Origin of the sequence: Alteromonas sp. Cnat2-8 (assembly GCF_022348355.1) — a bacterium.
Classification (GTDB): Bacteria; Pseudomonadota; Gammaproteobacteria; order Enterobacterales; family Alteromonadaceae; genus Alteromonas; species Alteromonas macleodii.
This window is the reverse complement of the sequence record NZ_JAKREX010000003.1, coordinates 634,388-692,058: the sequence shown is the minus strand read 5'-3', so window position 1 is coordinate 692,058 and position 57,671 is coordinate 634,388. Positions and strand designations below refer to the sequence as shown.

Sequence of the window (57,671 nt, the reverse complement as noted above, 5' to 3'; positions counted from 1 at the left end):
CTCTACAGCTCTCGCTATGTTGCCCGAATTTTCATATGTTACAACTGCTGCACCAGCAATTATTGCTTCATGGCAGACGTAGTTGAACGTTTCTGGAATATCGGAGGGCAAAAGAACAATATCAACATTTTCGTTTTTAATCGCTTCTATCATTCCATTTGGGTTTTCATTCGTTACATTAACTTCAAGGAATGGGAGATGTGAAATATCTGACTGTATTGAACCAATGTGTAGAAACTCAACACCCAAACTGGAAACGTTTTTGAAAACTAAGCGTTCAAAATCAGCCCACCCTTTATGTGCATGAGGAAAGCCAACAAACGCGATCTTAGTGCTTTGGGAGTGTGAACGAGGGCTCGAAGGAATCAATGACATGTGTGGCACCATAAACACGTTTTGTAAACCAAACTCGCTTTTTTCTTGCCACAAAGTCTTTGTAAATTCAGACGGACAAATAACTCTAGTCTCTGGTAACGCTTTGAAGAGCCTGATAAGCCTGCTTCTATGGTTTGAGCGCTCCTCGCCAAAAACACACAGATTACACGCTTGACTGTTTTGGTTAGGCGCTCCACAAAAGTCAACGCCATTTCGTTGTAAAGTAAAGCTCGGGCACAGCGTAAAACTATCATGTATCCACAAATATGTGTCGACCTGCGAAGAGTTTCCGTTTTGAACTGCCTCAACTAGTTGCAGCATTAACTCAGGGCTCAACCCCTGAAACGCATGGAAAATAGTTCTTTCAAAAACTAATGAACTATTCAACAAAAAGGTTTGAAGAGTCGTGTGGCAGATATACCCTAAGAATTCTCCATCAACTAGAAGTCGATAAAAAAAGTTATCTGCATTGCTATGCTCTTCGGCCAATATAGGAGATGGTTGGTATGGAGATAAATGAAAATATACTAAACCTCGGCTCAATGCCACTTCTTGTTCGACATTCAGACACTTCTGAATTCCACCTGTATTTTGAATATAGTCATCATGGGAAAAAACCAGCGCATACTTTTTGTCAGTATCTAAAAATGATAAATCTTGTACTATGTGATCGTTGGGCTCAGTCAGTTTCCAGTTAACTACGGTTTCTGAAATAGGTATTACATCCCATATCCTGCTAGCCTTGTGTCCGCCCGGTTGCTTCCCGTAACGCCTTTCATACTGTCCAGCAACTATGTAGTGATAAAACGGGTTGATTCCAGCCTCTTGTACATCAAAATTGTCCTGTAGATAGAACTTCGTCGAAAAATCCAAGCATGGATCTTTACCTTCTTTCCAACCGAACAGGCAATAGTGCTCTACAGCACTCATATCGGCCTGTTGGACATCAGGATACAAAGAGTAATAGTAGTCTTGATCAACAAATTCTTGCAGTGCATTGATAATCGGCTCGGCATCGGCTCTTTGCCTTCCCATTGATCCATACAGAGCTAGATCTTTGACTTCACAATCTTCAAGCCCAGATAAATGTCCTCTCTGACCGAGAAGCATAATTACTACAGGGGGTATGCCCTCGCTGATCAACCGATACAAATCTTGGTCGCTAAAGAATTTCTTTACTGCTAAAGAAGGATATCTCCCTTCCTTCCAACCGTTTGACACATAGTGTTGAAACGGTGTTCCCTCATAAGAAGAAATATCTTCATACGAATCAATGTAATATTCCTCATTAAATTCTTGAGCAGTCAGGCGAGTAATCATGTCTGAAGAGAGATTTTTGATGTCATCTAAAGACGTTAATGACAAAGCCAATCGTCCTTCGTTGAATCCAGCAACACAATAGTGATAAAAGGGATCAATATTTGCGTGCGCTATATCTTCGTACTTACTTAAATAACATTCGATCGAGAACTCCACACATGGCTGAATGCCTTGGTGACGCCCAACGCAAAGGTAATGATGTCTTAAAAGTTCAGCAGGAAGGGGGTCTTCAAGCTGGGAATTATAGAAAGCTGAATCAATAAAATTTGCGATAACCTGTGATTGGTATTGATATTCTTGTTGATTTAATTCTGTTTTCTTATGCAGGTGTAATATAATGTTCTCTGAAACAAGGCTTTTAAAGCCTCCTCCAGTCAAAGTATAAGCCTCTCGACCTTCTAACCAACCATAGTGAAAAAAGTGCTCCAATGCTTTATATCTGGACTTTTTTACATCCTTATAGTCCTTATAGTAACGTTTTTCATCGAATTTTTCTCCCATCAAGTTTATAAAAGCATCACTCAAGATTGAGCTTATACTCTTATTTTCCTTAACTTTTTTAGAAAAGCTAGTTATTAGCATTTTTATTTACCAAATTATCAGTTGATTGTGTTCTTAGTCTGGGTCACTCAGGCAGCCATGAATACCACCTGTTGCATTAATACAAGCACCATGTATAAAAGAGGACTCTTCGGAACATAAAAATAACGCCAGTTTAGCAACTTCTTCAGGTGTTGCTATTCGTGCTATTGGGTGGAATGCCTCCAACAACTTGTATTGTTCTTCTTTTCCTTCAAACCCAGCCCTCAGCATGTCGGTGCTTACCGCAGCGGGTTCAATAGCATTTATTCGAATTGCATTACCAAGATCAACAGCCATATTTCTAGTGAGGGAGCTCAGCGCACCTTTTGATGTTGCGTACGCAACAAAATTCCGTTTAGTTTGTAACGCGTGAATACTGCTAATATTTACGACGCTGCCTTCATTACGCTCCAAGGTTTCTAAAAAAAGCTGAGTCATAAAGAAAGGGGCTCCGACATTGACGTTCATACTGGTCAACCACTCGGTTCGAGTAAGATTCTTCACGCTTCCTAGAATTTGAATTGCCGCGTTATTTACGAGAGCCGTCAAACCACGCCCCTCTGTTCTACTCAAGATTTGGTCTTTGAAGGCTATCGCGTATTCTTCATCATTTACAACACGCTCTAGGTCAATTTGGTAATTAACGGTATTTGGGTGAGATTCCTCAAAATCGGTGATATCTGTAGCAATGACTTTGAAACCATTTTCAGCAAAGCACCTTACTAATGCCTTCCCTATCCCCCCGTTGGCCCCGGTAATTAGGGCCCACTTAACTTTACTCTTCTGCACTTAAAAATCTCGCTATTTCTTCAAGTGCCTTTAGCGTAGCTCGCTCTACACCTTCAATAGTGTTTGAACCATTGTGTGATCCAAAGATACATTGTGGCATTCTTCTCAACGGAGAATTGATAGGTAGGGGTTCAACTTCAAAAACATCGAGTGCAGCAGCTGCGACATGTCCAGACTCTAGAGAACGAATCAAAGCTTTTTCGTCAATTAACGGCCCTCTTGCCACATTGACAACTCGGGCACCCGGTTTCATTAACGCGAGTGACTCTTCGTTCAACATGTGATGGTTATGACTATTCAATGCACAAGTAAAAATAAGGAAATCACACTCTCCAAGACCATCTGGAAAGACTTTACGATCAACAAAATCAAATCCTTGATTGCCATCTATACCAGGGTCATAAGCGGTTACTGTAACGTCAAATCCGGAAAGTCTCTTGACTAAATTGCGACCGATATCTCCAAACCCAACGACTCCAATATGCTTGCCTGAAATACTCATACCGGCAGGTTTCGGCCAATCACCATCTCTAACACCTCTATCGATGCGATAAGTTTGTCGAGCTAAGCCTAACATTAATGCAATTCCAACATCTGCCACTTCTCCACCAAACATATTCGGAGTATTCGTAATAGGAACTCCAAGGTCTTTACAGGCGCTAAAATCTACATTGTCTACGCCTATTCCCCATTTCACGGCAGCCTTTAAGCGTCCCGAAATACCTGCTTCAAAAACAGACCTAGTAGCAGGGTCATCACCGATAATCCATCCATCGAAATCTGGGAGTAATGCTATTAATTCTTCTTCTGATAGTACTTGCGTTGTCTCAGCAGGGACTAGCTCTAAGCCAAGTTTTTTTGCAGGCTCCACAAACTTTTGAAATTGGCCAAGCATTGGTGGACACGTAACTAAAATTTTATGCATTTTTCTTCCTATATTCAGCCAATGCGGCGACCATTTCCCAATCGTGGGGTTCATCAATGTCTAACGATTCCAAAGGCGGTGTCACCATCATTGTTGGTGAATCTCCAATTCTCGCGTTGGTTTTAGCAAACGAATCTTTTGTAAAATAAAATAAACATGAATTTTCTTCAAACCATGGTTCCAAATCTTGTGTCCGAATCAAATTGTCTGGATCGTGATTCACCGCACTGCCATCTTGGCGGTAGAACCTAGTTTGGATTTTGTTTACAGTAAAAAGAGAGTCATTGTCAGGGGAATTGTGGAACAGATTTAGACCATGTCTAATTGTATCTGCACTGATTAGTGGGTTAGTAGTATGAGTCATAATATAAGTATCAGCCTCAATTTCATCGATATCGTCAGCTAAAATCAGATTCATTGAAACTAGATCACCACACAACTCTTGTTTTCGGTTACGAATAACTACTCTTTCTGACTCGTGAAGACCATTCTCTTCGAGAATATGCCTAGCGTCAGTATTAATCACAACTTGATCAATTGCATCTACAGCCAACAGTTCATCCAAAATCCATTTAAAGAGGGGCTTTCCTGCTAGATCTCTAAAGTTTTTTCCTTTAACTCTTTCACTATTTGCTTTCATCGGTAACAAAGCAACAACTCTCTTAGTCATAGTTTGAATCTCGTTCGGTGTCCAATGGGTAAAAATATTGTTTTTTCATCTTTGTCGAGAGTTTTCTGTGTTCATGGTTACCTCTATAAGTACCCCAGTAATGATAAAACCGAAACAGAACAATCTCGTTAAACTTTTTTAGAAATACTTTATCCCTAATAGCCGAGGCGCTATCCGCCATTACACCTGAAATAAAATAACGCACAAAATCAGAAAACGAAAAATGTACCTCAGGCATTATTCTCTGTAGAGCATAAGCTTCCCGTTCGTATCGAATTTTTACCTGTTTCCATGTCTCATCGTGAATATGAAAAACCGGTGCTGTAGCCACATAGGCAACTTTTTTGCCAGCCTCCACTAGAAGCTTTGCCAGGTACATATCTTCCAATCCAGTCAACTCTTCATTGAATTTAAATAATTCCCAGGCTTTTCGGGTAACTCCAGCATTAGCATTATTACAAAAATAACCCTCTTGAGGGATTTTCGAATATTCCGGGAACCATTTTTCGAAATGACGATCTTCCGAATATTTAGTCGTATCTCGACCCATTTGTCGTCCATAGGAATAATCAACTCCTTCTTCGACCATAGGCTTGCATAGCTCATCGAGCCAATCTTGCGACGCTGGGATACAATGCCCACTAACAAAAACTAGATAATCGCCTCTAGCAAAATCACACCCAATGTTTAGTGAACGGCCGAAAGTAAACTCGGACTTCTCTATCCGCGTAATTCTGCAGTTGTGTTTCTCAGCGATCTCCAATGTTCTATCGGTAGAACCCGAATCTACTATTACAACTTCATGTTCAACTAGATTGTTTTTTTGCTCCGAAATTGCTGTCAGTAATTCGTTAAGGTACCGCTCTTCGTTGTATGTCCTTATGACAATACTCGCTAACATCTGTTTTCCATTTTATAGTTTGGTATCGACTGACCTGTAACATTAAGTTTGTATATAAACACGCTGCCAGATTGCGGATAATGAGACAGTTGCTCATCATTTAGTCCCTCTTGAGCACTGGTAATGAGTAGATAGTTATTATTAGATCCACCAAAACAACAGCTAGTTACGTGCAAGGCCTCTAATTCTATTTCTGCAATCGTGTCTGCTTTCTGGTCTAAGCACTGTATTTTTCCAGCTCCCCAAAACGCCAACCATAAGTTACCTTCAACATCCATGGCGCCACCATCCGGGGTGTAGGATTCCATCTCTGTAGACATATACAAAGCTTTCTTTGTAACGTTAGGATAATAATTGTTATCTAAAGGAAAACTATAGGTTTGTTGCTTTAATGAATCAGAAAGCAAGAAAGAATTATTGCTACTATCAAAAACGAATGTGTTTGGAATTCCGATTTTATCGCAGAAAACGCTCATATTCATATTTTGATCTAGACAGTAAATAGCTCCAAAACTACCTGTGGGACTTAACTCCATTGTAGAAAACCAAAGTTTTCCATCAGGTGACGTCACCCCATCATTTGTACGAATATGTTCCGGCAACGCAAGATCTACTAGCAATTTGCTCAAGCGATTTTCTAAATTGTATTCAAACACTCCTTGTTTAGCTACTATAATCACTGATGTCTCATTCTGAACTGCAATGCAGCTTCCAGTAAAACCGAGACTATGGACACAAGGGTTTTCGCATACGACGTCGTTTTCGAATGGTAACTCATACAGCTTCTGTTCAAGAATATCCAACCACATCCAAGAGCTACGCGGACTATTCCAAACAGGTCCCTCACCGAGCGTCATGCCTAAACTGAGCTTTTTAATCAATTCCATTCTTTTTTACCTAAACAGTGCTTTCTTCTTCGGCCTTGCAAATGATTTTATTGCTTCCGACTTGGTAATCGTAACACTATTTTATTCAACCCTTAACTACATACGATTATTTTGAAACAATGCCGTTCAATTTTGGTTACGAATTTCTTTTTAAAACATCTTCTGCCAGTCTATATAGCCTTCTTAGTATCGGTGTTGGAGTGTTCTTTCTGATGCGTACTGTTCTTAATGATTCACAAACTCCAATCAGTGTTGATTGAGTCTTTATGAGTTTTTTCTGTTCTTCAAGCACCGAAAATACATAGTGTTGATTGGTTTCATTAGAAGAAATAAATTTCTCGAACAAAACTGCGAACTCCGTTTCAGAAACCCCTTGAGCTTTGTGTATACGCTCATCCTCTTTTTCCAAGTTTCTAAGAAATTCCAATCCTTTATGAAGTCGGTGGCGCTCTACAAAACGTTCAAGATTCGACTGCAAATTATTCCGAACACGCTTTCGTTTCTCTTGCGATAGAAGGGAAAAAGCTTGGGTTCCGCTTTGATAGCCTTGACAAAATATATCCAAAAGATTGTGTAATTTTTTGTCTGGGATCTGATTAAACCAGCGCTTGAATTCGAGCGCTTCAAAAACATAAGAGGGATTCACAAGCATGGGCTTAGGTTGAACTACATTTTTGATAGAAAGAGCAGCTATAAAGTCGCTAACTATATCACCATTGTTAAACAACTCTCTATCATAAGGCCTCAACATAAAACGGTCTGCACCATATTCCGTTACTAATTTGTCCAAATGATCCAGTGTTCCAGTCTTGGGATTATCAGCGATATTGAACTTTTGAGTTTGAAAATGACGTTTGACACCTTGATTATAACCGGATTCCATGGTTTCTAGAGGATCACGTACATATGCTAAGGCAATTGCTTCCTTACAATAATCAAAGATCGGAGCTAAACGTTTAAAAAAGAATTCAGAGGACAACAATAGTGTATGTGCCCCCTCCTTCTTCGCATTTATGAGGCAGTTTCGAAAGCTATCACTAGAGAAGTGTAACTCTCCATTCTCATCTCTCGTAAAAACAGCTTCTACATTACCAGAACTAACGCCATTACCATCTACACCATGCTCTGGATAGAAAAAACCTGATCGTTTTAGTAAGTGTTCTTTATTTGATTGTAACCAATTCTGAATGGCGGACGTGCCTGTCTTAGGCGGTCCTATATGGACAATAACTCTCAAGATCATATTTATAGCAACTTCAAAAACCTACAGCTATGATCTCTTAAATCAGGTTGAGGTGCAACTCGATCTCACGCCGCATTGTTTCGTTGCATCCTTTGCATCGCCTCATATAAGTTGTTTAGAGACCCAGATACTTGCACATTTCCGCAGTTTAACAAGTTAATATATTTGTCTAGAAGTGCTCCCCTTCGAGTATCGTACTCGCTTCCATGAAATTCAAGTTTATCGAGAACCTGTTCGATACTCTTAGCGCTCTTTACGTCATTACTCATGACATAGGGAAGCTTCATTAACATTGCCAATTCGGAAGTTCTTGAATCATGCGGAAATAGAATACAGGGTGTTTTAGCCTGCCAAGCTAGCATATTTCCATGCATTCGCGTTCCGACAGCTAAGTCACACGTTTTTAGCTGGTTCATCCACTCAGTTGCCGAATAAAATACCTTAAAATGGCGTTTAACAAATGCTCTAAACTCTTCTCGTGAAGAACTTGGGTTAATAAGGTTCTGTATGTAATTTATCGTCCCCTGTTCCACTGACGAAAAATCTCCATTGGCCATTTTAACTAATGCTTCAGGGGCCTGGTTAACATATATAGCATTTAAGGATTCCCCCCATCTATAAGCGGTTCGGACGAGATCCATATGTGACGGGGTTATATCAAGGTTAAGTGCGATACTGTTGACATTGAATAAACTTTGAAATTGCCGCTCTTGTAATTTACCAAGGTTAGGTTCACTAGATATAAAATTAGAAGGGCATCCAATTATTTCTAAATTCGTTACGCCATTAGCTTTCATGACTTCAGCGGTAAAATCCCCCCTGACACCTACCCTCTTAGCTCTCTCAGAAATCACTTTCATAAACCGTAACGTCCCTTTTTTGAACTGCAGTTTTTGAGAAGTATCTTTCGCTTGTACCCCAAGCCCACATATTATTAGAGGCAAATCAGCCTTTTCGAATAAGTCAGCTAAAATCCCCATATCCCAATCGGGATTAAGTTGGTTCGCAGCGGGAAACATTATGGCGTCAAAATTACTTTTCAGATAAAGGGGGTCGACATCCCAGCCAAAATAAGTTTTTTCACCCTTAACGTGGCGACTCATCGCATACCAAAATGCTAAATTCCCTGTATTTAAACCGCATTCCTTAAATAATTGGTCAGAACTTTTCTCAAAACTATTCTCGATTTCCCCTGAACGACCGATGACTGCTATCCGTTGATAAAACATTAAAAATGCCCAAACTATTTAAAGCTCTCAACGTATCGGTTTAAAGTGACATTTTGGAGACAGATATGTGACGAAATATTTAAATAAATCTTACTAAACAGGCGTCTTATTCGTAGCGAGGAAGAACCTTCTTCAGGAGCATTGAGGCTTTTGACTTATATAAATTGAATGCCGGCAAAAGTAGGATATTTCTAATATTATGAAATCGTGAAAATTCTTTTATCAATACCTTGTCGCTATTGTCTGATGGTAATTTCTTAAGCTGACTACTCACCCTTTGATACAGTTTGGGGTGTAATTCAAAAAGGCGAGCACTAATAAAATTAATTGCGCCTCTCTGATTGTCTTGCGACATTTGGTGCCAGCTTTCGCGTTTAGATAAACTATTAAACAGAATGTTGGCGTTTTTGATATGAAATTTAGTGTGGAACAATTTTAGATTTTGGACACATTGCTTGAAATGTCGCTCCTTTCTGTCTTCGGGAAGTAATGTATAGTTGCGAGTCCCTTCAGATAAGGCTTGAAGCGCACTATCTATCTCATCATTCAACGAGTCCAATTTGAATTTGTTCAACCACCGTTTAGTTTCTAATGCCTCAAAGGTATATGATGCATTAGTGTTTTCATTATCTACTATGCATTCTAATTTTAAAACCGATAGAAAGTCTGATACTAAGTTAAAGTTCTCATTTGATTGCAGGTAGGCTCTGAAATAAACTTTGCCATTTTTTATATTTGTAGCTAATTCTGACAATCTATCGAGAGTTGTAGTATGAAGATTTTTACTGAAAGATAACGGTTCAGTTTTGCCATGTCGCTTTACACTTTGATTATATACCGACTCAAAAGTCTCGATTGGACATCTTACATAAGCTATGAATTTAACCTTTGGTAATAAAGCAGCTAAAGATTCAGCATGATAAAAGAAGTACTCTGAAGAAAGTAACAGAATCCTGTAAGGGCTTTCCTCAAACTGCTTGTAAACACTTTTTACTTTTGCTGGATCAACCTTAAATTTGCCATTCGATTCACTTAACAACAGATGAATGTGCCCAGAGCTAATCCCATTTGCCCCCACCTCATATTCAGGGTACATGATTCCTTGCGTGCCTAGCCATGCTCGATTGGCCACCATCCACTTTTGAATAGCTGAAGTTCCAGTTTTTGGTGGACCTAAATGAATCCAAACTTGTTTACGCAAATCAATAGACTCTATATAAAAACGTTACAACGTTGTTTCTATTTGAAGTAAAGAAAAGCAAAGTCACTTTTTGCCTTGCCCCAATCAAAAGACCAAAGGGGATCTGGCTCTCGCCAACCTTTCCCATAGTTTACTTCCAGTAATCGCTCAGGGTTAGCAGGAAGATATAGTTCCACCCCATCATATTGCAAGGTAGAAACTGGTAACACATCCGACTTTTTAATTTCTCTCCTGCTTATAGGGTTCATACTGCAGTATTCTTCTTCAACAAACCCAGTGAATATATCTAAATTTTGCCCGCCCGGTGTTGTACACCATAGATGAGCTATACCCGAGCCCTTCACGTTACACTTTTTTGATTGCAAAAATGAGACAAGCTTTTGGCGCTCTTCTAAAATTTCGTCTTCGGAGGATGCTTTGCTAATGTAACAAATATCTACGTCATCATCGTGAGCAATAAATTGTCCATCTCTGACTATACCTAGTAAAGTGCCTGAAGATATAAATGCTGGAACGCCGAAATCGTCATTCAACCATTTAAGGATTAACCCTAATTCCGAAGCTACTTTGCGTTTTTCAGTCGCACTCTGTAACTCGAAAGTACGCATAAGCCCGTGAGGTCCAAGTGCCAAACCACTATCTTTAAGAAGTTCATTAACGCAACTTTGGTATTCTAAAGCTTGTTCATAACGCCCTTCCTTCTTCCATTTGGCCAATAGCTGCTGACTGGGTCCAGGATCAAGGACCATTGCGTGAAGAATGGCATTTTCTACATCTGATGGCGTTTTCCCACGAAAAGATTTTAATACTGACCAATTGTCAAATATTTGGTGCCAAGAATAAAGATCTCGCGATACTTCTACTTTTAAACTCAGTGCTCGCGTATAGAATTCGCCTTCCCGATTGTAAACAATAATTTTATCTAAATTACGTATCGTCAGTAAATCAATTATAATCCACGGATTTGCTTCTCTTTTGGTGTGAAAACCGCACCCACCATTCATTTTACTGTTAACAAAACCTCTACCATCATATTTTTCTTCATTATTATAAGTTGAACTTATAATAGTTTTTTTATTGGGAGCGATGTTCCTCCCATCCTTGTTAAATATTTCTATTCCATCCAGATGAAAAGAAACTTGAGTCTGCAAACTTAACCTAACAAATCTTGCTTTTTTGTCGGTTTGGATTATTAGGGGATCTTTACTTTTTACTCCTTTGAATTCACGCAAAGGATTTTGGGCTATATGTTGCTTTAAATCAGCCAAGACAGAACTAGGTAGAAGGTTCTCTAAGTTTTGTTCGCTGGCTTCATTTACTTGTTTACTTTTAAATAACTTAATCATAAATTCGGTTCACTATTGCTTATAACTCGAAGGTAGGATCTGGTGTAACCCAGCCTAGCCCATAGCGGTCTTGTAAAAAGCCTTCTATATTTCCGGGCGTATTGAAGCTAAATCCTTTGAAATCTATTGGGGACAAAGGCTCAAAAAGATCTCTTTTAACCTCTCTCGTTTTATATCCTTCCATGTGTGTCCAAACACTTTTTTGCTTCTTAGGGATTCTATAAATAAAAAACAAATCCATATCAAAGTCTTCAAAGTAACAATGCATATTTAGGCTCGTGGGAGTGGGAAGTCTACACTTCACGCCTTCCTGCTCAAATTTTTCCAGCCAATTTTCTGACTCTGATCGATATGTTTCCCCTTCTGGTAAGTCAACTATAACTGCCAGGTCAACATCATCATCATGCGGTAAAAAATCACCATCTCGGTAAATACCTAAGAGGGTTCCATAACATAGAAATGCATCAAGACCGAAGCAGCTTTTAATGAAATCGCAGAATCGTTTCATTCTTAAAGCTAAAAACTCTGAATCTAATTCTTTTAGGGGTACAACTAACCCATGTCTGGCATATGTAACTCTAGGAAGAAATTTCGCGCTCTGAGCTCCACTATCTATGCCCTCGAAAAAGATGGGCAATAACTCTCGCTGTGTTTTAAATAATCCTTTCACAGCTCGGGCATGTGAAATACGATAAGTTGACATAAAATGGCCGAGTTGATGCGTAAATTCTTTCGACCACTTACTACCTAAAAGCCACTCCATTATTTCTAATAGTTGTAGCCTAGCGAGCATAGTCTCTAGAGTACTCTCTATGGTACGCCACGACTTACCATCCTTACTCGTTTGTATAATTCTTTGCACGAAAGCTGAGCTGCTGTAGTAACCACCGTGCCATACGGTGATATCGCTTTCTCTTGAAATATCTAGTTTATGTTTAAAGATATGTACCCCTTGTAAAAGCCAGTTTCTTCGCTTAGCGTCAAAGATACATGGGTCTAATACTTCTGTATGAGAGGTTCTTAAGCTTGAAGTGGTGCCATTATTATCGATAAACATTTCCAAATCGCGCGTCGCTTTTTGAGAAAAAGCGATTACTCGAAAATATTTTGTTCCTTTAGGCACTGTAAATTCTAAGCCCTCCTCCTTCGTACCAGCCATATCAGGCGTAGCAACCCGAATAATTTCATCAGCTGCTGATAACAGAGACAACAATTCTTTACGATGAGCTTCGTTTGTGTGTTTGCTCTTTAGCCACTTAGTAAATAGGCTATTCACGGAATCACAAAGCTCTGTATAGCCTTGTTCGCTTAAGTAGTTCGAACAGGAATTTAGAGTATACGCACCCTGCTCTGAAAAAGCTTGAAATGCATCTTTCTTAATAACTTTTGAATGTCTGAAAATACATTTGCCGTGGGTATCAAAAGCTCTAAAAATCATACCTCGACTTCTAACGCCCCAAACGTCTTTTCTATTGCAAAACTCTACATAGGCTATTTTACGCGGTTCGGGAAGAGTCGCTTTCCACCAAGGTCTGATTTCCCTTTTTGAATGTACGGACACTGTATTGCGTTCATCACCACGAAGGCACGCTTTAGGGTCTGGTAAAACCTCCACCACGCTACTCATTTCACATATAACAGAGCCTTCATAGCGGATTAAATTACCCTCTTCATTTTCTATCCAAAAGGCCAAGAAATTAAAATTGAGGATTTCTGGATTTTCGTTAATCAACTCTAGTTGCACGGTTGAAACACGGCTATTCACTCTAAAAAAAGTAGAACCAATATTCCGAAGAGGGCCATATACGAAGCCTGGCAGTCGAGTAATTACGGGTGATTTTCCATCTAAAAATGAAAGGGTAGAGAGGTTATCGTTAGCTGCAGTCGATAGACTTTTGTTATTTCTGCTCTTAACTAAGTCTTTCGAAAGCTGAAGAGTTTTCTTAGCCAACTTTATTAGCGTTTGCATAATTCCTTATAATTCCTAATGCAGTAGGATAATAATGATATCGAACTGCAATAGAAATGTCATAAGGAATTCACATTCTTCTGTTAGCGACCAACTACGCTAATGAACTTGTATATACTTTCTGATGTAACGATAAACACTCTTCTAATTTGAGAATCGGTTTTATGTTGTCAGACATTTTGCTTCTTATAGTAGGCTGCATTACACAACGTTCGATGACCGCCGCTAGGTCGGCAGGATTACTATGCCGGAAGTGAAAGCCGTCAATTCCGTCTCGGACTTTTTCACTCATCCCTCCTATGTTACTCACTATAAGCGGAACTTTAGCAGCTAATGCTTCCTGAATAACGACAGGCGAATTCTCCCACCAGATAGATGGAACTACTGCCCAGTCAACCGCCCGAAGTAGCGTAGGCATTTCGTGTTGTTCGTACGCTCCTTGAAAAATTGCTGTTTTTCCTAGTTTTTTGAGTAGTTTTTTCACCTTTTCTTGGTATTTGCTTTCTTGCTGGTCTAAATTAGCCCCGTGGATTTCAACCCTTACTTGTTGACGAATCGCTTTGGGAAGCAACGTAAGAGCTTGTAACAGAACATCTATACCTTTGTAGGGGTTAATTTGACCAAAAAAAGCGAATGTTTGTTTCGGTTTTAGTATATCTTCATTTCCTGCGTCAATTACGCTCGAAGCGGCCTCCGGTAAACCGTTTTCGATTACGGAAATCTTAGCCTCCTCTATACCCCACTCCACATATCGCTTTTTCAAAAATAAGGATGGCGAAATGAAGTGATCAACCATGTCAAAGTGGTTTTTTATATACTTTTCTCTAAGAAAAAAATCACCAGGTTGCACAGAGTTAAAGCAGTTATAGCAGTCTCTTGCTGAAGCACCATAGCAAAGTTTGCCATTGGTTTTAATCATTAGCCCTTTATTGTGACAAATAGCAAGATACTCGTGCAGTGTTAGCACTATTCGAGCATGTGGAAGCATATTGCGAATCTCAGTGAAGATTTCTATCCCTAACAGGAAATAGTGATGCAGATGAACAACATCAGGCTTTATGAGCTGTAGTAAATCTCTAAACTCTTGCCATAAATGGCGAGTTTTCAAGTTAGAAAATAGGAAACCATCGTCCATTGTTGTGTGGAATAGAATTTCTCTCTTGTCTTTACGAGAAGAGAATGCAGCGCCTCCGTGCGGAGGTTGCGATGTTCGAGCAAGGAAGAAGGCGTCTTCACCTCTGTCTCTCATTGCAGAATAGAGGTTATATGCGGCTACCTCGGCTCCTCCTTTATTAAAATCGGGGTGACCATGAGATACAATTAGCGTTCGAGTATTAGACTTATTCACTATGCTACTTCCTCTAACAAAGAAGACCACTTTTCCATTTGGTATACCCCATTTATCAGTGTGAGCTTAAACTTCCAATCCCCTTTATCAACTAAGTCTTGGGACAAACGCTCTAAGTGATAAAGACGGACTGTAGAAGAACAATAGTTTTTTAATCCTTTATCTAAAACTTTCAAACACAAGTCTGAGTCTTCAAAATCCCCCAAGACATAAAGAGGGTCAAACCCACCTATCTCATTATAGAGGGCCTTATTAATGAGCATGCAAGCGCCTGTAGTGATGGTGACATTAAACACCGGCGCCATATCTAATAAGTCTACAGGCACGCCTTTAAAAGGATGGTGATTCATCAATATACCCGGATAATGTGAATCTTTTCGAAACTCCATACCAGCATGCTGAATGGTGTCATCTTCATACACTAACGTGGCACCTAATATTCCACAGTCGTCTAAAGATTCATGTTGCGCAGCTAGTTCCTGCACCCAACCAGCTTTTGACGGTAAAATATCGGAGTTTAACAAAAGAAGTTTTTCGCCTCTAGCATGACTAACACCTAAGTTATTGGCTCCTGAAAACCCTCTATTAAAATCTGAATAAACAACTTTGAATGGATATCTGTAAATTTGAAACACGCCAAAAGCCGTTATATTTACTATCCGCGCAATTTCCGGATCGTCTACAACATATATCACTTCGACATCTTTGAAACCGCTATCTTTCGAAAATTGAGAGATTTGATGTTGAATAAAGTCATATCGACCATACAAGGGAATAATTAATGAAACGTTAGGGTTCTCAGGAATTTCACCGAGAACTTGAACTTCGCTTGTTTTAAACTTCGCAATTCTGGATTTCCATATACGCTGAATCTCAGGTAACAAATGTGTTTTAGCTACATCAAAAAAGTCAGCATCATATACGTTTATACTATCAAGAATTCTTTTGATTTTAAGTACGTCTTTATCAAGCTTTCGAGTTACAGTTGGTGCTGTAACTGCATGTTCATCAACTTCAAAACCGTGCATTTGGAAGAAGCTAAAAGCTTTTTCTCTATCTTTAGGAACATGGGCTAGAATGTCTGACACATTCTTTGCTAGGTTATACCGTTGTTTTCTTAACGGAAATGTGAAGCTATCAGATTCAAACTGAACATTCGAGATGTCAGAAGCTTTTCCATCAAAAACGATAATGAATCCAAAGCAATTTTGAGGATTTTCCAACCCCATGGCGCCGGAAACATCTGCTCGCTCAAAAGTGTAAATATCAGAATCGCTCCCCATTACTTTTAAGGAGGACTGAGTGATTTGAAATTGCCGATCTACTAACCATCCGGAGATTACTAAACGTCCGTTTTGTACACAGACTAAGTCGATGTTTAATATACGCTGTTTTTCAAACTTTTTTGCGATCGAAGGTAGCCGAGCCTTTATAATTTTTTTAATCTTAGTTTTCATTGTAATAGGCCCAATTAAAACTTACCCAGTAGATCGACTAGGTGGGTGGCTACATTTTTTGCCTCTCGCACCTTTTCCTCGTTGATTTCTCTCATAACTGTTTTTAGTTCAGTGGTAGATATATCTTTTGTTCTCGGCAAATATAGGACTTTAACAATGTCTTCTAGATCATCAAACTTTCCAGCCCAATCATCTCCAATAGCGAAGATATCGGCATTTTCCCTGACCAAATCGTCTCTTTTCTGCTCCCAACAATCCTCCTCAAACACATCATCAACATACCGACACGACAACAAAACCTCTTTTCTATCAGCAAAAGGTATAATGACGTTTTTACCTTTCAATTGGTTGAAGCTATCAGTGGAAAGGCCCACAACCAACTTATCCCCCATAGCTTTTAGCCGTTTGAGAAGTCTAACGTGACCTACATGAAACAAATCAAACGTACCGTAAGTTACGACAGTTACTGACATTGAATTTTCCTTATCAAATCTTCTTCATATCGGCGGCATTTTAGCACGAATTATTTATAAATAATCGGTGAGATTGTTTAGTAAAAGTAGAGAAATGTGTAGGGTTAGGTACCCTATATTTAATGAAAGAATGGCTGCGCCAAACTATGTATTGATTTGAAGTAATATATAATTCGGTCCTAAAAAGGCCTATTGAGCATTAGCGATTTTATATACAAAACTAATTTTCAACTTTTTATTCATTAGACTTTATTTCGCTGCCGGAGCATACCTGTCTAGCAAGTATTCCGTACAGTCATCATCTAAATATGCCCCTAATAACAATTCGTACGATACCTTGCCTAGTTTTTTCAGCGCACGAGCAGTACTGATAAGAATCGATTTGGTTTTAGCATTCAACTGTGCTTCTCCCTCTGTAGCTATGTGATTGGTAAGTAGTATACAAAGCTGTGAAAGGGATGATTAATCGATAACATCGTTATATCGAAAAACAATAGGCTCTAAAAACTAACTATTATTTGAACATTTTGATTAAGTAACAAGCAAAAACATTGAGGTATTACCGGTACCTATTCACTCTTATCGATTTACTCTTGTTAACTGACTCATTTAACAACCCCAATACCTGCTCATCACTAGACTTAGCTTGCGCACGAACAGAAAAACTAGCTTGTTCAACTATTTGAGCTTGAGTAAGCAATGCAGTTTCTGAAGCAAAGTCAGCATCAGCAATTTTTGAGTGAGCGCTGCTAATATTCTCCAGGCCAATTGCGTTATTTCTAATAGCAGTTGACATCTGATTGATTTTTGCACCGTAGAAAGCTCTACTTTCTCCGACTATCTCAAGCGCGCTATCTATTTGTGTAAGCGCGTTTTCAGCTTCGCTTCTACCTTGCAACAAGGTGCCGGCTAGTCCGAGGTCAGTTAACGTAGCGGATGTTTTGATAAGTTCAATGAAGTCGGTACCCACACCTAATTGATTGGTTGAAGTAATATCAACGGGCCCTAAGCTAAATTTTGACTGTCTCCATCCCCAAGCGATGTCCACGAGGCTGTTACACTAAAAGAGCCGGTGCCGATAACAGAAATGGATGAGCGGTTGTGCATTGCTCGTAATTGTAAGGTTTCCATTTAAGTTACCGCTGGCGTTCTGATCCCCCGTGAATGATATCGTATTGCCGTCTATAGTAGCGCTTCCAACTGTTAATAAATCACTATCGTCGTAGGATGCCGAAGGGCTATAGCCGTTTGTCGGAAGAAAGAATGTCCCCTCAATGGCTGATGAATTCACTACGCCGTAAGCACCCCATGTAAATGCCGAAAGTGGCGTACCCGCTAGGTGCTCCCCTTCTACGGTAAACACCTGTACATCGTCGTTAGCACCATTGTCATGTAAATCTATTAGAATATTTGAAGAGCCAGCCGGTATGTATGCAAAAGATCGCAGTCCACTTGTCATACTTTGAGCCATACCATTAGTAAACGTGTTACTAATTGACGGTACGTTCGCTGAAAGCAAATTAGTGTCACCTACGAGCGGCAGTTGGTTAAAAGCTTCTGTACTGTAGTCAATGCCATTGAGAGCATTTTTAAGTTGTTGGAATTCTTTGTCTAGTGCTGCACGGTCATTTACCGCATTTACGCCGTTTTGCGATTGTATTGCCAATTGCCGCATTCGCTGCAATATAGCGGCAGACTCTTGCAGCCCACCCTCAGCGATTTGTGCGTAGCTGATACCGTCATTTAAGTTTCGATTCAGCCGGGTATACGCCTTCTTCTCGGATACGAGTCATTGGATATCTGGAGGCCTGCACTGTCGTCAGCAGCGCTGTTTATTCTTAACCCAGAACTTAAACGCTCTAAACGCGCTGATAGCGCTGTATTTTGTAAAGTTGAAAGACCTAAAGACTGGTAATTTCCTGTAACCGATAGCACGCTAGTTCCTTTTACGCTTTAATCTTAGTTAAATTAAACGGGCTTAGTTTATATGTATGTTGCAGCAATAAGCACGCCAACAAGCCTCTTGCGCCTTAAGAACGACAATCTAACTTTATTTCAAATAGCTTCCGGCACTTACGTAAATCACCGTTTTCAACCCTAGACTTTAAATATAGATTCCGTAATGTGACATAGCTGTTCAAATTTAGTACAACCCAATTAATACTATGGAGTCACACCTTATGGTGAATAAGAAGGAAATTACTCTGGCCCTAGCTTTAACTGGATATTCGATTTGTGTTTTTGCGGATAGCGCGGCGTTAAACAATGCGGTCACTAAATTATGTGATAAGAGTAAAATGTGTGTTGGGCAAGAGATGAGTGCTAATGACGAGTTTCCACCTGAAATGAAAGCCATGATGTTGAATATGGTAGAAGAGATATGTGGCCAATATATGAGCATTGCTGATTTAGGAGACGAGCATGAACTTATTGAGCCCGCCACTGAATGCCTTAATTCAATGGCCAATCAAGGCTGCGATGCACTACTGAACTCTGATAAGGAAACAGCGGCTTGTAAGCACTATTCAGAACTGGCCGAGAATTATTAGAACAGAGTAATAGTTAAATGGTCTTTTGAGTCTTACTGTACCTGCCTGGGCCCAAACGCAACGTTTCCGAAGCCATTAGTCATGCACACAAAAAAAGGGGCCTGAGTTTTCACTCAGGCCCCTTTTTCTAATCGAGTATTAATTACTCTTCAGTTGCTTCTACTGCTTCTTCTTCAGCTTCTACAACTGGACGGTCAACTAGCTCAACATATGCCATTGGGGCATTGTCGCCAGCACGGAAACCGCATTTAAGAATGCGAGTGTAACCGCCTGGACGAGCTTCGTAACGAGGACCAAGCTCGTTGAATAGTTTACCTACAACCTCTTTGTCACCAGTGCGGGCAAAAGCTAGACGGCGGTTTGCAACGCTGTCTTCTTTAGCCATAGTGATTAGAGGCTCGATTACGCGACGTAATTCTTTCGCTTTTGGTAACGTAGTTTTGATCACTTCGTGCTTGACCAAAGAACCGGCCATGTTTTTGAACATAGCTTGACGATGGCTGCTGTTGCGATTCAACTGACGACCACTCTTACGATGGCGCATAGTTTTATCCTTCTCTACAAATCAGTTTGATAAAAACCTGATTAATCTTTTTCAGCGATGCTCTCTGGCGGCCAGTTTTCTAGGCGCATACCTAGAGAAAGACCACGAGATGCTAGAACATCTTTGATTTCAGTTAGCGATTTCTTACCAAGGTTTGGCGTTTTAAGTAGCTCAACCTCAGTGCGCTGTACCAGGTCACCAATGTACTGGATAGCTTCTGCTTTCAAACAGTTTGCAGAACGTACTGTCAGCTCTAGGTCATCTACTGGACGAAGCAGAATCGGATCGAATTCTGGCTTCTCTTCTTTCGCTTCTGGCTCAGACACATCACGTAGGTCTACGAATGCATCTAGCTGTTCAGCTAGGATAGTAGCAGAACGGCGGATCGCTTCTTCAGGATCCAAAGTACCGTTCGTCTCCATGTCGATGATTAGTTTGTCTAGGTCTGTGCGTTGTTCAACACGAGCAGACTCTACACTGTAAGCAATACGTTCAACTGGGCTGTATGAAGCGTCTACTAACAAACGACCAATTGGACGATCATCTTCTTCAGAGGAGCGACGGGTAGAAGCTGGTACATAACCGCGACCCATTTCTACTTTAATGCGCATGCTGATTTCAGCTTCGCCAGTTAAAGTACAAATAACGTGGTCAGGGTTTGTAATTTCTACGTCGCCATCATGCTGAATATCACCAGCAACAACAGGGCCAGCGCCAGATTTCACTAGAGTTAGGGTTGCCTCAGTTTTACCTTCAAGGCGAACCGCTAAACCTTTAAGATTTAGCAAGATTTCAATTACGTCTTCCTGAACACCTTCTTTGGTGCTGTACTCGTGAAGAACGCCGTCAATTTCTACCTCGGTAACTGCACATCCTGGCATAGATGACAGTAAAATACGACGTAGGGCGTTACCTAGAGTATGGCCAAAGCCGCGCTCTAGTGGTTCCAAAGTTACTTTGGCACGAGTAGGAGAAACGTTTTCGATCTCAACTAATCTCGGTTTTAGGAATTCAGTCACAGAACCCACAATGCTTCCTCTTTAGTTAGCTTTACTTAGAGTAAAGTTCGACGATCAACTGTTCGTTAATTTCCGCAGACAGGTCAGTTCTTTCAGGAACGCGCTTGAAAGTGCCTTCCATTTTGCTGCTGTCTACTTCAATCCAGGTTGGCTTCTCACGTTGGTCAGCCAGTTCCAAAGCAGCAACGATACGCGCTTGCTTCTTAGCCTTTTCACGAACAGAAACCACGTCTTCGGCAGAAACGTTAAACGATGGGATGTTCACAACTTGACCATTTACCATGATCGCCTTGTGGCTAACTAGCTGACGTGCTTCTGCACGAGTGCTAGCGAAACCCATACGGTAAACTACGTTATCAAGACGCTGTTCTAAAAGCTGTAGCAAGTTTTCACCTGTGTTGCCTTTTAGACGTGCAGCTTCTTTATAGTAGTTGCGGAATTGCTTTTCCAGAACGCCGTACATACGACGAACTTTTTGTTTTTCACGCAGCTGAACACCGTAGTCAGACAGACGGCCACGACGGGCACCGTGCTGACCAGGCGCTGTATCGATTTTACATTTAGAATCGATTGCGCGAACGCCGCTTTTTAGGAACAGGTCTGTTCCTTCGCGACGGCTAAGTTTGAGTTTTGGACCCAAATATCTTGCCATGATCTTTCTCCAACTGTCCGTCGATTAAACGCGACGTTTTTTCGGTGGACGACAACCGTTGTGAGGAATAGGGGTCACATCGGTAATGTTTGTGATCTTATAACCTGTAGCGTTAAGAGCACGGATCGCAGACTCACGGCCTGGACCTGGACCTTTAACGAAAACTTCAAGGTTTTTAAGACCGTATTCTTGTGCAGCAACACCTGCACGCTCAGCAGCTACCTGTGCAGCAAATGGGGTAGATTTACGTGAACCACGGAAACCTGAACCACCAGATGTCGCCCATGCTAGTGCATTGCCTGAACGGTCTGTAATAGTCACAATTGTGTTGTTGAAAGACGCATGGATATGAGCCATACCGTCTGCAACCTGACGTTTAGCGCGCTTACGCGTGCTACGAGCTGGTGCTTTAGCCATAACTTACTCCCCGTTTACTTCTTAATTGGCTTACGAGGACCTTTACGGGTACGCGCATTAGTTTTAGTGCGCTGACCACGTAGAGGCAAGCTACGACGGTGGCGAATACCACGGAAGCAACCCAGGTCCATCAAACGTTTGATGCTCATAGAGACTTCACGGCGTAGGTCACCTTCAACGGTGAATTTAGCCACTTCGTCACGAAGCTTATCAATAGTAGCTTCGTCTAGCTCTTTGATTTTTGTATTTTCTGCAACACCAGCACCCGCACAAATGCTTTTCGCACGTGTGGGACCAACGCCATAGATCGCTTGGATAGCGATTACAGCATGCTTGTGCTCAGGAATGTTAATGCCAGCGATACGGGCCATTAACAGCACTCCTCTTGTTTATTTGTCGACGACCTAAAAAGCCCGATAGGATACTTACCCGTCGACTAAATTGCAAATTAAGGTTCAAAATACTTTAAAACAAAACTAGCAGAACCAGACAAGTACTATCTAGGTTCTGCTTACTTAGCTTTGCGAATATCTTGTTCCGCTTAGATTAGCCCTGACGCTGCTTATGCTTTGGGTCAGAACTGCAAATTACACGCACAACACCGTTGCGCTTGATAACTTTACAGTTACGGCAAATCTTTTTTACTGATGCACGAACTTTCATTACATCTTTCCCCTTTCTATCAATATTAAGGGGCTAACTTATCGGCCGTAGCCTTTAAGGTTAGCTTTCTTCAGCACAGACTCATATTGACTAGACATCAAATGTGTCTGTACTTGTGCCATAAAGTCCATGATAACTACTACGATAATGAGAAGCGACGTACCACCGAAGTAGAACGGCACATTCCAAGCAATTAGCATGAATTCAGGCACTAAACAAATAAAGGTTATGTACAGTGCGCCAGCCAGTGTAAGGCGAGTCATTACCTTGTCAATGTATCGTGACGTTTGCTCACCCGGGCGGATGCCTGGGATGAACGCGCCAGACTTCTTCAAGTTATCTGCTGTATCACGCGGGTTGAAAACCAACGCCGTGTAGAAGAAGCAGAAGAAGATAATCGCAGCTGCGTATAACATCACGTACAGCGGTTGACCAGGAGATAGCATAAGCGCTACGTCTTGCAACCACGCTGTTGATTCATTCTGTCCGAACCATCCTGCGATGGTACCCGGGAACAGAATAATGCTAGAAGCAAAGATTGGTGGAATTACACCAGCAATGTTGACTTTCAGCGGTAAATGGGTGCTTTGCGCAGCAAAAACCTGACGGCCTTGCTGACGTTTTGCGTAGTTTACCACAATTCTGCGCTGTCCGCGCTCTACAAATACAACTAGGTATGTAAGAGCGATAACAATCACGCCAATCAACAGTAGGAACAACAAGTTAATGTCGCCCTGCCTTGCTTGTTCCGCAGTCTGACCTATCGCTGTTGGCAGACCGGCAACAATACCAGCAAAAATCAATATAGAGATACCGTTACCAATACCTCGTTCGGTAATTTGCTCACCCAACCACATAAGGAACATAGTTCCTGTGACTAGGCTCACTACTGCCGTAAAGTAGAATCCGAAGCCAGGGTTTATCACCAATCCATTAATCAGGTTAGGCAAACCAGTCGAAATTCCAATTGATTGGAAGATAGCCAATACAAGCGTTAGATAACGCGTGTACTGACTAATTTTACGACGGCCTGCTTCGCCTTCTTTTTTAAGCTCCACCATCGGTGGGTGAACCACCGAGAGCAACTGCATGATAATGGATGCAGTAATGTATGGCATAATGCCCAAAGCCAGAACGGATGCACGCTCAAGCGCACCACCAGAGAACATGTTAAACATTTCTACAATGGTGCCTTTTTGTTGCTCGAACAAGTCAGCAAGTACAGCTGGATCGATGCCAGGGATAGGAACGTAAGAACCTAGTCTGAATACAACAATCGCACCAAGTACGAACAACAATCTTGCCTTAAGCTCACTCAAGCCGCTTTTAGCGCCTGAATCCAATCCTGGTTTAGCCATCTAGCTTATTCCTCTACTTTACCGCCAGCAGCTTCAATCGCTTCTTTAGCGCCTTTAGTAACCTTTAACCCGCTTACTGTAACAGCGCGTGAAACTTCACCGCTCTTAACAACTTTAACGAACTGGATTTCTTTCTTAACGATACCAGCTGCTTTTAAAGTCTCAAGAGATGCAGTATCACCATCAACCTTCGCGATTTCAGCAAGAGTTACTTGATCAGTAACAAAGCTCTTGCGTGAAGTGAAACCGAACTTAGGAAGACGACGCTGGATAGGCATCTGACCACCTTCGAATCCTGGCTTAACGCGGCCACCTGAACGGCTTTTTTGACCTTTGTGACCGTGGCCACTCGTTTTACCAAGACCTGAGCCGATACCACGACCAGAACGCTTACCAGTAGGCTTTGAACCTTCGGCTGGAGAAATTGTATTTAAACGCATGTCTTACTCCTCCACTATCTCAACCATGTAATATACACGGTTGATCATGCCACGAACGGCTGGGGTATCTTCCAGTTCACGAACATGGTTGATTTTACGAAGGCCTAAACCTTTAAGCGTAGCTTTGTGCTTTGGCAGACGGCCAATTGCACTTTTAGTTTGCTTTACTTTAATCGTTGCCATGTCTGATTACCCCAAAATTTCTTCTACAGACAATCCACGCTTCGCAGCAACTTTCGCCGGGCTGTTCATTTCTGTCAGCGCGTTGATTGTTGCACGTACAACGTTGATTGGGTTTGTAGAGCCGTAACATTTTGAAAGTACGTTTTGTACACCAGCTACTTCAAGTACTGCACGCATCGCACCACCGGCAATAATACCGGTACCTTCAGATGCTGGCTGCATGTAAACTTTAGAGCCAGAGTGACGACCTTTAATCGGGTGCTGTAACGTGTGACCGTTAAGGTCTACGTCAACCATGTTGCGACGTGCCTTTTCCATTGCTTTTTGGATTGCAGCAGGTACTTCACGTGCCTTACCGTAACCAAAACCAACGCGACCGTTACCGTCACCCACTACTGTCAATGCAGTGAAACTAAAGATACGACCACCTTTAACCACTTTAGATACGCGGTTTACGGCGATCAATTTCTCTAGAAATTCACCATTTTGAACGTCTTGTTTAGCCATTATAAACTCCTAGAACTGAAGACCAGCTTCGCGAGCTGCATCAGCTAATGCTTTAACGCGACCGTGGTATTGGAAACCACTGCGATCGAAAGCCACTGTTTTAATGCCTTTCTCAAGAGCGCGCTCTGCGATTGCTTTACCGACTACCGTCGCTGCTTCAGCGTTACCTGTAGACTTAAGATCTTTTGCAAGATCTTTCTCAACAGTTGAAGCCGCTGCCAACACTTCAGAACCGCATGGAGCGATTAGCTGAGCGTAGATGTGGCGAGGTGTACGGTTAACTACCAAGCGATGCGCGGCCAGTTCACGAATTTTTGCTCGTGCGCGAGTAGCGCGACGAATGCGAGCTGTTTTCTTATCCATCGTATCACCCACCTACTTTTTCTTAGCTTCTTTACGACGTACGTGTTCGTCAGCGTAACGTACACCTTTACCTTTGTAAGGCTCTGGTGGACGGTAACCACGAATGTTCGCCGCAACCTGACCAACCACCTGCTTATCGGCGCCTTTAACGACGATTTCAGTTTGGCTAGGAGTTTCAACCGTAATGCCTTCAGGCATTTCGTATGCTACAGGGTGAGAGAAACCTAGTGTAAGGTTTAGTTTGTTACCTTGTGCTTGTGCACGGTAACCAACACCTAACAACTGAAGTTTTTTCTCAAAACCTTCTGAAACACCTTGAACCATTGCGTTAAGGATAGAGCGCGCAGTACCAGCCTGTGCCCAACCGTCAACAAAGCCTTCACGTGGAAGTGCTTTAAGTTGGTTCTCTTCCTGTGCAACTTCTACAGCGTCGTTGAAAACGCGGGTCAAAGTGCCTTTACTACCTTTAACAGTAACTTCTTGACCAGAGATAGAAACTTCTACACCTGATACAACGTCTACTGGGGCTTTTGCTATACGTGACATTTCAACTCCTCCGTTATGCTACATAACCGATGATCTCACCGCCCATGCCAGCGTTACGCGCTGCACGGTCAGTCATCACACCTTTAGAAGTCGACACGATAGCTACGCCTAAACCACCCATAACCTTTGGAAGCTCATCTTTTTTCTTATAGATGCGCAGACCAGGACGGCTTACACGTTCGATAGTGTCAATTACTTGCTTGCCTTCGAAGTACTTAAGCGTAACTTCTAAAACAGGCTTAACGTCACCAGAAGCAGCGAAGTCAGTAATATAACCTTCAGCTTTCAATACTTCACAGATTGCAACGCGAAGTTTTGAAGAAGGCATAGTTACAGAAACTTTCTGTGCCATCTGGCCGTTACGGATGCGGGTAAACATATCCGCGATAGGATCTTGCATGCTCATTATCAGCTACTCCTTACCAGCTGGCTTTCTTAAGGCCAGGGACTTCACCGCGCATCGCTGCTTCGCGAAGCTTAATACGGCTAAGACCGAATTTGCGTAGGTAACCATGTGGACGACCAGTAACACGACAACGGTTACGTTGACGAGACTTACTAGAGTCACGTGGCAGTTGTTGTAGCTTCAGAACAGCGTCCCAACGCTCATCTTCAGAAGCGTTAACATCGCTGATAATCGCTTTAAGTGCGGCGCGCTTTTCAGCATACTTAGCTACTAGCTTAGTACGCTTAGCTTCACGTGCCTTCATTGATTCTTTTGCCATAACCCTACACCCCTACTTTTTGAATGGGAAGTTAAACGCGTCCAGCAGAGCACGTGCTTCTTCATTTGTATTCGCACTGGTAGTGATAGTGATATCCATACCGCGAACCTTATCCACTTTATCGAAATCGATTTCAGGGAAAATGATTTGCTCACGCACGCCCATGCTGTAGTTACCACGTCCGTCGAATGATTTAGGATTCAAACCACGGAAGTCGCGAACACGTGGGATAGCGATTGAAATCAAACGCTCTAGGAATTCCCACATACGCTCGCCGCGTAGGGTTACTTTACAGCCAATCGGATAACCTTCACGGATTTTAAAACCCGCTACTGATTTTCTAGCAACTGTAACAACAGGCTTCTGACCGGCGATAGCCGTCATGTCAGCTTGAGCATTCTCAAGTACCTTTTTGTCAGCAACTGCTTCACCTAAACCCATGTTTAGAGTGATTTTTTCAATCCGAGGGACTTGCATGACGCTTTTGTATCCGAACTGCTTAGCAAGTTCAGCTACTACTGTTTCTTTATAGAAATCATGCAGTTTCGCCATCGTACTCTCCAATATAATTAAACAAGTTCGCCGTTAGACTTGAAGAAACGTACTTTCTTCTCATCTTCGAAACGGAAACCAACGCGATCTGCTTTGCCCGTTGCCGGGTTAACAATCGCAACATTAGAAACGTGAATAGAAGCTTCTTTCTCAACGATGCCACCAGCTACGCCCAGTTGTGGGTTTGGCTTAGTGTGCTTCTTAACGAGATTAACGCCTTCTACAATTACACGGTTATCAGCAATAAGCACTTTAAGGACTTTGCCTTGTTTGCCTTTGTCTTTACCCGCTAATACGACTACTTCATCATCACGACGAATTTTATTAGCCATTATCGTGACTCCTTATAGTACCTCTGGGGCCAATGAGATGATTTTCATGAAGTTTTCACTTCTCAACTCACGGGTAACCGGGCCAAAGATACGCGTACCAATTGGTTGCTTGTTAGCATTAAGCATAACAGCCGCGTTACCGTCAAAACGAATGGTAGAACCATCTGCACGACGAACGCCTTTTCTAGTACGCACCACCACTGCATTCAGTACGTCACCTTTTTTAACTTTACCGCGAGGAATTGCTTCCTTAACAGTAACTTTGATGATGTCACCGATACCTGCATAACGGCGATGCGAGCCACCAAGAACCTTAATACACTGAACCCTGCGAGCGCCGCTGTTGTCTGCAACGTCCAGGTTAGTTTGCATTTGGATCATGTTAGTGCTCCGCTCTTAAAATTAAGACTCTCCCGAGTCGTTAGTGCTGCTAAAAACAACTGGATGTCGTTGCTTTTATGTACATACCCCCATAAAAAGGGCGCGAAATAATAACAGAAAACATTTGGAAGTGATAGCGGTAAATTGAATTATTTTTAAACTATGTGAGCAATAAAAAAGCCCCGACTAAAAGTCGGGGCTGATAACCACGTCATAGGTTATCAAGCAGGATCTTTTAGGCGATTTTCATTACTTACAAGCTGCTTACTCAAGTGCCTGTAAAGGCACTCTTTCAACCGGCTTACACCAACAGGTTTTGATATGAAGTCATCCATGCCGGATTTCAAGCATTTTTCTTTGTCGCCGGTTAACGCATTTGCGGTTAATGCAATTATTGGGATGTCCCGTGCCTTGTCTCCCATTGACCTAATTAGCTTCGTCGCCTCTAATCCATCCATTACAGGCATATGGCAGTCCATCAAAATGATTGTGTAGGGTGACTTTCCTTTTAATGCGTCTTTAACTTTTTCTACTGCCTCTTCACCGTTTTCTGCTAAATCGGCGGTAATGCCTATCTCTTTTAGTTGCTCTTTAATGACAAGCTGATTTATTTCATTGTCTTCAACTATTAGTGCTTTAAACGCGCTCAGTTCCTGTTTAGAAGGGATATAAACAGCATTATGGCCACATGCTTTTTCGGCTACGGTGCCTGCGTTAGCATCGTCTAGCATGAGGGTTACGATAAATCGCGCCCCCACGCCTAAATCGCTGCACACCTCAATTTTACCACCGTAATGCTTCACGATTTGACTGACTATAGACAACCCTAAGCCTGTCCCACCATATCTTCGCTGCGTCGAGTTTTCTGCTTGAACGAACGGCGAGAAAATGAGCTTTTGCTGTTGCTCGCTAATTCCGATCCCTGAATCAGTCACGATTAGTTTTACTCTGAACCGCCCTTTTCCATATCGGGTGCTTTTAGTTTCAACCGTTACCTTCCCCACTTTTGTGAATTTAATGGCGTTATTCAATAGGTTAATCAGAATTTGCCCAATTCTTAGTTTGTCAGCTATGAAGGTTTTTCCCTCAACCCCCTTTGTGCTTACTGAAAGTTCAATACCTTTCTCGTGAGCTAGCCGCGTGAACATCGGCACTTGCTCTTCTATGGTGTCGGCAAGGTTAGTGGGCGATTCTTCAAACGACATGTTGCCAGAGTCGATTTTAGAAAAATCCAATATATCATTCACGATGTTGAGTAATGAATCTGCACTTTTCATAGCAATTGTGGCATGTTCTAGCTGGGTAGAATTTAGCGAGGAACTAATAAGTGCCTCAAGCATGCCCTGAACCCCATGAATTGGTGTTCTTATTTCATGGCTCATATTCGCAAGGAACTCACTTCGCGCTTTCAAGGCGCTTTCTGCCATATCCGTTTTTTGCTGCAGCATTGCCTTGTCCATGTGAAGCTGCGTAATATCAACTGTAGCACCAATTACCTTAACGCAACGGTCATTCTCCATGACCGGATGAGCGCGACTTTGTAACCAACGGGTTTCTCCCGCATCGGTGCGAACTTCAAGTTCATAGGAAAAGTCTTCGCCGGTTTTTATCATCTGATTGAACTGGGCGACATATTTATTCCGCTGGTCTTCATCAACCACGAATTTGATCACGTCTTCTGGCTTTACTACTTTTTCACCATGCACATGCAGCATTCGCTTCAGTGCACCAGACCAAATCAATGCTCCGGTATCAATATTTAATTCCCATGTACCTACACCGGCTAGGTTAGTCACTTGGTGTAATAACGAGTTTCTCTCTTCTAATATCGCTTTTTGCGCATTGAGATTACTTATCGCTTGTTGACGCTCTAATTCGTTGCCTATCCACGAAGCAAGCAAAAGTAAATAGTCCATCTCTAATGGCGTAAAGGGTGTGTCCCGTGGACCGAGAGATGAGAAGTTTACTGTACCGAAAAATTCACCATGTACTCGCACTGGTGAAGCGAGATAACTCTTTAATGTGTATTTTTCAAAACACGGATGCGAGGCACCTGGCGCAGTATCTATATTGTGATAAGCGACAACAGCATCGCTGTTCACCACGTCTGCACAGTAAGTGTCTGGTAATGCGAAGGTCGTATTTAATGGTATGTCGTTGTCGGGCGTAATAACGCTAAGCACACGGTAATTATCGCCTTGAATGTTACTTACAATCCCTGTTTCCAACCCGAGTATTTCCGTACCTATGCTTAGCAAGCTCTCGAGCTTTTTATCAAATGAAAGTGCTTTGTCATTTGATATGGTTTGTAGATCTTTAATGATACTCATGAGGATTTTCGCCCTCCCGGACAGCAAGTAAAAAGGCCAACGTTTTTAGCGTTGACCTTTTAAACTTACGTGAAATACACGCAGATGAAAGTTTTCACCCTTATCAATTAGTATAATAAATGTACTAACCGATTAATAAAGCACGTTAATTTCATATCCCGTTGGTGTATCCGCTGGCTCAACAGTAACTATGTAGTTTTCTTCCTCTGTAAAGCCAAACAGAGCGGTTCTATCAAGCAGCACCTGCTCCTCGTTATCATCTTCGTATACGGCAATCACTTCATAGTAGTCTGACGGCAGCACTTCACTGGTACTTTCAGCAAATTCAAGATTCTGTATATCGTACTCAGCAGTATCAATGGTTTCGTCATTTCTTACCAAGTAGAAGTCTACGTCATCAAAGTCGCTAACTAAGTTGATGAAGTTTACTGTCTTATCGTAGGCCTGAGGCAAACCACTTTCTACAAAGGTTGCTGCGCCTAATTTATTGTTGGTGTTGTAGATAAGAATAGCCTTACTCTCACCCTGATTAAGCGTAATTAGCTTGTTGCTCAGTGACGTCACTGTACCTGATGGGTCGGTTACGGTAACGCGATAATCGCCATAGCGGATAGTACTAAACTCAGACAACTCCCCCGCCGCGAGTGTAAAACTGACGTCCTCTTCATCAGTGTTTCCACCAAAGGTAACCTGAAGCTCTGCATCTAGATTCGTAGAATTGTAAATACGATACTGTGAATCTGCTTCTACATCTGTAAGCGCCGTTACTGATGAAGAGTTAAGAATAGTGTCTACAACTAGCCCTTCTTGAATGGCGCCACTGACATCGCGCAGTGTCATTAGATACTCAGTTTCGTATACAAAATCGATGGTTTGTGATTCAAAGACAACATCGTCACTTCCTGGTTCGGTCAAATAAATAGTGTACTCGCCCTCATCAAAGTATTCACTGTCATCATCTGCATCCCAGAAGTCAAATTCAATCATGTCGCCCGTTGTAACCGTGCCAAGGAAGTTGGCTGCTTCAAACGGGTCGCCAGACTCACTCATGTAGAAATCATAAGAAGATTCATCTACTGCTACCGACAAAGCGAATAGGCGGAAGTGATCTTCCAATGTTTCGCGCTTATAGGAATAGGTGGTAAAAACGGGGTTACTAAAGTCACCACTCATAACAACAATGGTCTTATAACCGGTTTTTAAGTTAACGGTAATCTCGTCAATAAATACTTCTTGGTCGTCTGAATCAGTTCGAATGAACTCGAGTTCTAATTCTCCATCATCCATAGAGTACATTGACGTAGTGTCACCAAATTGAGCAGAACCAAAGCTATCGCCATCAACTTCACGCATTTCTACATTAGCACCGTTAGGCGAAGCGTTGTAAAACTGAATGTAAGCATACGAATAATCTGAGCTACTGCTGCCTGAGCCACCACAAGCGGTAAGCCCAAGCAGTGCAATAAGCCCAATTGCCACTGTTTGGAACCATGTTCCACGAAGCAAAGATTGAGAGGTCAATTGCATAAATTGAATGTCCTTTGAAGTTGTTCTTGGTTGGATAAAGCCTGCGTAAAAGCAAATAGGCACATGTAGAGAGTGCTGATCTTGGCACGCACAATACAGCGATATGGCTATGTGAATAGGGCTTAGTTCGCAGCTTTACGTCAACTTTGCAAAGCTGACCTTTCTTTATGGAAACTTGACATTCAAGCTTCTAAAAATGCTGGTAAAAGGCATAGATGTGCGAATAAACGTAAGCAAACCGCGCACAAAACTGAAACAAAAAAAAGCCTGCATAAGCAGGCTTTAACTGTGTCTTAGGGAGACGGGATTACTTACTCATATGAGTATGATAGTGTCACACCGCTGTATGACGAATAAGCGCGAATACCAATGTGCCATGTGCCTGACGCTGGCGCGTCGAATGTACATACTTCGCTGTTGCCATTTTGATAAGGACGACAATCATAGCTATTCGTTTCTGGCTGTGAGCCAAACTTCACGTATAGATCAGCATCGCCTGAACCACCAGAGGTACGAATAGTCATCTGCGTTACACCTTCAGGAATCGTCCAAGTGTAGCGGTCCCAGTTTCTGCGCGTACCTGAAAGGCCGGATAGCTGACCTGATACTGGTTCTACGCCAGGCTCAGAGCCGCCACCGCCACCAGTACCGCCACCGGCACAACCGTTGGTGTTAAGGTAGTTGTAGGCATCAGCAAGCTGCATTAAGCCATAACCGTAGAAGTTATCACGACCCGCACTGCCTTTATCTTCTGCCGTTGCATTAAGTGCACTACGAATTTGGTTGTTTGAACACTGCGGGAAGTAACTCCACACTAGTGCTGCACCACCAGCTACGTGTGGCGTCGCCATAGATGTACCGCTGAGTGAAGCGTAGGTATTTGTTGGATAGGTAGACTGAACTGCACTGCCTGGCGCGGCAATTTCAACCTGATCGTTATATTGGCTGTAGCTTGCACGATTTTCGTTTGAGTCTACTGCCGCAACTGACATTACTGCATCATATGAAGCAGGGTAAGACTTCGCACTGTTACCATCGTTACCTGCCGCCGCAACTAACAACATGCCTGCATCTGTGAAGCTCTGCATTGCATTTCGCTCGGTAGTTGACGAACTGCCGCCACCTAAGCTCATGTTAACAACGTTCGAGCCGGCATCCTGACATTGGGTGATAGCATCGATAAGGTCAGATGCGTAAGTCCATTGGCCATTGTCGTTAAAGATTTTAACGATATGCATATCCACGCCAGGATACACACCAACTACACCTTCGTTATTATCGTATGCTGCAATGGTGCCCGCTACGTGGGTACCGTGACCGTTACCATCGTTATACCAGTTACCTACAGCACTATTGTTTGCCTGACCTGTAACGCCATCGTTTGTTCCAGGCAAATCTGGGTGACCCAGGTTGTAACCTGTATCGATGATACATACTTTGCGAGCCGTAGTATCTGACTGTGCAAATTGATTAGCCTGAACCATGGTGTAGCCGTAAGGCGTGGTCTGCGCCATAGGCTTACGACGAACGTCCACTTCAATACTTTCTACGTTTGGATTTTTACGAAGCTTGTTCAGCGCTGACTTACTCATCGTAGCCGCTACCATTTTATGCTTCTTAAGCTCTTTCTTAATTGCACCACCTGCTTTTCTTACTTCTGATTTAGCAGACGCGATATCGAAAGGCTTTTTACCTTTTACTTTGGCACTTGAGATTTGACCTTTACCTTTTAATGCACTCACTTCAACCGTTTCACTGGTCATCTCATCTTTGAACTTGATGATGTAACGCTCTTGGTCAGTGGTGACAAGACGATCGACAGTCAATCGCTTACCTAGTGCTTGTTTTAGGGTTTGAGGCTTTTCTTTAACTTTTACCAGACCTTCGCCTGCTGCCATTGCAGAATTACCCATTAAGCCAAGTGATACAGCTAGAGCAGCTGCTGTTAGACATGTGTGTTTCTTATTTAATTTTGAGTTCAAAATTTATTTCCTGTTTTATCTGTCTTATTAACTTCAACACTGTTTTATTCCGTGCTTTGGAAGCTATTTGTTATTAAATGACATACAGGTATAACCATTACCTCATACGAAAAGCTCATCCATGACAACCGACGCAACTGCGTTGCAACGACCTACCCGTTTGTCAGGTATGCAAATAAACGGTATTACCAATTATTTACAGAGCTCATATTAGGCGGCGAATCACGCTGTTGAGTATGTTGCCTTAACCCTGGTGAGCATTTTTAATACCTTTAAAAATGCACAAAAAAACAACACAACTTATGAAGAGCGCGCCAAATGTGTATTACGAGCAGATTCATGGTAGGAATAAAAAACTATAATTAACATTAATTTCACAAATTCAAATGTAACAAAATATTAAACTCTTTATAAGTTTTACTTAAATATAAAAAAAGCGTGTACCCAAAGGTACACGCTTTTTTAAAAACCAATTGAAAACTCATTAGAGGCTCAATTCTAGCAACTTTGTCTCATAAACTGCGCTGTCTTACGATCTCGTATAAGCACACGCCGGTTGCTACCGACACGTTTAAACTTGTCACACTGCCAGCCATAGGAAGCTTCACTAACTCATCGCACGTTTCTTTGGTAAGCCTACGCATACCCTTACCTTCAGCCCCCATTACTAATGCAGTTGGGCCTTTCAGGTCTACATCATAAAGGGTTTTATCGGTTTCACCGGCTGTACCAACAATCCAAAGGCCTTTATCTTGAAGGTGCTTCAAGGTTCTGGCCAGGTTTGTGATTTGAATAAGTGGAACCACTTCAGCTGCACCACAGGCCACCTTTCTTACTGTGCCGTTTAAGCTTGCTGATTTATCTTTCGGTACTACTACCGCGTGCACCCCTGCTCCATCTGCAGTACGCAGGCACGCACCTAGATTATGCGGGTCGGTAACACCGTCTAGTACCAAAATTAAAGGCTGCGCTTCGCTTTCTAAAATTTTGTCTAAGTCAGCTTCATCTAGCACGCGGGCTGGTTTTGCTCTTGCTACCACGCCTTGGTGTTGCTCACCGCTTACTTTGTCATCTAGCGCTTTGCGCTGACAAAACTGAACGGAAATACCAAAACGACGGGCTTGGTTAACAATGCTGGTTAGGCGCTCGTCATTGCGACCTTTCAACACCAACACTTCCATTACACGCTCGGGCTCTTTTTCAAGTACCGACTGCATGGCATGTAAACCGTATAACCATTCTTGCTGCGCCATTTAACGCTTACCTCTTTTATTCAATGACAGTGTTTTGCCGCTACTACCGCCTTTGGCGATGCCGCGACTTGACGATTTTCCACCGCTACGACTAGACGAGCTTGAGCCGCCTTTGCCTTTGTTCCCCTTTTTATCAGAACGCGAGCCTTTGTCAGAGCGTGATTTGTTATCAAAACGAGTAGGTTTATCTGAAGCCTTTTTCGCAGACCTCACTTTTACCTTCTTACCCTTAGTGCCGCGCAGCATAGACTTATCGAGTAATAAATCAATCTTTCTTTCATCAAGGTTGACCGCTGCTACGGTTACTTCAACCGTATCACCCAATCTGAACTGGCGATGGCCCGACTCACCAACCAGCGCTTGTTTTACATCGTCATAGTGATAATAGTCATCATCTAGCGATGTAATGTGTACTAGGCCGTCGATGTGATATTCGGTAAGGCGTATAAATAAACCAAAGTTAGTGACCGAGCTCACCACACCTTCAAAGGTGTCGCCGACGTGGTCGAGCATAAACTCGCACTTAAGCCAGTCAGCCACGTCACGGGTGGCATCATCGGCGCGGCGCTCTGTCATTGAACACTGCTCGCCTAACTGTTCAATTTCTTCAACAGTATAATTTTTCGCGCCACTGACTGCTTTTTTGCCCTGCTGTTTAGCAATAATGCCTTTTAGCGCACGGTGCACGACCAAGTCTGGGTAGCGACGGATAGGTGACGTGAAGTGCGCGTAAGCTTCTAGCGCCAACCCAAAGTGACCTACGTTGTCACCGTCGTAAACCGCTTGCTTCATTGAGCGCAGCAGCATGGTTTGAATTAGTTCTTCGTCCACTCGACCGCGGGTTTTAAGCACCACATCGGTGAATGCGGCAGGCTCCGCGTCTTCAACTATGCGATGAGGAATACCGATTTCACTTAAGTAACTGGTAAATGCGGTAAGCCTGTCGGCGTCTGGTTTGTCGTGCACACGGTATAGCGCTGGCGCCTCATGCTTTTCAAGCATAAGAGCCGCACTTACGTTTGCCATGATCATGCACTCTTCAATAAGCTTATGCGCATCGTTACGCACCAGCGGCACAATATTTTCAATCTTGCGCTGGGCGTTGAATACAAACTTCACTTCTTGGGTTTCAAATTCAATCGCTCCACGCTTAGCACGGGCTTTTTTGAGCGCGCGGTACAAGTCGTGAAGATTGCGCAAATGAGGTACATGAGGCTCGTAACGCTGATGAAGTTCTTTGTCGCCCTGAAGAATATTCCACACTTTAGTGTAGGTTAAACGGGCGTGTGAGTTCATGACCGCTTCGTAAAACTGGAATTCTTCTAGTTTGCCATTTGCACTGATGGTCATTTCACACACCATACATAGGCGGTCGACTTCAGGGTTTAATGAACACAAGCCGTTTGACAGCACTTCCGGTAGCATAGGAATTACTTGGTCAGGGAAGTAAACCGAATTACCGCGCTGCTGCGCTTCATCATCAAGGGCTGAGCCTGTTCTTACATAATGACTTACATCGGCAATGGCTACCCACAGCTGCCAGCCGCCATCGTCTAGCGGTTCACAATATACTGCGTCATCGAAGTCGCGGGCGTCTTCACCGTCAATGGTGACCAGCGGAAGCTGGCGTAAATCGATGCGACCTTCTTTGGCTTCATCGGGCACCTGATCGGTAAGCTTTTCCACTTGCTTGGTTACGCCTTTAGGCCACTGGTGCGGAATATCAAACGTACGAAGTGCCATTTCTATTTCCATACCTGGCGCCATATGTTCACCAAGTACTTCAACAATTTTGCCCACCGGACTCATTTTACGGCGTGGACGCTGGGTAAGCTCTACCACAACCACCTGCCCCATTCGAGCACCGTGTGTGCTCTCTGGTGGAATAACAATTTCGTGCTGCAACCGGCTGTCATCTGGCACAACCATGCCAAAACCTTGTTCAACAAAGTAGCGGCCAACAATTGGCTCGCTGCGTGGCTCAATGACTTGCGTAACAAACGCTTCTTTTCTTCCGCGGCGATCGGTTCCGCTAATGCGCGCTTCTACCACATCGTCGTGAAGGAACAGGTTCATCTGCCCAGCACTGATAAATAAATCACCGCTTTTATCTTCAGGACGCAAAAAGCCGTAGCCATCACGGTGACCAATAATTCTGCCTTTAATGAGTTCATCACGGTTTTGGAGAATGTATTTTTTCTGCTTGGTAAATTGCACCTGACCTTCGCGCTCCATGGCACGTAGTCGGCGCTGAATTCCAATTCGCGCATCTTCGTCGAAGGCGTTCACCAAGTTACAGATATCAAGAAACGACAACGGCTTGTCGTGCTCTTTTAATAAACTCATTAAATATTCGCGGCTGGCTACCGGATTTTCGTACTTTTCTTTCTCGCGCTGATAATGCGGATCATCACTCATGTATTTTAAATTTACCTTTCGTATTTTGTTCAACGTGTTTTCGTTTGTGGCTTAGTTCTTCAAAGCCCTGTAGAAAACATAAATATGATTGTTTAGACACATAAACCATTTTTGGTTCATGTGGTTATTTGCTGCACAGTATAACAGTATTTGCAGTAAAACATTGACTGTTATTATGGATTCTCAGCCTGACATCTCTATGTCACAAACACTCAGTATAAAAATGGGTTTTCGTTTTTGTTGCATGAGCGTTCAACAAAACAATGACATCACCGGATACCTTACAAACCTTATAAAGAGCAGGCATATGGATAGAAGATCGTTTATAAAGCTGTCGTCACTCGCAGGCGCGAGCGTAGCAGTGTCTACAGGGCTAGCAGGCTGTACCGTTAGCACTTCAGCAAACAGCCAACCACAAACCAACGCAACCTTTACCCATGGTGTGGCGAGTGGAGACCCATTAAAAGACGCCGTGATTATTTGGACGCGCGCCGTGCCAGACTCTGGTGCAGGCCCAGGCTCGGACTCAAACTCAGGTTTAGCTAAGGCCGATATTTTATGGGAAATGGCAAGCGATGCGGATTTTGCCAATGTAATAAGTAGCGGTATTGTTGAAGCCAAAGCAATCCATGATTTTACCGTAAAAGTTGACGTAGCAGGTCTTAGTCCAGCTCGTCGTTATTTTTACCGCTTCAAAAGCGCTAATAATACGAGTCCTGTGGGAGAAACCCGTACGCTACCTGAAGTCGAAGTGTCTAATGTCACGTTCGGCATATTTTCTTGTTCCAACTACCCCGCTGGCTTTTTCACGCCATACATGGAAGCAGCGAAAGACGACAACATCGACTATGTATTGCACCTTGGTGACTACATTTATGAGTACGATGGTGAAGGTTACGCAACTGAGCACGCCAAGGAAATTGGCAGAACCTATGCGCCAGATAACGACACCGAGCTTTACACTCTCACTGACTATCGTAACCGCTATGCGCTGTATCGTACGGATGAAGGCTTGCTGTCGTTACATCAAAATAAGCCGTTTATTGTTGTGTGGGATGATCATGAAATTACTAACGACACCTATAAAGACGGTGCTGAGAATCACCAAGCGGATGAAGGAGATTTTTATGCCCGTCGTGCAGCGGCAGTTCAAGCTTATTATGAATGGCTACCCATTCGCCCACCTTTTGGCACCGAGCGCTTAGAAATTTATCGTCAGTTTACTTTTGGTAAACTTCTTGACTTATACATGCTCGACACCCGCGTTCTTGCCCGCGACAAACAGCTTGAATACGCCAACTATCGCGATGCTGAAACTAATGCGTTTGACCAAGCACGCTTTATGAAAGACATCGGCAACCCGAACCGCGGTTTACTCGGTGAAACCCAACGCAACTGGCTACATTCGTCTATGCAGCAAAGCCAGGCTAAATGGCAGGTGTTAGGGCAACAGCTATTAATAGGCCGCATGCTTTTCCCTGTATCTATTTTTAATGGCGTTGAACGCAAAGCAATACCTGCCCATGTAAACAAACTTGCGAATATTAAACGCAAACAAATGCAAGGTGGCGCACTTAGTGAACAAGAACTAGCGCTTATTAATACGGTAATGCCTTACAACTTAGACGCATGGGACGGCTACCCTATTGAACGGGAACAGGTGCTGATGCAGCTTAAGTCCATCGGCAAGCCAGTTATTGCCCTTGCAGGTGATACACATAACGCTTGGCACAATATATTAACCCTTAATGATGGTACAGAGGTAGGGGTTGAACTTGCCACACCAGGCGTGACGTCACCCGGTATGGAACATTACCTAAGCATGGGGGATGAAAAAGCTAAAACCCTTGCAGACGACCTACCGCTTCTTATAGAAGACTTGCAGTACTGTAATCTTCACCAGCGCGGGTTCATGACTTTAACCGTCAGCGAAGACAGCGCAATAGCCACTTGGCACTATGTGGATGCAATTTTAACCAAGGCAGGCAAAGTGGTTAATACGCATAGCTATGAGATAAACGCTTGATAAAGGCTATATATTAAGACGGAATAAGCCGCATGCTTGCGGCTTTACTTTATGAAGTCATTTTTTAATTAAATAAGTAAACGCGCTTAATTGAATGCAGCGCGTTTACTCCTTGCCAACCTTAAAACTCGTAATAAACACGCACACCAGCAATGCGTGGCATCCCGCGTACGAAGGTAGGTATACCCAATCCACCGCCCGTATTACCAGCATCAATCAAGAATTCTTTATCAAACAGGTTGTTCACGTAAAGCTCATAGGCAAACTTGCTGTTGTCTTGAAGCAGCTTCACCGATACATCAGTCAGTGAGTAAGTATCTTGAGAAAGACCAGGGTAATTGCTGCTTTCAAAAAACACTTCTGACTGGAAACTGGTAAGCCAGTTAACATCAATGTCAAAACTGTCCATATTGAATACTTTGTTGATGTTTATCGCGCCGCTAACTTCTGGCGCTAAGCGGAACTTATTACCACCGTATTGGAACTCAGATCCATCAGCAGTATTGTCTGCAAATTCAGCGTCAAGGAAACCAAGGCTTGCTGTTAGCGTCAGCGTCTCGCTGTAGTTATAGGTCGCCATGCCTTCAATACCCGACATGGTCGAGTCGCCTACCGTTACAGTAATAGACTGTAAGGTTTCTGCGTCGGTAAAGCTTTGCTGATAATCGCTGTATTCGTAGGTGAAAATGGCACCTGAGAACAGGAAGTTCGCGCTTTGGTATTTAATACCTAAATCGTAACTGTCTACTATTTCAGGTTTAGTCACATTAACGCCACCTGCGTTAGCATCTACCACCGGTGAACGTCGTCCCCTGGCGTAGTTCGCGTATACGTTCCAGTTGTTATTAACATCATAGCTTACGGCAAAGCGCGGCAGGGTATCGTCAAAATCGCGCTCGGCATCGAACGTAAATGCACCATCTGCAGTAGTATAAGTATTACGGGTATAACGTGTTTCGTCGATATAGCGCACGCCAGCAGTAATGTTGATGTCGTCGGTAACAAAATACGACACCTCAGCAACATAAGACGCTATATCAAGTTCAGCTTCAAATATAAACGGCCCTTGTATCATAATAGGCGGCAGTGCAGGGTTAGAAATAGGAGAGCCATCTTCATTAAACAGTTGCGACACTAACATCGCACGCAGTGCTTCTATTTCTTCTAACGATGCGTCAGTAGCGATATTCTGATTTAGCGGAATATTTGAGGTGGCCTCAAGCTGTGCTTTAACCGCATCAAAGGTACCACGTACAAATGGGTCGACCATTACATAATAGGGCAAAATAGAATCGTCTTGAGTAATAGACGCACCTACAAACGCGGCCAATTTATCACCCGAGTCATACACTAAACGCATTGACGCACCTTTAAGCGTAGCGTCGTTATCGAAATAGGCATCTTGAATACGCAAAGCAGAACCGTCGGCGTCAAATCCTTCGCTCACCTCTACATCTTTATAGTATGCGTCGGCATGCAGACTGAGCATTTGGTTGAAATCGTAGTTTACGGTTAAGTCATAAGCTTGAAGCGTTCGTTCAATGCCGAGTTCACTGCCTAAACTAAATTCGGCATCAGTAAAAGGGCTAGTATCTCCGCCATTGGGGGCGATAGAGCCTGATTTGAAGGCAATGCCCGGCTGGTCGTTATACTCCATGGCTGCGCGCGCAATGATTTCAAGCTGATCGTAATTCGCTCGCCATGTTGCACGTAGTGCTTGTACTGAAACACCCTGAAGATCTTCGCTGTTGCACGGCACTTCTTCACCAAGATGGTTGTACATATTTGCATTACCGTAATAAGAGTCAGCGCTACAGGCATTGTTTTCTACAATGCCGTCCATTTCGCGATAAAGACCTGCTATACGAAAACTGTGGTTGTCGTTAATAGGCTGGTTATACATGAATTCAAGTTCTTGCCCTTGCTCTGAGTTATAGCCAACCTGTACCTTGCCTTCTTGTTCGAAGGTGGGAAGATTAGAATGAATACTTACCGCACCATTGGCTGCCGCCACACCAAACAAGGTTGGCTGGGGGCCTTTTAAAACCTCTACCCGCGCAATATCAAAAAGCGCGACGCTGGCTACCGTCTTTTTACTGATATCAAAGCCATCTTGATATACAGAGATGCGAGGCGTTGCCGACACCGAAGATACGTCGTCGGTCACGCCCCGAATATTAAAAGACGGTAAGCTTACGGCCTGCTCTTGAATTTGAACGTTAGGTAAAATTCGAGAAAGCTCATCAAGTTCCATGATATTGGTGCGCTCTAAGAACTCGCTACCTATTACATCCATAGTAACAGGCACATCCATAACGGACTGCTCACGCATTTGTGCGGTTACCGTAATCTCTTCTATATAGTTATGTTCGTTTTCTGTGTCGGGCGCTACTTCTTGTGCAATTGCGGCGCTTGATAGCGCAAATGCAATTGTTGTGGCAAGCAGAGAGCGTGGATAAACCGTTCGTGGGTACAGAGGACGCATCAAATCATTCCTTTTGTGTGCTTATTGGGTGTTTTATGTATTTTTTAAACATTTCGCCGATAGATTGGCGACATTGCCTAGTGTTTAGAAATATCAAAGCCCAAAAATGTAGAATGCTTTTGAGACGGTTCGATGAACTATCCGTGACATGTCGGAGGCAATTTTGTGACAAGTATTCTGTGCCCCGTTATAAAACCAAACAGAACTCAATTCTGTACAACAAAGTAGCGCAACCTCTATGCACAAAAGAACAATGTCAGTACAATATTTAAGTAGGATAGAAAGAACTTTTAAATAAAAAGCGAAACGGAGACTGCAATGAAAAAACTAATGATGGCTACTGCTATTGGCGCCGCGACCTTATTAAGCGCATGTAGTGCAGAGCACGGCACCACTCAGTGTACTACTGCGCCGGAAGCTGAATGGCAAAACCAAGATGCGTTTCAGGCTCAGCTGTTAGCGCAAGGCTACAAAATCAACGAATTTAAAGTGACAGGCGGTAACTGCTACGAAATCTACGGCTTCGATAAAGAAGAGAACAAAGTAGAGATTTACTTTAACCCTGTTGATGGCAGCATAGTTAAAAAAGAAATGCACTAAATTCTGTTTAGCAAACGGTTCATCGAACGCTTGCTTTAAAACTTGATAAAAACGCTGCAAACTATTGCAGCGTTTTTGTTTTACCCTGAGAAAGTCACGTAATGCACAAAGCTAAAGACACGGGTTCAGATATTTATGTTTGGGATTGGGTAGTGCGCGTATGCCACTGGGGCATTGTTGCAAGTTTTATCACCAACTACTTTATTGTAGAGCCAGGCCGGCTTTTTCATGAAATAGCGGGCTATGTGGGCGTAGCGCTTATATCTATACGCGTTGCTTGGGGCTTACGTTCAGCTAATCCCAACAAGAAGGGCTCCACAGCTTACGCTAGCTTCTCCACTATTTCGCTAAGCAAGCAGGCCTTTAGAGAACATCTTCAGCACTTAAAGCATAAACAAATCCCACGTACTCATGGCCACAATCCTTTTGGCTGGCTTATGGTGATGGCAGTTATTGCCCTTTTGCTTGGGTTAGGTATTACCGGTTTTATGATGGAAGAAATAGACGCACTGTTTGGGAATAGCACGCTGGAATGGATACACAGTATTATGGCTGATGTATTGTACGGCTGTGTGTTGGTGCATATTGCTGCCGTGTTTGCTGTACAACGTATGGGTAATATTCAGTTAGTTCGCCCTATGCTTACTGGCTGGCGTAAGCGTTAAGCCTACGTAAAGACATAGATGTGCTACGGACATAAATACGCTTTTGCAGAAGCTGGCTTGTTGTGTTTGCCAGCCTTTCTGCCCTTAGGATTTTAGTTGCCTGCAGGTGTTCGTTATCACCTCGCCGCTTGTGGCTTTTAACTATCCAAAGGCCGCTTTGCCTCTCGCACGGCTTTCGGGTGCATTAATTTTTCTAAGCGAGCGAGGTAAGACGCAATTTGCTGATGCTGCTTTTTATCGTTGGTCACCGAGTTATAAAGCCAGTGGTACGCGTCTTCATAATCGTAAGGACTGCCATAACCGTCCAAAAACAACTCAACCAAGTGAATTTGCGCTTTTAGGTTTTTAAGCGCAGCGGCTTCACGTAAATACACTACGGCGCGAGATTTATCCTGCTGCACAAGCGTGCCCTTTGCATAGTAACGCCCCAATTGCTCTAGTGCTGCTGGCAAACCTTGATTCGCGGCATCTTCCATATAACCAATACCACGGGCAGGTTCAGCGTCTACGCACACGCCCCACGCCAGCATATCTCCCCATAAAAACTGGTAGGCCGGTACTTTCAACACGTTTGCACGCGCTTCAATGTCTTGTACTAATTGGCATCGATCAGCCACTACTTTGTCTAAATGCGTATTAGCATTAATCATATCGATTAAGGCATCTTGGCTGTAAAGCTGAACTGCGCGAAGCTCTTCAATCGTTTCCCCTTCAAGAGCATGAGCGCAAAAACCCGTGACAGTCGCGCAGATAAATAAGGCTGTGTGTAGAATACGTTTCATAGCAAAAGAGTATGTGTTGATTACAATGTCTTAGTTAAGGTATCGACTAATTATAGATTATCTTAACCAAGACATGCTTTTCTTTACGAATGGACACATGAGCGTCTGCGGCCAGCTAATATCTGCTTTCAACTTTATGCTGACCACCTGCATTTAACCGTACGCCAGCATCTTGCTTTTAGTGGCTACTTTTTCGTGGGCACATGGCCGATTGGATATGGCGGGCGTGATCGGCTAGGTCAATACCTAAATCAGTTAGGTAACCACCGTCTGGCTGGGTGATTAGGCCTTTGGAGTATAGCCTGGATGCTGCGTTCACCATGCTTTGGCTGGCATCGTGATGAATTTTTAAACCTTGAAGTAGGCTGTCTGTTGGAAACTTCAGTAACAAATTTAATTCGTCTAACATGTCCTGATCGAATGAACTCATGTAACCACCTTAGGCAAAAGGGTTAGTAGGGATTTAGCACGCTGGCCACTGTAAAACACCTCAGCAAAGCACTATGGTAACAACCTATACCGAAGCGCACACACCAAAGCACTATTAGCCCTAGATTTGTTAATATTTTTAACGCTTTCTTATATCACACCCAAATGGCACCTCTGTAAAGCGTAATTTATCTGTAAAACGTTTAATCGTGTAAACACAGCGCTTACTGATCGGACTTTGGCGCTAAATAGTATATTCTTGCCATAAATTGAGTTTGTGGATGCACCTGCACTAATGAAGTACAAAGATTTACGCGACTTTATTCGCCAGCTAGAAGCTAAAGGTGAATTGGTACGCATTACCCAGCCCATTGATACCGACCTTGAAATGACAGAAATTGCCGACAGGACGTTGCGTGCCGGCGGCCCTGCACTGTTATTTGAAAACCCTAAAACTCACGACATGCCCGTATTGGCAAATTTGTTTGGTACACCAGAGCGCGTAGCTATGGGCATGGGTCAAGAGTCTGTTGAAGCACTGCGTGAAGTAGGCAAGCTACTGGCTTATTTGAAAGAGCCAGAGCCGCCTAAAGGGCTGAAAGATCTTTGGGAGAAGCTGCCAGTATTTAAGCAGGTGCTTAATATGCCTGCCAAAGTCCTTAAAAAAGCCCCTTGTCAGGAAGTGGTGCTTACCGGTGACGACGTAGATTTATCAAAAATTCCGGTACAGCGCTGCTGGCCGGGTGACGCTGCACCTTTGGTAACATGGGGGTTAAGTGTTACCAAAGGGCCGCATAAAAAGCGTCAGAATCTGGGCATTTACCGTCAGCAGGTTATCGGCAAAAACAAACTTATAATGCGCTGGTTATCACACCGTGGTGGCGCCCTTGATTTTCGTGAGTGGTGTCAAACACACCCAGGCGAACCCTACCCGGTATCTGTGGCACTTGGCGCAGACCCCGCTACTATATTAGGTGCGGTTACTCCTGTTCCAGATACCCTTTCTGAATATGCTTTTGCGGGCTTACTGCGTGGCGACAAAACTGAAGTAGTTAAGTCTATTAGTAACGACTTACAGGTACCTGCCAGTGCCGAGATTGTACTTGAGGGCTATATTGCTCAGGATGAAACTGCGCCTGAGGGCCCTTATGGAGATCACACCGGTTACTACAATGAAGTCGACGACTTCCCTGTATTTACCGTTACTCATATTACCCACCGTAAAGATCCTATCTATCATTCGACCTATACAGGCCGTCCACCAGATGAGCCTGCTATTTTAGGTGTTGCGCTAAACGAAGTGTTTGTGCCTATTTTGCAAAAGCAGTTCCCTGAAATTGTCGACTTCTACTTACCGCCTGAAGGGTGCTCTTATCGCATGGCTGTGGTGACGATGAAGAAACAATACCCTGGCCATGCGAAACGGGTGATGATGGGTGTGTGGTCGTTCTTGCGCCAGTTCATGTACACCAAATTTGTGATAGTGTGCGATGACGACGTCAACGCGCGTGACTGGAACGATGTTATTTGGGCCATCACTACCCGTATGGACCCAGCCCGCGACACGGTAATGATAGAAAATACGCCTATCGACTACTTGGATTTTGCATCACCGGTTTCAGGGCTAGGCTCTAAAATGGGCATGGATGCAACAAACAAGATGCCGGGCGAAACCGACCGAGAATGGGGCGTACCTATTGTGATGGACGAAGACGTTAAAAAACGCGTTGATGATATTTGGGACAGTCTTGGTATTATGTAGCGACTATTTTTAGCGCTATTTATTTTGTATTGAAGCATGCGCTTTTTTTTAAGCGCATGAAAAGGCGACACGCTAAGCAAGAAGGTTAGAAGAGAATACATGTCAGAAATTAAGTGTAAGGTTGCAAGCATCACGCCTTTAACCGAAGTGGTTCAAAAAGTTGAATTAACGCCAGAAAGCCCTGTTGAGTTTAAGGCGGGTCAGTACGCCATGGTGGTAATGGGCGAAAAAGATATGCGTCCATTTTCTATTGCCAATGCCGCATTTGATAATAGCCGCATTGAATTACACATTGGCGCAGAGCCTGGCAACAGCTACGCTGGTGAAGTGCTAGAGCGCATGCGTGCGGATGGCGAAATTACCGTAAACGTAGGTAATGGCAATGCCTTTTTGCAAAGTAATGGCCTGCCTATGGTGCTTATTGCTGGTGGTACTGGCTTCTCATATACCTACTCTATTCTGCAAGAGCATCTTAATAGCGGCGACAAGACACCACTTACCCTTTATTGGGGTGGAAAACACGCGGCTGATTTGTACTTAGCTGACAAGCTAACTGAGCTCGCTGAAACTAACGATCACTTCACTTTTGTGCCGGTTGTAGAGTTTGCATGCGACGAATGGAAAGGCAGAACGGGCTGGGTACACCATGCGGTAATGGCAGACCACGCTGACTTTGCCAATATTCAGGTTTACGTTGCAGGTCGTTTTGAAATGGCCAAAGTTGTACGCGATGATTTTACACAACGCGGCTTAAAAGTTGAGAACCTGTTTGGCGACGCGTTTGCGTTTATTTAAGCGCTAGCGTAAACCCATATTCTGAAAGCCGGCGAATGCCGGCTTTTTTGTTTTTTTAAAGTCATTTTTCATTCCCAGCGTCTTACTCCTTTTTTAATCGCGATGCCTTGCGATGACCAACCATTAAACACGTTTACTCTAATTGTAGCTTTGCCACGTATTCGTTATGGTGAAAAAATAAAAACAGGAGATAACAATGATAAAAAACCGACCCGCACTAGCTAGTATAAGTGCAAAAATAAGAACTGAATTAACGAAAGTACTGGCATCAGCTGTATTGGTAAGTAGCACAGTGTCATTCGCCGCTCACGCACAAAGCGAGCAGCAGCAAACACTTTACGATATTGCCAAAAATGTCTCCGCTGAAAACATTGAAAAAGACATTACTACGCTGGTGAACTTTGGTACACGCCATACCCTTTCTGAAACCGAGTCTGATACTCGTGGTATCGGTGCTGCGCGACGTTGGATTAAATCTGAATTTGATAAAATTTCAGCCGAGTGTGGTGGCTGCTTAGAAGTGTACTACCAGTCGGAAGTCATCAGCGGAGAAAAACGTATTCCCGACCCAGTAGAAGTGGTTAGCGTTATCGCGATACAACGCGGTACCACCGATCCAGACCGTTACGTCATCATGTCAGGCGACATCGATTCACGGGTGTCTGATGTAATGGACTTCACCTCTGACTCACCAGGGGCAAACGACAACGCCTCTGGTGTTGCCGGTACCCTTGAAGCTGCGCGAGTACTATCCAAATACAAGTTTAACGGCAGTATCGTGTATGCTGCTTTATCTGGTGAAGAGCAAGGGCTTTTCGGCGGGCGTATTATGGCAAACCAAGCCAAGGAAGACGGCTGGCGAATTAAAGCCGTGCTCAATAATGACATGATAGGCAATATCGAAGGGGTTAACGGTGTGATTAACAACACCACCGCTCGCTTGTTTGCTGAAGGTACACGCGTAACCGAAACGGATAAGGATGCGCGCATGCGACGTTTCACCGGGGGTGAAGTTGACTCACCAAGCCGTAACCTTGCCCGTTACATCGATAAAATTGCCGATCAGTATATTGAGAACCTAGACACGATGGTGATTTATCGTTTGGACCGTTTTGGTCGTGGCGGCCATCATCGCCCGTTCAACGACTTGGGCTACCCGGGTATTCGTATTATGGAAACTAACGAAAACTACACCCGCCAGCATCAAGATCTTCGCGTAGAAGACGGTATTGCCTATGGTGACACCTTGGATGGCGTCGACTTTGATTACGCTGCCAAACTTACTGGCCTTAATGCTGTTTCACTTGCTGCAATGGCGTGGGCACCGAATCCACCTGCAAATGTAGAAATTGCCGGTGCAGTTCAACCTTCAACATTTTTAAAGTGGGATGCCCTAGACGCTGAAGAGAACCCTCAACTTAAAGGGTACAAAGTATACTGGCGTCATACTGATGCTCCGCAATGGGAATACAGTAAATATGTGGGTAACGTCACCGAAGCCATGCTTGAGAACGTTGTTATCGACAACTACTTCTTTGGCGTAGCCAGCGTGAACAAGGACGGTGTTGAAAGCGTTGTCGTTTATCCAGGTCCTGCGGGAAGCTTTGGAGAATAAGCGTTTATGTTGAGCGCCTATATTGAGCGCTTATACGCATCCAATTGCGCCCCCCCCCAATTACGCATGCAATCAAGTTCGTGACGTTAAGCTGGTAGTGAAACCGGCTTATCGTCGCGAATGACTTTACTTAATAAAAGCTAGTATAAACGTGGACACTACACTCAATATATTGATGTCGCTTACATTTTGTTAATTTAAGCCAGTATGTGTTTATTGGAATTAAGCGACTAACTGCATTACAGTGTAGTAAATGTATGACGGCAGTTCGGAGTTCACCTTTGGTAAGATTCAGCGCGTTCTCGCTCTCTATTTTCACTCAACGTCTTTCTTTATTAGGCATAAGCCTAGCCCTTTGTTGTTTAAATGTTTCGCAATTACATGCCGCCCCTACCAAATTAGGTGCAGCTTCCTTCGAGACCTACATTAGCGACGATGGGGAGCCTGCTCGAGTTAACACACTGCTCGAAAAGGTGTTTCAGAAGGCGGAGTTGGATATCCAACTTCAGGTTATGCGACAAGCTTTTTTGGGCAGTTCTGTTCTCACAGGTAGGCTAGACGGTGAATTTGCCTACGTTAATTTGGGCGAGGACAGCAGCAACTATGTTCTATCCGATATCTACTTACCCATTTACCTTTACGCGGTAAGTAAAGAGGCGGACGTTGAGGCAATAAAGCTTTTTCCTCATTTAAAAGACAACCGGGTCGCTATTGAAAATCGCTTTGCGAATACGCCATCATTCAGACTGCTGAAAGATATAAAGTGGTCACGCAACCCCACTACTTTTGATGCATTTCGCCAACTTGCCGACGATAGAGCGCCTTACTTAATTACCACCCAGCTGCTTGCGCGAGAGCTAAACATACTGCTGGCTAACGATAATGAAGAAACCCTGCACTTTTCAGCAAAACCTCTAGCAAAAACCGGATTTCAAATAGCTATCAGCAAAAATGTTGCTAACGCTGAAAGGATTGTTGCGCAATTCAATCAAGCTGTGTCGACAATGCAGAATTCGGGGGAATTGAATCAGCCACTTGAGTTAGCTTGGCTCACCAAAGATGTGAATGGCGATGGCGTTGCCGACTTTATCGGGCACAGCAACATAACTACCACGTCAGACTTGTTAAACACCGCCTATTCCCTTGACGGTAAACCTACATCTGAAGCCAGCGCGTTTTATATTGACGGGGATAGATATGCATCGCTTGAGGAAGCGCGTGCAGCCCTTCCCGATGCAGAAAGTTCGTCGCCCCGCGAGTCGCTGTTAGATAGAACCACCTACCAGCTACTACTTCGCCGCTGGTAGATGAATTTTGACTTCGGTGAACTTTGAAAGCAATGAGCGTTGAAAGGCATTAAATTAGGTAGAGAAGCACGAAGTCGACTACGCGACTTCTACACTACAAAGCATACCTGTCGTTGCTTAAACTAAACGACCTATTCAAAGATATGCGTCAGCCTTGTTAACGCTCTATCTTCTCGCTCTATCTTCGCAATACTGCTGATCAAAGGTTGCAAAGAAGACGGGGAGTCGGCTGCGTTAGTGTGACGTTTCTGGTAAGTACATTTCCAGAATTGTCAGCAATTCTTCGCCATCGACTGGCTTTGACACATAGTTGTTAAAGCCAGCTTTAAGTGCTTTAACGCGATCAGATGTATAGGCATAAGCGGTCAGTGCTACGGCATTAAGCTTTGCAATTTCTGGTATTTCACTGGCTCTTATTTTTAAAACTAAACCCAGCCCGTCCATTTCCGGCATACCAATATCCGATAGCAGAAGATCGAAGGCTTCTGGCATATCGTTAATTTCTTTCCATGCTAACAGGCCGTTCTTCACAACATTAACTCGCGCACCGTTAGATTCTAGAAATAGCTTTATGAAATCACGGGCGTCTTGCTCATCTTCTGCGACTAAAATCCGTAAGCCGTTCAAACGCAAAGACTCAGTCAGGTCGCTAATTTCAGAGTTCTTAGTTTCAATAATGTCGTCGTGCAAATTAAGCGGCGCAATAGGCAGCGTTACGTAAAACGTTGTTCCTGTATTAGGTCCGTCGCTTTCAGCATAAATTTCACCACCGTGCATCTCTACTAAACTTTTCACAATAGACAGGCCTAAGCCCAACCCATGTTTGTTGTGCTCGTTTTTGCCTTGATAAAAACGTTCGAAAACATGAGATAGCTGCTCGCGCGTCATACCTTTGCCATTGTCTTTAACGCGGAAAAGGTAGTTCGAATGCTCTCTTCGACCTCTTACATGCACAGTACCGCCTTTCGACGTGAACTTAAGCGCATTGCTCAACAGGTTATTGATAACCTGTTTTATACGGAGATTGTCACCCAGAATTTGCGTGTGATCGTCTTCGCAATTTATCGAAAGCTGAATATTCTTGCTCGCAAACCCAGCCTCGAAAGATTTGGCAACTTCAGATATTGACCCAGCGATATTAAGCGAATGGGTACTGAGCTTCATCGTACCTGAAATAATACGGGATAAATCGAGAATGTCGTTGATCAGTGCTGCCTGAGTTGATGCCGCGCGCTTTATCACGCCAAGGGCATCAGTCATTCTGTCCACATTGCCGACATCCATAAGCGCTAAATCGGTCCACCCCACAATAGAGTTAAGTGGTGAACGTAGCTCGTGAGAAATGCTGGCAAGAAACTGATCTTTCGCTTTATCCAGCTCTTCTAATTTACTAATTTGCTTATCGAGCGACGCTTTTAAGCTTAGCGCGTAAGGTATAAACAGATGGTCAAAACCTTCAATGATTAGTTGATCATCTTCGGTCCACTCTACCGATTCATCAGCGACACTTTGCAAATACATATCAAACGAATTACGAGGGGTAAGAGACTTTCCAATATCTTTTCTGGCTGCATCGCGACCCGCCCAACGAATGGTCTTGTCTTTCTGCTCTCTAAACCAAACCGTGTAGTAGCCCAGTTTTGAAGACACGCAGGAAATATACATGCCTCGAATGCCGTTTAGGTCGCCGCTATCTAAAATTTCATTTGTTAATCGGTTTATGGCAATGGACTGCTCAGAGCCGCTAATGGCAAATTTTTCGAGCAATTTTGCCAAGGTTTTCTCTGTGGGAGTCTTACCAACCAGATAGTTGCCCGTAGGGGTAACCACAGCCATACCGCACGAATCAGCAACATCCAGTAAGTCTCCTTCTTTCTGCGTGATGGCCTCAAGCGGGTTCGTGTATGAAGTAAGCTGGTGAACAATATGGTTCAGCTTGCGTTGGCGAATTTGAAATTGCTCTTTCTTTTTATGCAGTGCTTTCGTGTGAAGCTGCCAGGCATAAAGGTGACCTAATGATTCGCAAACTAAACGTTTCTTCTGGTCGATGTAAGCCGGTTCACTGTTGTGGCATGCTAACAATCCCCACAGCTTACCCTCAAAAACAAGCGAAACTGAAAATGAAGAGCGGATCCCCATATTTTTAAGGTAGGCAATGTGCATAGGCGAAACAGAGCGAACCATTGACATTGATAAATCCAATGGCGGACGTTCAGCCTCTTTAACCGAAGGCTTAAGGCCTATAACTTGCTCTTCTACATCGTAGACACAGCGCACTCGATTTTTTAGATACAGTTCACGGGCCTGACTAGGGATATCCGAAGCGGGAAACTTCAACCCTTTGAATGAGCGAGAATCTGCACTTGCGGCTTCACCAATCACTTCACCACAGTAGGTTTTGTCAAACTGATAAACCATGACCGAGTCGAAACCTATGTATTGCTTAAATACCTGAGCGATAGCATCGGCAACATCCCCTATGGAGTCGCGGTCATCGACATTGGGTAACAATGCGCGAATATCTACATCCATTGGCACCCATTGCTGCGCCGCCTCAAAGCTTAGTTGAGGGGTTGGCTCAAGCTCTATAACCAACAGGCCATTAGAATCGAAGGCAACACCACTGCCCTCTTTCTCCCAATCTTTGAGATGGAGCGCATTTTCAGCAAACTTCCACTGGTAGGCGTGGCGTACATTTCCGCCTTTTACAGCATCGTGAATTGTCTGGAATGTGCGCGCTTCAGGAGAGGGAATGTCAATCAGTTCAGTGATAAGTGTTTCACCGGGAACGACGTCTACGTTGAACATGTCATTGATGTTCTCGCTCACCACCTGAATTTTTTTGGTACTAGGGTTAATGGCTATGACATACCCAAAACTTTGTACGCTTTCAATCAAGTGGATAGCTTCATCTTCACAGTTTTGAAGCGTTGTAGGGGTATTGTCAATTGTTTGCATTACTTTGCGCCAAGTATCAAGAAAGCGAGCTTTCGTCGTGTGTTCCGTAGAGTATCCCACACGATAACAACTTATGGCTGAGAAAGCATGTTATATCGGAAAAGTAGATCTAAGGAAGAGAGGCGTTTCCCCTCCCTTCCTTGAGTTTGTTTGCGAGTAGTTTAGGCCTTAGACCGCAAATATTAAAACAAATAGCTAATGCCAACGGACGCGAGGTCAGTAGCATTATCATCTATGTCGTAACGTTCATACTCAATCGTTGCAACCCAATCATCGTGGATACGCCAGTTAGCGCCAATGCCATAGAACAAATCCGTGCCTTCATCATCAACGTCTTGAAGTAGGGCTGTATCCTCAAACACATCTAACGAATCGTAATTACCTTGCCAAAAATATAAGCCCACATGCGCATGTAAAAACCAGTCCTCATGACGTAAAAACTGATAGGCTACACTTAATGTATAGCCATCTACTGATGTTGGGCGAATACGCGATGTCTCGCTGAAAAAGCGAGATGGCTCGTTGGTCGTGGTTGAAAATGCTGCCGATACATCACCTAAATCGGTATAACCGATTTGAATAAAGCTGTTTTCGGTAATATTGGTACCTACTACCGCTTTCCACGCACTGCGGGTGTCATCAATATCTATGTCGAAGACATCAAAGCCTAGCTCTGCGGCTTCTTGTTGTACATCGCTTTCCTTGAAATCTCCTGATGCGCTCCCCCAACTCCCGCTTATGAAAAACTGTTTAGCCGTGCACTTTTCATATTCTTTAGAAAGTTTTGAGGCATCCTCTTCAGATAAGCATTGAGTTTTGCTAGCTAAAAAAGGGGAAGCATCCCTTTCTTTATTAGGTTGCTGAGCCATGGTTGGAAATGAAAACATTGCTCCCATTGCAACAGCGCTAACAATCCCATACCTAAAAGTTCTATTCATCTTAGCTACGCTCACGCTTTTACTCCCTTTCTTTGCGCCGCTAATAAGCGGCGCAATGTCATAACAAATACCAGTAACATCAGCAGCATAGCGTTCATGCTACCACCGCCTCCGCCAGAGTTTTCAATTCTAACCGTTACGGGTTGAACAGTAATGGTTAGTCTACCCTCGCTCGTTCCGCCCTGTGTATCTTCAATAATATAGGTGACTACAGCATTGCCCGTAAACGCAGCAGGCGGCGTAAAGGTCAATGTATCGTCAGGGTTAACAGATACGCTACCGATTGATGCCTGGGCACTTACAACACGAATACTATCGCCATCTTCGTCGAAGTCGTTGGCAAGCACGTTAACGGTTACAGATTGGTCAACGTCTATCGTTACAGTATCGTCTACAGCCTGTGGAGGATTGTTACCAATAATGGTTACCGTAATTACACCCAGGTCTGAACCTCCGTTTCCATCACTGATACCATAATTAACAATCACTTCGCCAATAAAGCCAAGTGGAGGCGTGTATTCGATGGTATCCCCCGCTATCACAGCTGTGCCGAAGGTGGTTGTAGCAGAGGTAATACGCAAGTCATCGCCATCCGGGTCTGCATCGTTACTTAAGGCTTCAATAGTTACAGACTCATCAACAATGATAGTTACTGCATCGTCATTTGCCACGGGTTGTGTATTGCCATTAAACATGACACTTACACCACCTGGGTCGACAATCGTACCGTTTACTAAACCGTCATCATCATCTACACCGCCATCAAGAATTTCTAACTGCACACACCAGTGCCCTTCAGTTAGGCCTTCTGTCCAGTAGTCACCGCCTGGAGGTGGGCAATAGCCTGGCTCACCTTCAACAGACCATAACCGGTTGTTCGCGTTTTCCGTAAACGTTACCCAACCGTTTTCAGGCGTGAACTTACGGTACACCGCATTTGCAGGTATTGGCTTAAGCTGTGGCATAACAATATTCAGCGTTTGACCCGCTTCAGGTAAACCATAGGCAATGAAATCGAAAATGCCGCCAATATTTGTCGCTTCTGGGTCAGGGACAATGTCATCGTCGCCGGCAATATCGCCATCAATGATTTTCGCGCCGCCGAGCTCACTACTTACAGAGAAGTTACCTAGGCGCAAGCAAACGCCTGGGTCACCTTCCACCATGTAGCCGTCAACAAACGCCACTTCTTGTGGAAGCACATTACACTCAGGCGTTGGATCTAGGTAATCCAAAATACCGTCTCTGTCACTATCTGCAAGGCCATCCACAACATCCGGCACGCCGTCACCATCACTATCAAGTTCAGCAGGTGTAGGTAACGCATCAACTACCTGAATGTATAAGGTATCCGAGTCTGTAAAGGCCGTGTCATCTGCGTCTGTGACCGTTGCACGAATTCGGTAAACCCCCACGTCCAAGCCACTTGGATCAAACGTAAAGGTGTCATTAACACTATCGGTATCTGCAATGTCTGCATCCAGTGATGTCCACACAAATTCATACTCATTGGTTGGGTCTGGATGGTCAACAGTAGAGGTGACTAACACGTCAGAACCAGTAGGGATAACGAGAATTCTTGATTCGCCGTCCTGCTCGGTAAACAGGTCAACATCAGGGTTCACGTTATCTTCGCGAATTGTAATTTCGTGAATGTACTTATTACCTATGTTAAGCACATCAGAAAGCTCAATTGTGATCGTCTCTATACCTTCAATATCCGCATCAGGGAACACATTGAAGCTCACCGTTATATCGCTACCTGATTCCATCACGATGACGCCATCAACCAGGTCATGGTCGCTGCTATCTGCCGTACCACTTACTGTATATGGAATTTCTAGCGGATATACTGGTGACGTACCGTTTAGATGAATGCCAAATTCAACTTCATGACCTTCCAGCACAACCTGATCCTTAGTGATAGAAACCAAAGGACGTACGCGTACAGCTTGGCTTGCCACAGAAGTTAAACCGTCCTCATCAGTCGCCTGCCAGTATGCGGTATTATTACCCGGTTCGTAGAAGATAAGGCCATCGACTAATGACACAGGTAACGGATTGCCAAATTTATCGACAGCCGACGCTACGCCAAGGTCGATTTTGGTAAATAGTGCATTAGCATCTACAAACACGTCTTCTGGTACTTCAATAACTGGGCGGTCGGCCAAATCATCAGGCATAACATCTACAATCACTGACGCACGAGCAACCTCGCTTTGAGGGTCGGTGATGGTGTAGTCAATTACTATTTCACCGACAAAACCTTCAAGCGGCGTATAGGTAAGTGAGTCGTCAGCCCAAGAAACGTCGCCTAATTCAACGCGGGCACCGATGATGCGTAATGTATCGCCATCAGCGTCAGAGTCATTGGCCAGTACATCAATTGCAACTGGGTTGTAGTTACCCAACGTTATCTCATCATCACGGGCAACCGGCGCATCGTTCAGGGGGTTCACGTTGATGGTTACGGTACCTACGTTGGAGGTTTCCTCACCATCATTTGCGGTATAGGTAAAGCTTGTTGTGCCACTGAAGTCGGCTTCAGGTGCATACAATACGCTAGGCAAGCGACCAACAAGCTCACCGTCTGGTGATGTTACCAACTGGTACGTTAGCGCGTCGCCGTCTGCGTCACTACCCTGTAATCGAATTGGCAGTGTTGCGTCTTCTTCCATTGTGAACGTTAAGTCCATCACCGTTGGCGCATCGTTAGTGTCGATTACCGTTACCGTATAGATCGCACACGCTTGCGCGCCCGAAGGGTCAGCCACACACACCGTAATGGTGGCAGTGCCGTGGAAACCATCTGCAGGCGTAAATGTAACCACCCCATTGACGATTTCTACAGTGCCGTTAGTCGCTTCGGCACTAGCAATAGTGAGCGTATCACCGTCGATATCATTTGCATTGGATAACACGTTAATACTAAGCGGCGTGTCTTGATTAGTAGATACTTCGCCACCTTCAAGGGTCGGTGCATCATTCACGTTTTCAACCGTCACCATAATTTGTGCGGTCGCTTCACCGCCATTCCCATCTGAAATGGTGTAGGTGATGATCGCCGTTCCAACAAAGTTAGGCAGCGGCGTGTAAACAATGTTTCCATCACTACTAATGGTTACCGTGCCCGAGTTAGCCGTTGCATCTGTGATGATTAACGTATCGCCGTCAATGTCAGCATCGTTGGCAAGTGCATTAATAATGACACTGCTGTCTTCACTTACATTAGCTTGGTCGTTGTTTGCTACTGGTGCGTCGTTAATAGCAACAATGACTACGGTAACCGTCGCGGTATCAGTACCACCGAAGCCATCACTGATAGTGTAGGTAAATGTTGCTTCACCATTTACATTGGCAACAGGTGTATAGGTAACAGTAGTGCCGTTATTGACCGCTACACTGCCGTTCTCAGTACTTGCCATGGTTACCGTTAGTACATCGCCGTCGACGTCGCTATCGTTTGTTAGTACGGTTACAGTAACACTGCCATCTTCGGTAACACTTGCTGTGTCATCAACGGCAACAGGGGCATCGTTCACCGCAGTGATAGTTAAGGTTACCTGCGCTGTATCAGTACCACCATGACCATCTGAAATGGTGTATTCAATAGTGACCACGCCGTTATAGTTGGCAGGCGCTTGATAACTTAATTCTCCGTTTGGCAACAAAATCACATTGCCTGTAGATGCTGTTACTTCGGTAATGGATAACGTATCGCCGTCTTCATCGGTATCGTTAGACAGCACATCCAAGGTTACCGCCTCGTCCTCTTGAGACGTAAAGCTGTCATCATTTGCAACAGGGATATTGTTCTCTGCAACGGTTAGCACCAAGGTACCCGTTACCGTGC

Annotated in this window: 53 protein-coding genes (2 of these 53 running past the window's edge); 8 read left to right on the top strand and 45 right to left on the bottom strand. The window is 43.6% G+C overall.

Going from position 1 to position 57,671, the window contains the following annotated elements; translation table 11 throughout:
* The 17 genes from MHN00_RS10795 to MHN00_RS20540 form a co-directional block, all read right to left on the bottom strand.
* Positions 1-2,277 carry the 5' portion of a hypothetical protein gene (locus MHN00_RS10795; protein WP_156078891.1) on the bottom strand. 147 nt of this gene lie to the left of the window's left edge, so only the first 2,277 of its 2,424 coding nucleotides appear in the window; the start codon lies at positions 2,275-2,277; the stop codon falls past the left edge of the window.
* A gap of 33 nt (positions 2,278-2,310) precedes the next feature.
* Entirely contained in the window at positions 2,311-3,066 is a 756-nt protein-coding gene (locus tag MHN00_RS10790; RefSeq protein ID WP_156078892.1) for an SDR family oxidoreductase, read from the bottom strand.
* Positions 3,053-3,991 carry a phosphoglycerate dehydrogenase gene (locus MHN00_RS10785; protein ID WP_197040354.1) on the bottom strand — a complete coding sequence of 313 codons (939 nt, stop codon included), beginning with the start codon at positions 3,989-3,991 and terminating at the stop codon, positions 3,053-3,055. Before MHN00_RS10785 ends, MHN00_RS10790 begins: the two co-directional genes overlap by 14 nt.
* The gene (locus MHN00_RS10780) at positions 3,984-4,661 is read right to left on the bottom strand and encodes an acylneuraminate cytidylyltransferase family protein (protein ID WP_156078893.1); all 678 of its coding nucleotides are present in this window, start codon (positions 4,659-4,661) and stop codon (positions 3,984-3,986) included. The genes MHN00_RS10785 and MHN00_RS10780 overlap by 8 nt, the downstream gene beginning before the upstream one ends.
* Complete coding sequence (locus MHN00_RS10775) at positions 4,654-5,562, bottom strand: glycosyltransferase family 2 protein (protein ID WP_156078894.1); 909 nt, start codon at positions 5,560-5,562, stop codon at positions 4,654-4,656. The genes MHN00_RS10780 and MHN00_RS10775 overlap by 8 nt, the downstream gene beginning before the upstream one ends.
* Positions 5,556-6,449 (bottom strand): SMP-30/gluconolactonase/LRE family protein, encoded by an 894-nt coding sequence (locus MHN00_RS10770; protein WP_239301136.1) that lies wholly within the window; start codon positions 6,447-6,449, stop codon positions 5,556-5,558. Before MHN00_RS10770 ends, MHN00_RS10775 begins: the two co-directional genes overlap by 7 nt.
* A 136-nt stretch (positions 6,450-6,585) precedes the next feature.
* Positions 6,586-7,692, bottom strand: a complete 1,107-nt coding sequence (locus tag MHN00_RS10765) for a hypothetical protein (protein ID WP_156078896.1) — start codon at positions 7,690-7,692, stop codon at positions 6,586-6,588.
* A 65-nt stretch (positions 7,693-7,757) separates the two neighbouring features.
* A complete protein-coding gene (locus tag MHN00_RS10760) occupies positions 7,758-8,921 on the bottom strand; it encodes a polysaccharide pyruvyl transferase family protein (RefSeq protein WP_239301135.1) in 1,164 nt (387 codons plus the stop codon).
* Between the two features lie 106 nt (positions 8,922-9,027).
* Positions 9,028-10,122, bottom strand: coding sequence for a hypothetical protein (locus tag MHN00_RS10755; protein WP_239301134.1), 1,095 nt, complete (start codon positions 10,120-10,122; stop codon positions 9,028-9,030).
* 38 nt (positions 10,123-10,160) lie between these two features.
* Positions 10,161-11,468, bottom strand: coding sequence for a discoidin domain-containing protein (locus tag MHN00_RS10750; protein WP_156078899.1), 1,308 nt, complete (start codon positions 11,466-11,468; stop codon positions 10,161-10,163).
* A gap of 19 nt (positions 11,469-11,487) precedes the next feature.
* Positions 11,488-13,437 carry a LicD family protein gene (locus MHN00_RS10745; protein WP_239301133.1) on the bottom strand — a complete coding sequence of 650 codons (1,950 nt, stop codon included), beginning with the start codon at positions 13,435-13,437 and terminating at the stop codon, positions 11,488-11,490.
* Between the two features lie 94 nt (positions 13,438-13,531).
* A complete protein-coding gene (locus MHN00_RS10740; RefSeq protein ID WP_239301132.1) occupies positions 13,532-14,785 on the bottom strand; it encodes a glycosyltransferase family 4 protein in 1,254 nt (417 codons plus the stop codon).
* Complete coding sequence (locus tag MHN00_RS10735; protein ID WP_156078901.1) at positions 14,785-16,242, bottom strand: glycosyltransferase; 1,458 nt, start codon at positions 16,240-16,242, stop codon at positions 14,785-14,787. The genes MHN00_RS10740 and MHN00_RS10735 overlap by 1 nt, the downstream gene beginning before the upstream one ends.
* A 14-nt stretch (positions 16,243-16,256) precedes the next feature.
* The gene (locus tag MHN00_RS10730) at positions 16,257-16,715 is read right to left on the bottom strand and encodes an adenylyltransferase/cytidyltransferase family protein (RefSeq protein WP_156078902.1); all 459 of its coding nucleotides are present in this window, start codon (positions 16,713-16,715) and stop codon (positions 16,257-16,259) included.
* Positions 16,716-17,274: 559 nt separating this feature from the next.
* On the bottom strand, positions 17,275-17,763 hold the full coding sequence (locus tag MHN00_RS20550) for a flagellin (protein WP_239301131.1): 489 nt from the start codon (positions 17,761-17,763) through the stop codon (positions 17,275-17,277).
* A gap of 12 nt (positions 17,764-17,775) precedes the next feature.
* Positions 17,776-18,435 (bottom strand): hypothetical protein, encoded by a 660-nt coding sequence (locus tag MHN00_RS20545; RefSeq protein WP_343213215.1) that lies wholly within the window; start codon positions 18,433-18,435, stop codon positions 17,776-17,778.
* A gap of 35 nt (positions 18,436-18,470) precedes the next feature.
* The gene (locus MHN00_RS20540; protein ID WP_343213214.1) at positions 18,471-18,650 is read right to left on the bottom strand and encodes a hypothetical protein; all 180 of its coding nucleotides are present in this window, start codon (positions 18,648-18,650) and stop codon (positions 18,471-18,473) included.
* A gap of 245 nt (positions 18,651-18,895) precedes the next feature.
* On the opposite strand from MHN00_RS20540, the gene MHN00_RS10715 reads away from it, so the two are divergent.
* Positions 18,896-19,264, top strand: a complete 369-nt coding sequence (locus MHN00_RS10715; RefSeq protein ID WP_156078903.1) for a hypothetical protein — start codon at positions 18,896-18,898, stop codon at positions 19,262-19,264.
* A 142-nt stretch (positions 19,265-19,406) separates the two neighbouring features.
* On the opposite strand, the gene rplQ is transcribed toward MHN00_RS10715, so the two are convergent.
* The 22 genes from rplQ to rnr all read right to left on the bottom strand — a co-directional run bounded on the left by rplQ (position 19,407) and on the right by rnr (position 37,456).
* On the bottom strand, positions 19,407-19,808 hold the full coding sequence (gene rplQ / locus MHN00_RS10710) for a 50S ribosomal protein L17 (RefSeq protein ID WP_012519212.1): 402 nt from the start codon (positions 19,806-19,808) through the stop codon (positions 19,407-19,409).
* Positions 19,809-19,849: 41 nt separating this feature from the next.
* Entirely contained in the window at positions 19,850-20,839 is a 990-nt protein-coding gene (gene rpoA / locus MHN00_RS10705; RefSeq protein WP_039226687.1) for a DNA-directed RNA polymerase subunit alpha, read from the bottom strand.
* 19 nt (positions 20,840-20,858) lie between these two features.
* Positions 20,859-21,479 carry a 30S ribosomal protein S4 gene (gene rpsD / locus MHN00_RS10700; RefSeq protein ID WP_012519214.1) on the bottom strand — a complete coding sequence of 207 codons (621 nt, stop codon included), beginning with the start codon at positions 21,477-21,479 and terminating at the stop codon, positions 20,859-20,861.
* Between the two features lie 24 nt (positions 21,480-21,503).
* Positions 21,504-21,896 (bottom strand): 30S ribosomal protein S11, encoded by a 393-nt coding sequence (rpsK, locus tag MHN00_RS10695; protein WP_012519215.1) that lies wholly within the window; start codon positions 21,894-21,896, stop codon positions 21,504-21,506.
* Between the two features lie 14 nt (positions 21,897-21,910).
* Positions 21,911-22,267: a 30S ribosomal protein S13 gene (gene rpsM, locus MHN00_RS10690; RefSeq protein ID WP_012519216.1), complete on the bottom strand. Its 357-nt coding sequence runs from the start codon at positions 22,265-22,267 to the stop codon at positions 21,911-21,913.
* A 175-nt stretch (positions 22,268-22,442) separates the two neighbouring features.
* Positions 22,443-22,559 carry a 50S ribosomal protein L36 gene (gene rpmJ / locus MHN00_RS10685; RefSeq protein ID WP_012519217.1) on the bottom strand — a complete coding sequence of 39 codons (117 nt, stop codon included), beginning with the start codon at positions 22,557-22,559 and terminating at the stop codon, positions 22,443-22,445.
* A 38-nt stretch (positions 22,560-22,597) separates the two neighbouring features.
* Positions 22,598-23,917: a preprotein translocase subunit SecY gene (secY, locus tag MHN00_RS10680; RefSeq protein ID WP_014977524.1), complete on the bottom strand. Its 1,320-nt coding sequence runs from the start codon at positions 23,915-23,917 to the stop codon at positions 22,598-22,600.
* 5 nt (positions 23,918-23,922) lie between these two features.
* Positions 23,923-24,357 (bottom strand): 50S ribosomal protein L15, encoded by a 435-nt coding sequence (rplO, locus tag MHN00_RS10675; protein WP_014950906.1) that lies wholly within the window; start codon positions 24,355-24,357, stop codon positions 23,923-23,925.
* A 3-nt stretch (positions 24,358-24,360) separates the two neighbouring features.
* Positions 24,361-24,540, bottom strand: coding sequence for a 50S ribosomal protein L30 (rpmD, locus tag MHN00_RS10670; RefSeq protein ID WP_014950907.1), 180 nt, complete (start codon positions 24,538-24,540; stop codon positions 24,361-24,363).
* A 6-nt stretch (positions 24,541-24,546) separates the two neighbouring features.
* Positions 24,547-25,047, bottom strand: coding sequence for a 30S ribosomal protein S5 (gene rpsE, locus MHN00_RS10665; RefSeq protein WP_012519221.1), 501 nt, complete (start codon positions 25,045-25,047; stop codon positions 24,547-24,549).
* 9 nt (positions 25,048-25,056) lie between these two features.
* Entirely contained in the window at positions 25,057-25,410 is a 354-nt protein-coding gene (gene rplR, locus MHN00_RS10660; RefSeq protein ID WP_014950908.1) for a 50S ribosomal protein L18, read from the bottom strand.
* Between the two features lie 12 nt (positions 25,411-25,422).
* Positions 25,423-25,956, bottom strand: coding sequence for a 50S ribosomal protein L6 (gene rplF / locus MHN00_RS10655; RefSeq protein WP_014950909.1), 534 nt, complete (start codon positions 25,954-25,956; stop codon positions 25,423-25,425).
* Between the two features lie 13 nt (positions 25,957-25,969).
* The gene (gene rpsH / locus MHN00_RS10650; RefSeq protein ID WP_012519224.1) at positions 25,970-26,362 is read right to left on the bottom strand and encodes a 30S ribosomal protein S8; all 393 of its coding nucleotides are present in this window, start codon (positions 26,360-26,362) and stop codon (positions 25,970-25,972) included.
* A gap of 13 nt (positions 26,363-26,375) precedes the next feature.
* On the bottom strand, positions 26,376-26,681 hold the full coding sequence (rpsN, locus tag MHN00_RS10645; RefSeq protein WP_014950910.1) for a 30S ribosomal protein S14: 306 nt from the start codon (positions 26,679-26,681) through the stop codon (positions 26,376-26,378).
* Positions 26,682-26,693: 12 nt separating this feature from the next.
* Entirely contained in the window at positions 26,694-27,233 is a 540-nt protein-coding gene (rplE, locus tag MHN00_RS10640) for a 50S ribosomal protein L5 (RefSeq protein ID WP_014950911.1), read from the bottom strand.
* A 17-nt stretch (positions 27,234-27,250) separates the two neighbouring features.
* Positions 27,251-27,565, bottom strand: coding sequence for a 50S ribosomal protein L24 (gene rplX / locus MHN00_RS10635; protein WP_014950912.1), 315 nt, complete (start codon positions 27,563-27,565; stop codon positions 27,251-27,253).
* A 12-nt stretch (positions 27,566-27,577) separates the two neighbouring features.
* Positions 27,578-27,946: a 50S ribosomal protein L14 gene (rplN, locus tag MHN00_RS10630; protein ID WP_012519228.1), complete on the bottom strand. Its 369-nt coding sequence runs from the start codon at positions 27,944-27,946 to the stop codon at positions 27,578-27,580.
* A 221-nt stretch (positions 27,947-28,167) separates the two neighbouring features.
* Positions 28,168-30,276, bottom strand: a complete 2,109-nt coding sequence (locus tag MHN00_RS10625) for an ATP-binding protein (RefSeq protein ID WP_239301130.1) — start codon at positions 30,274-30,276, stop codon at positions 28,168-28,170.
* Between the two features lie 132 nt (positions 30,277-30,408).
* Positions 30,409-31,803 carry a DUF4397 domain-containing protein gene (locus MHN00_RS10620; protein WP_014950914.1) on the bottom strand — a complete coding sequence of 465 codons (1,395 nt, stop codon included), beginning with the start codon at positions 31,801-31,803 and terminating at the stop codon, positions 30,409-30,411.
* A 311-nt stretch (positions 31,804-32,114) separates the two neighbouring features.
* Positions 32,115-33,785, bottom strand: coding sequence for a S8 family serine peptidase (locus MHN00_RS10615; RefSeq protein ID WP_239301129.1), 1,671 nt, complete (start codon positions 33,783-33,785; stop codon positions 32,115-32,117).
* 512 nt (positions 33,786-34,297) lie between these two features.
* Complete coding sequence (rlmB, locus tag MHN00_RS10610; protein WP_039226699.1) at positions 34,298-35,038, bottom strand: 23S rRNA (guanosine(2251)-2'-O)-methyltransferase RlmB; 741 nt, start codon at positions 35,036-35,038, stop codon at positions 34,298-34,300.
* Positions 35,039-37,456: a ribonuclease R gene (gene rnr, locus MHN00_RS10605; RefSeq protein ID WP_239301127.1), complete on the bottom strand. Its 2,418-nt coding sequence runs from the start codon at positions 37,454-37,456 to the stop codon at positions 35,039-35,041.
* 307 nt (positions 37,457-37,763) lie between these two features.
* Here rnr and MHN00_RS10600 point away from each other — a divergent pair, with 307 nt between their 5' ends.
* On the top strand, positions 37,764-39,482 hold the full coding sequence (locus MHN00_RS10600) for an alkaline phosphatase D family protein (RefSeq protein WP_239301126.1): 1,719 nt from the start codon (positions 37,764-37,766) through the stop codon (positions 39,480-39,482).
* Between the two features lie 121 nt (positions 39,483-39,603).
* On the opposite strand, the gene MHN00_RS10595 is transcribed toward MHN00_RS10600, so the two are convergent.
* Entirely contained in the window at positions 39,604-41,967 is a 2,364-nt protein-coding gene (locus MHN00_RS10595) for a TonB-dependent receptor (RefSeq protein ID WP_239301125.1), read from the bottom strand.
* 318 nt (positions 41,968-42,285) lie between these two features.
* Here MHN00_RS10595 and MHN00_RS10590 point away from each other — a divergent pair, with 318 nt between their 5' ends.
* Together MHN00_RS10590 and MHN00_RS10585 are read left to right on the top strand one after the other, a co-directional pair.
* Positions 42,286-42,567, top strand: a complete 282-nt coding sequence (locus tag MHN00_RS10590) for a PepSY domain-containing protein (RefSeq protein ID WP_014950922.1) — start codon at positions 42,286-42,288, stop codon at positions 42,565-42,567.
* 101 nt (positions 42,568-42,668) lie between these two features.
* Positions 42,669-43,232: a cytochrome b/b6 domain-containing protein gene (locus MHN00_RS10585; protein ID WP_239301124.1), complete on the top strand. Its 564-nt coding sequence runs from the start codon at positions 42,669-42,671 to the stop codon at positions 43,230-43,232.
* Between the two features lie 137 nt (positions 43,233-43,369).
* Here MHN00_RS10585 and MHN00_RS10580 read toward each other — a convergent pair whose 3' ends face one another.
* A complete protein-coding gene (locus MHN00_RS10580; RefSeq protein WP_014950924.1) occupies positions 43,370-44,014 on the bottom strand; it encodes a tetratricopeptide repeat protein in 645 nt (214 codons plus the stop codon).
* 178 nt (positions 44,015-44,192) lie between these two features.
* The gene (locus MHN00_RS10575) at positions 44,193-44,444 is read right to left on the bottom strand and encodes a TIGR02647 family protein (RefSeq protein WP_014950925.1); all 252 of its coding nucleotides are present in this window, start codon (positions 44,442-44,444) and stop codon (positions 44,193-44,195) included.
* 294 nt (positions 44,445-44,738) lie between these two features.
* On the opposite strand from MHN00_RS10575, the gene ubiD reads away from it, so the two are divergent.
* From ubiD to MHN00_RS10555, 4 genes are all read left to right on the top strand, one after another.
* Positions 44,739-46,205: a 4-hydroxy-3-polyprenylbenzoate decarboxylase gene (gene ubiD, locus MHN00_RS10570; protein WP_239301123.1), complete on the top strand. Its 1,467-nt coding sequence runs from the start codon at positions 44,739-44,741 to the stop codon at positions 46,203-46,205.
* 99 nt (positions 46,206-46,304) lie between these two features.
* The gene (gene fre, locus MHN00_RS10565) at positions 46,305-47,000 is read left to right on the top strand and encodes an NAD(P)H-flavin reductase (RefSeq protein ID WP_014977536.1); all 696 of its coding nucleotides are present in this window, start codon (positions 46,305-46,307) and stop codon (positions 46,998-47,000) included.
* Between the two features lie 196 nt (positions 47,001-47,196).
* Positions 47,197-48,615, top strand: a complete 1,419-nt coding sequence (locus tag MHN00_RS10560) for a M28 family metallopeptidase (protein ID WP_152910873.1) — start codon at positions 47,197-47,199, stop codon at positions 48,613-48,615.
* 281 nt (positions 48,616-48,896) lie between these two features.
* Complete coding sequence (locus MHN00_RS10555; RefSeq protein WP_239301122.1) at positions 48,897-49,922, top strand: transporter substrate-binding domain-containing protein; 1,026 nt, start codon at positions 48,897-48,899, stop codon at positions 49,920-49,922.
* Positions 49,923-50,156: 234 nt separating this feature from the next.
* On the opposite strand, the gene MHN00_RS10550 is transcribed toward MHN00_RS10555, so the two are convergent.
* The 3 genes from MHN00_RS10550 to MHN00_RS10540 all read right to left on the bottom strand — a co-directional run.
* The gene (locus MHN00_RS10550; RefSeq protein WP_039226836.1) at positions 50,157-52,880 is read right to left on the bottom strand and encodes an ATP-binding protein; all 2,724 of its coding nucleotides are present in this window, start codon (positions 52,878-52,880) and stop codon (positions 50,157-50,159) included.
* A 182-nt stretch (positions 52,881-53,062) separates the two neighbouring features.
* Positions 53,063-53,833, bottom strand: a complete 771-nt coding sequence (locus tag MHN00_RS10545; protein ID WP_239301121.1) for an outer membrane beta-barrel protein — start codon at positions 53,831-53,833, stop codon at positions 53,063-53,065.
* A protein-coding gene (locus MHN00_RS10540; protein WP_239301120.1) for a tandem-95 repeat protein crosses the window boundary here: on the bottom strand, positions 53,830-57,671 show its 3' portion. Its footprint extends 13,420 nt past the window's final position; only the last 3,842 of its 17,262 coding nucleotides appear in the window; its start codon lies beyond the right edge, outside the window — the gene reads right to left on this strand; the stop codon is at positions 53,830-53,832. The genes MHN00_RS10545 and MHN00_RS10540 overlap by 4 nt, the downstream gene beginning before the upstream one ends.

Bases quoted from the DNA above. Each gene is read 5' to 3' on its own strand.
- MHN00_RS10785 (WP_197040354.1), bottom strand. From the start codon at position 3,991: ATGCATAAAATTTTAGTTACGTGTCCACCAATGCTTGGCCAATTTCAA.
- MHN00_RS10780 (WP_156078893.1), bottom strand. From the start codon at position 4,661: ATGACTAAGAGAGTTGTTGCTTTGTTACCGATGAAAGCAAATAGTGAA.
- MHN00_RS10775 (WP_156078894.1), bottom strand. From the start codon at position 5,562: ATGTTAGCGAGTATTGTCATAAGGACATACAACGAAGAGCGGTACCTT.
- MHN00_RS10770 (WP_239301136.1), bottom strand. From the start codon at position 6,449: ATGGAATTGATTAAAAAGCTCAGTTTAGGCATGACGCTCGGTGAGGGA.
- MHN00_RS10765 (WP_156078896.1), bottom strand. From the start codon at position 7,692: ATGATCTTGAGAGTTATTGTCCATATAGGACCGCCTAAGACAGGCACG.
- MHN00_RS10760 (WP_239301135.1), bottom strand. From the start codon at position 8,921: ATGTTTTATCAACGGATAGCAGTCATCGGTCGTTCAGGGGAAATCGAG.
- MHN00_RS10750 (WP_156078899.1), bottom strand. From the start codon at position 11,468: ATGATTAAGTTATTTAAAAGTAAACAAGTAAATGAAGCCAGCGAACAA.
- MHN00_RS10745 (WP_239301133.1), bottom strand. From the start codon at position 13,437: ATGCAAACGCTAATAAAGTTGGCTAAGAAAACTCTTCAGCTTTCGAAA.
- MHN00_RS10735 (WP_156078901.1), bottom strand. From the start codon at position 16,242: ATGAAAACTAAGATTAAAAAAATTATAAAGGCTCGGCTACCTTCGATC.
- MHN00_RS10730 (WP_156078902.1), bottom strand. From the start codon at position 16,715: ATGTCAGTAACTGTCGTAACTTACGGTACGTTTGATTTGTTTCATGTA.
- MHN00_RS10715 (WP_156078903.1), top strand. From the start codon at position 18,896: ATGGTGAATAAGAAGGAAATTACTCTGGCCCTAGCTTTAACTGGATAT.
- rplQ (WP_012519212.1), bottom strand. From the start codon at position 19,808: ATGCGCCATCGTAAGAGTGGTCGTCAGTTGAATCGCAACAGCAGCCAT.
- rpsD (WP_012519214.1), bottom strand. From the start codon at position 21,479: ATGGCAAGATATTTGGGTCCAAAACTCAAACTTAGCCGTCGCGAAGGA.
- rpsK (WP_012519215.1), bottom strand. From the start codon at position 21,896: ATGGCTAAAGCACCAGCTCGTAGCACGCGTAAGCGCGCTAAACGTCAG.
- rpsM (WP_012519216.1), bottom strand. From the start codon at position 22,267: ATGGCCCGTATCGCTGGCATTAACATTCCTGAGCACAAGCATGCTGTA.
- rpmJ (WP_012519217.1), bottom strand. From the start codon at position 22,559: ATGAAAGTTCGTGCATCAGTAAAAAAGATTTGCCGTAACTGTAAAGTT.
- secY (WP_014977524.1), bottom strand. From the start codon at position 23,917: ATGGCTAAACCAGGATTGGATTCAGGCGCTAAAAGCGGCTTGAGTGAG.
- rplO (WP_014950906.1), bottom strand. From the start codon at position 24,357: ATGCGTTTAAATACAATTTCTCCAGCCGAAGGTTCAAAGCCTACTGGT.
- rpmD (WP_014950907.1), bottom strand. From the start codon at position 24,540: ATGGCAACGATTAAAGTAAAGCAAACTAAAAGTGCAATTGGCCGTCTG.
- rpsE (WP_012519221.1), bottom strand. From the start codon at position 25,047: ATGGCTAAACAAGACGTTCAAAATGGTGAATTTCTAGAGAAATTGATC.
- rplR (WP_014950908.1), bottom strand. From the start codon at position 25,410: ATGGATAAGAAAACAGCTCGCATTCGTCGCGCTACTCGCGCACGAGCA.
- rplF (WP_014950909.1), bottom strand. From the start codon at position 25,956: ATGTCACGTATAGCAAAAGCCCCAGTAGACGTTGTATCAGGTGTAGAA.
- rpsH (WP_012519224.1), bottom strand. From the start codon at position 26,362: ATGAGCATGCAAGATCCTATCGCGGATATGTTTACCCGCATCCGTAAC.
- rpsN (WP_014950910.1), bottom strand. From the start codon at position 26,681: ATGGCAAAAGAATCAATGAAGGCACGTGAAGCTAAGCGTACTAAGCTA.
- rplE (WP_014950911.1), bottom strand. From the start codon at position 27,233: ATGGCGAAACTGCATGATTTCTATAAAGAAACAGTAGTAGCTGAACTT.
- rplX (WP_014950912.1), bottom strand. From the start codon at position 27,565: ATGGCTAATAAAATTCGTCGTGATGATGAAGTAGTCGTATTAGCGGGT.
- rplN (WP_012519228.1), bottom strand. From the start codon at position 27,946: ATGATCCAAATGCAAACTAACCTGGACGTTGCAGACAACAGCGGCGCT.
- MHN00_RS10625 (WP_239301130.1), bottom strand. From the start codon at position 30,276: ATGAGTATCATTAAAGATCTACAAACCATATCAAATGACAAAGCACTT.
- MHN00_RS10620 (WP_014950914.1), bottom strand. From the start codon at position 31,803: ATGCAATTGACCTCTCAATCTTTGCTTCGTGGAACATGGTTCCAAACA.
- rlmB (WP_039226699.1), bottom strand. From the start codon at position 35,038: ATGGCGCAGCAAGAATGGTTATACGGTTTACATGCCATGCAGTCGGTA.
- rnr (WP_239301127.1), bottom strand. From the start codon at position 37,456: ATGAGTGATGATCCGCATTATCAGCGCGAGAAAGAAAAGTACGAAAAT.
- MHN00_RS10600 (WP_239301126.1), top strand. From the start codon at position 37,764: ATGGATAGAAGATCGTTTATAAAGCTGTCGTCACTCGCAGGCGCGAGC.
- MHN00_RS10595 (WP_239301125.1), bottom strand. From the start codon at position 41,967: ATGCGTCCTCTGTACCCACGAACGGTTTATCCACGCTCTCTGCTTGCC.
- MHN00_RS10590 (WP_014950922.1), top strand. From the start codon at position 42,286: ATGAAAAAACTAATGATGGCTACTGCTATTGGCGCCGCGACCTTATTA.
- MHN00_RS10585 (WP_239301124.1), top strand. From the start codon at position 42,669: ATGCACAAAGCTAAAGACACGGGTTCAGATATTTATGTTTGGGATTGG.
- MHN00_RS10580 (WP_014950924.1), bottom strand. From the start codon at position 44,014: ATGAAACGTATTCTACACACAGCCTTATTTATCTGCGCGACTGTCACG.
- MHN00_RS10575 (WP_014950925.1), bottom strand. From the start codon at position 44,444: ATGAGTTCATTCGATCAGGACATGTTAGACGAATTAAATTTGTTACTG.
- ubiD (WP_239301123.1), top strand. From the start codon at position 44,739: ATGAAGTACAAAGATTTACGCGACTTTATTCGCCAGCTAGAAGCTAAA.
- fre (WP_014977536.1), top strand. From the start codon at position 46,305: ATGTCAGAAATTAAGTGTAAGGTTGCAAGCATCACGCCTTTAACCGAA.
- MHN00_RS10560 (WP_152910873.1), top strand. From the start codon at position 47,197: ATGATAAAAAACCGACCCGCACTAGCTAGTATAAGTGCAAAAATAAGA.
- MHN00_RS10550 (WP_039226836.1), bottom strand. From the start codon at position 52,880: ATGCAAACAATTGACAATACCCCTACAACGCTTCAAAACTGTGAAGAT.